A 57120-nucleotide genomic window follows, 5' to 3' on the forward strand; every position below is an offset into this window, starting at 1 on the left:
AGCACATCACTCATAATGATGGGGTCACAGGTTCGAATCCCGTCGTAGCCACCATCTTTTTTTGCGGGAGTGGCGAAATTGGTAGACGCACCAGATTTAGGTTCTGGCGCCGCAAGGTGTGCGAGTTCAAGTCTCGCCTCCCGCACCATTCACCCAAAGCGTTGCACGGATGGGGTATATCCAGGCGGTAAGTTAGCCGTTAAGGCTAGCGGCAATAAGTTTGGCGATAACCTCCTTCGAAAGTAAAAGATTTTTTTGTTGGGGTATCGCCAAGCGGTAAGGCACCGGTTTTTGATACCGGCATTCCCTGGTTCGAATCCAGGTACCCCAGCCATATTTCTTCGAGATTTGCGGTTCACCGCGACGGTTATTGGGGTATCGCCAAGCGGTAAGGCACCGGTTTTTGATACCGGCATTCCCTGGTTCGAATCCAGGTACCCCAGCCATATTTCTTCGAGATTTGCGGTTCACCGCGACGGTTATTGGGGTATCGCCAAGCGGTAAGGCACCGGTTTTTGATACCGGCATTCCCTGGTTCGAATCCAGGTACCCCAGCCATATTTCTTCGAGATTTGCGGTTCACCGCGACGGTTATTGGGGTATCGCCAAGCGGTAAGGCACCGGTTTTTGATACCGGCATTCCCTGGTTCGAATCCAGGTACCCCAGCCATATTTCTTCGAGATTTGCGGTTCACCGCGACGGTTATTGGGGTATCGCCAAGCGGTAAGGCACCGGTTTTTGATACCGGCATTCCCTGGTTCGAATCCAGGTACCCCAGCCATCGAAGAATATGATAAGATTGGCTACGTAGCTCAGCTGGTTAGAGCACATCACTCATAATGATGGGGTCACAGGTTCGAATCCCGTCGTAGCCACCATACAACGGAGTTATTGATTTAGTTCGATAAATCCTAAAAAATTGTTGGGGTATCGCCAAGCGGTAAGGCTCTGGTTTCTGATACCAGCATTCCGAGGTTCGAATCCTCGTACCCCAGCCACTTAATAGCAAAAAAGCTCGCTTCGGCGAGTTTTTTTGCTTTCTGCATCCGGTTCAATCCGCATCGCGGTATTCATGCCATACGCCGACGATGGCGTACCACGCGCCGCAGCCATATCCCGGCTAAGCGGCGCGCCAGCCGGGAACCGGGCTTACAATCCCAACGCGTACTTCAGCGCCTGACGCTTTAAAACGCCCGCATGCGCCGCGGCCATTAAGCCGATATTGCGCAGCACGCGCACCGGCGCCAGATCGTTGGTAAAGCCGGCATAAAACAGATCCATACTCGACTGCATAATAAAATTATCCGCCCTGCGTCGCGCCTGGTAGCGTTTCAACACCGGCAGACCTGCCCATGCTTCACCCTGGCCTTTCGCCTCACTCAGAATATCCAGCAGGGCATCAACATCGCGATAGCCCAGATTCACCCCCTGCCCCGCCAGCGGATGAATGGTATGTGCGGCATCCCCCACTAGCGCCAGCCCCGGCTGTACATACTGCAGCGCATGGCGACGGGTCAGCGGAAACGCCCCGGCACTTAGCGGCGTGACGCGCCCCAGCCGGGAGGGGAAGTGGCGCGCAATCTCCTGCTGTAGCTGCGGCATACTCATCCCCTGCAGCTGGCGAATACGCGCGGGCGTGTCATACCACACCAGCGATGCCCAATTGTCGAACAGCGGCAGAAACGCGCGCGGCCCCGACGGCGTAAACTGCTGCCAGGTGCTGTTGCCAGGCTCCTCTGCGCACTGCACGCTAATCAGCATGCAGGATTGCTGATACTGCCACGCGTGAACGCCGATTCCGGCCAGCTGGCGCACCTGCGAGTTGGCGCCATCCGCGCCGATAACCAACCTGGCCGCGCATTCGCCGCCGTCGCTCAGACGCAATGTCGTGCAGGTCTCCTCCCGCTGCATCTCCTGTAACGAGGCGCCAACCCGGAGCGTAATGCGCTCATGCGCCGTCAGCGCCTGCCACAGCGCGAGCTGCAGAACATTGTTTTCCACCATGTAACCCAGCTCAGGCAGCTTCAGCTCGGCGGCATCAAAGGTCACATGCGCGTCCTCCCATTCCCAGGTCTCCAGCCGACGATAGGGATGCGCCCGCATAGCGCGCACCGCATCCCAGACGCCGAGGCTGTTCAGTAACCCGACGGAAGCGGCGCTAATCGCCGAAATACGCACATCCGGCGGCGCTGAGGGCACAAATGCCGGCGGGGCCGATGTTTCGATGACCGTTACCGTAAAACCGTGCTGCGCCAGCCCCAGCGCCAGGGCTCCGCCAACCATTCCGCCACCCACGATGGCGACATCTGTTGCATGAATTGTCATGGCAATTATCCTTAAACCTGAATCCGATAAGTTTACCGGATTTTTTCCCACCTCGTGGTGATAACGCTCGCACTGGTCAGGGCGCGACCAAAGCATTACAATACGCGCCCTGCAATCCTGGCTTTATACCCGCTGTCCTTCACATTGCAGAGTCATTCCCGGTGAAGAAAATAGCTTTGGGTATATATACTTAAGCATGAGCAAGTCGATGACAAAAAAACTCCATATTAAAACCTGGGGCTGTCAGATGAACGAATATGATTCATCAAAGATGGCCGATCTGCTGGATGCCACGCACGGGTATCAACTGACCGAAGTGGCGGAAGAAGCGGATGTGCTGCTGCTCAATACCTGCTCAATCCGTGAGAAGGCTCAGGAAAAAGTCTTCCATCAGTTAGGCCGCTGGAAGCTACTGAAAGAGAAGAACCCCGACCTGATTATTGGCGTCGGTGGTTGTGTCGCCTCTCAGGAAGGTCACCATATCCGCCAACGCGCCCACTACGTCGATATTATTTTCGGGCCGCAGACGCTCCATCGCCTGCCGGAGATGATCAACTCCGTTCGCGGCAACCGCAGCCCGGTTGTGGACGTCAGTTTCCCTGAAATCGAAAAATTCGACCGTCTGCCGGAACCGCGCGCCGAGGGCCCGACGGCATTCGTCTCCATTATGGAAGGCTGCAATAAATACTGTACCTACTGCGTGGTGCCTTACACCCGCGGCGAAGAGGTCAGCCGTCCTTCCGACGATATCCTGTTCGAGATTGCCCAGTTGGCCGCTCAGGGCGTCCGCGAGGTCAACCTGCTCGGACAGAACGTCAACGCCTGGCGCGGCGAGAACTACGATGGAACGACCGGCAGTTTTGCCGATCTGCTGCGTCTGGTGGCGGCAATCGACGGTATCGACCGTATTCGCTTTACCACCAGCCACCCTATCGAGTTTACCGATGACATCATTGATGTCTATCGCGATACCCCGGAGCTGGTGAGCTTCCTGCATTTACCGGTGCAGAGTGGTTCCGACCGGGTGCTGAACCTGATGGGGCGTACTCATACGGCGCTGGAGTACAAAGCGATTATCCGCAAGCTGTACGAGGCGCGCCCGAATATTCAGATTAGCTCCGACTTTATCGTTGGCTTCCCTGGCGAAACCAATGACGATTTCGAGAAGACCATGAAGCTGATTGCCGATGTCAATCACGACATGAGCTACAGCTTTATCTTCTCTGCCCGTCCGGGAACACCGGCGGCGGATATGGTCGACGACGTCCCGGAACAGGACAAGAAGCAGCGTCTGTATATTCTGCAGGAGCGCATCACCCAGCAGGCTATGGCCTGGAGCCGCCGCATGCTTGGCACCACCCAGCGTATTCTGGTTGAAGGCACCTCCCGCAAAAGTATCATGGAGCTCTCAGGGCGCACCGAGAATAACCGGGTAGTCAACTTCGAAGGCACCCCGGATATGGTCGGTAAGTTTGTCGATGTAGAAATCGTTGACGTCTACACCAACTCGCTGCGCGGTAAAATTGTGCGTACCGAAGAGGAAATGGGGCTGCGTATCGCGGAATCGCCGGAATCCGTTATCGCCCGCACCCGCAAAGAAAACGACCTCGGCGTCGGAACCTATCAGCCGTGATCCGTTCAGGCCTGCCGACCCCGGCAGGCCTTGTATTTCCTCTCCCCGGCCCAATATTCATCGCAATGCTTGCGCCATATTCCCATGACGTGAATAATTTCCTTACTGGCCGGAAACGTTCGCTATCCGGCAAAACGCGTAAAGAGGAACAGTTTGAACATAGAAACCCGTGAAATTACCCTGGAGCCAGCGGATAACGCACGCCTGCTGGGGCTGTGCGGCCCGTTCGACGACAACATCAAACAGCTGGAACGTCGATTAGGCATCGAAATTAATCGCCGTGACAACCACTTTAAACTGACCGGGCGCATGATCTGCGTGAACGCAGCGGCCGATATCCTGCGCAGCCTGTACGTCGATACTGCACCGATGCGCGGACAGATTCAGGATATTGAGCCGGAACAGATTCATCTGGCCATTAAAGAGGCGCGGGTGCTGGAACAAAGCGCCGAGAGCGTGCCGGAGTACGGCAAGGCCGTCAATATCAAAACCCGGCGTGGCGTGATTAAGCCGCGGACGCCAAACCAGGCGCAGTACATCGCCAACATCCTCGATCATGATATTACCTTCGGCGTCGGCCCTGCCGGGACCGGGAAAACCTACCTTGCGGTTGCCGCTGCGGTCGATGCGCTCGAACGCCAGGACGTACGCCGTATTCTGCTCACCCGCCCTGCCGTCGAAGCCGGAGAAAAGCTCGGCTTCCTGCCCGGTGACCTGAGCCAGAAAGTCGATCCGTACCTGCGCCCGCTGTACGATGCGCTGTTCGAGATGCTCGGTTTTGAGAAGGTCGAGAAACTGATTGAGCGCAACGTTATCGAAGTCGCGCCGCTGGCCTATATGCGCGGGCGCACGCTGAACGATGCATTTATCATTCTCGATGAAAGCCAGAACACCACCATCGAACAGATGAAGATGTTCCTGACCCGTATCGGTTTTAATTCAAAAGCGGTGATCACCGGCGACGTCACTCAGATAGACCTGCCGCGCAGCACCAAATCCGGCCTGCGCCACGCCATTGAGGTGCTGGCGGAAGTCGATGAAATCAGCTTCAATTTCTTCCATAGCGAAGATGTGGTGCGCCACCCGGTAGTTGCCCGCATCGTCAATGCGTATGAAGCATGGGAAGAGGCGGATCAGAAACGTAAAGCAGAACTGGCCGCCGAGCGCAAACGCGAAGCCCAGGAACAGGAGCAGAAATGAGTCAGGTTATTCTCGATTTACAGCTGGCTTGCGAAGATAACGCCGGGTTGCCGGATGAAGCTCAGTTTCAACGCTGGGTAGATGCCGTCATTCCCCAGTTCCAGGAGGAGTCAGAAGTGACCGTGCGCCTGGTAGACGAAGCCGAAAGCCATGAGTTGAATCTGACCTATCGCGGCAAGGATAAGCCGACCAACGTGCTGTCGTTCCCGTTTGAAGCTCCGCCGGGTATCGAACTGCCGCTGCTTGGCGATCTGATCATCTGCCGTCAGGTCGTTGAACAGGAAGCCAAAGAGCAAGACAAGCCGCTGGAGGCGCACTGGGCGCATATGGTGATTCACGGCAGTCTGCACCTGCTGGGCTATGACCATATCATTGATGAAGAAGCGGAAGAGATGGAAAGCCTCGAAACAGAGATAATGCTTGCTCTGGGCTATGAGGATCCGTACATTGCCGAGAAGGAATAGCCTGCCGCCGGTTTTACCGGCGAGCGGCCCCCGTGCCGTCCGGCGCTGAACACACGCGCGACGAGCGACAAATTAACTGACATGAGAACCCACACGACGCCATGAGCGACGACAATTCACACAGTAGTGACACAGTAAACAGCAAAAAGGGATTCTTCTCCCTGTTACTCAGCCAGCTTTTTCACGGGGAACCGAAAAACCGTGACGAACTGCTGGAGCTGATCCGTGATTCCGGGCAAAACGACCTTATCGATGAAGATACGCGCGATATGCTCGAAGGGGTCATGGACATCGCCGACCAGCGCGTCCGCGATATCATGATCCCCCGCTCGCAAATGATTACCCTGAAACGCAACCAGACCCTGGACGAATGCCTCGATGTGATCATCGAGTCCGCCCACTCGCGTTTCCCGGTCATCAGCGAAGATAAAGATCACATTGAAGGGATTCTGATGGCCAAGGACCTGCTGCCGTTTATGCGCAGCGACTCCGAAGCGTTCAGCATGGAAAAAGTGTTACGCCCGGCGGTTGTCGTGCCTGAAAGTAAGCGGGTCGACCGCATGCTGAAAGAGTTCCGCTCCCAGCGTTACCATATGGCTATCGTGATCGATGAGTTCGGCGGTGTCTCCGGTCTGGTGACCATTGAAGACATCCTTGAGCTTATCGTCGGCGAAATCGAAGACGAATACGATGAAGAAGAAGATATCGATTTTCGTCAGTTGAGCCGCCACACCTGGACGGTGCGCGCCCTGGCCTCCATTGAAGATTTCAACGAAGCCTACGGCACTCACTTCAGCGATGAAGAAGTCGATACCATTGGCGGGCTGGTGATGCAGGCCTTTGGCCATCTGCCGGCGCGCGGAGAGTCTATTGACATCGATGGTTACCAATTCAAAGTCGCCATGGCCGATAGCCGACGTATCATCCAGGTACATGTCAAACTTCCTGACGACGCGCCACAGCCGAAGCTGGAAGATTAATTACACGGGACGATTAACCTAAATGGTATTTGCCTCTCTCATCGAACGCCAGCGCGTACGTCTGCTGCTGGCGCTATTATTCGGAGCCAGCGGAACGCTGGCTTTTTCTCCTTATGACATCTGGCCTGCGGCGATGGTTTCGTTAATCGGCCTGCAGGGGCTGACCCTCAACCGACGTCCGCTGCAAAGCACCTGGATAGGCTTTTTCTGGGGGCTGGGGCTGTTCGGTTCCGGCATCCACTGGGTCTATGTCAGCATCGCCCAGTTCGGCGGCATGCCCGGCCCGGTCAACGTATTCCTCGTGGTCCTGCTGGCGGCATATATGTCGCTGTACACCGGACTGTTCGCCGGCATCCTGTCGCGCCTGTGGCCCAAAACCAACTGGATACGCGTCGCGATCGCCGCGCCGGTTGTCTGGCAAATCACCGAATTCCTGCGCGGCTGGGTACTGACCGGCTTCCCGTGGCTGCAATTTGGCTACAGCCAGATTGACGGTCCGCTGAAAGGGTTAGCGCCGGTGATGGGCGTTGAAGCCATTAACTTCCTGTTGATGGTGGTCAGCGGCCTGCTGGTGCTTGCGCTCATTCAGCGCCGCTGGAAACCGCTGATTGCGGCCATCGTCCTGTTCGCCCTGCCCTTTCCGCTGCGCTACATCCAGTGGTATCAGCTACTGCCTGAGCGGGCAACCCAGGTATCTTTAGTGCAGGGCAATATTCCCCAGGCGCTGAAATGGGATGAAAACCAGCTGGTGAATACGCTGAAAATCTATCTGGATTTGACGCAGCCGCATATGGGGTCATCCCAGCTAATCGTCTGGCCGGAATCGGCGATCCCGGATCTGGAAATCAACCAGCAGAATTTCCTGGTTATGATGGACGACCTGCTGCGCGCGAAAGGCAGCTCGTTGATTACCGGTATTGTCGACGCCCGGCTTAATCCGCAGAATCGTTACGATACCTACAACACCATCATTACGCTGGGCAAAGATAACCCCTACAGCTACGATTCCACCGATCGCTACAACAAGAATCACCTGGTGCCGTTCGGTGAATTCGTGCCGCTGGAGTCCATTCTTCGCCCGCTGGCGCCGTTCTTCGATTTACCGATGTCCTCTTTCAGCCGCGGCCCGTACGTGCAGCCGCAGCTGGTGGCGCATAACATGAAGCTGACGGCGGCTATCTGCTACGAGATTATTCTCGGCGAGCAGGTGCGGGATAACTTCCGCCCGGATACCGACTATCTGCTGACCATCTCCAACGATGCCTGGTTTGGCAAGTCCATCGGTCCATGGCAGCACTTCCAGATGGCGCGGATGCGCGCCCTCGAGCTGGCGCGTCCGCTGCTGCGCAGCACCAATAACGGTATTACCGCCGTCATTGGCCCGCGTGGGGAAATTCAGGATATGATCCCGCAGTTCACCCGCGCCGTGCTGACCACCAAAGTCACCCCGACTTCCGGCCTGACTCCTTACGCCCGTACCGGTAACTGGCCGCTGTGGGCGCTGACCGCGCTGTTGGGTTTCGGCGCGCTGATCATGAGCCTGCGCCAGCGTCGCCGCTAGTCGTTATTGCCTGCGGATCGTCTTGTCGCTCCGCGCAGCCCCGGTCGTTAGCCATCACCGGGGCCGCCCTTCTCTCCTTTCCTGTCTCTCCACTCGTCAATCTGGCACGACCATTGCTTAATATACTCAGGTCGCGGCGACATTGATTGTTGGTTTAACCCTGTTGCACCAGCATCGCTCACCTCAGGCACTCAGCTGGTGCAATGGACGATTTTTGCCTTTAAATGGTGCGGAGCACTTCGCAAAAATAAACAATAAAGCAGCAAAATCTTTACATTAAGCCAAACTAAATGCTAACAAACACATACAAATGCTGCACATCGGGATCGCAGCCATAATAACGCACACACACATTCACAATGGGTATCAAAAGCGTCAGTGACGCTGCGGATAAGGAGTTGGATATGCAATTACGTAAACTGGCCACAGCGATGCTGGTCATGGGTATGACCGCCGGCCTGGCGCATGCGGAAGATGCCGCCCCGGCAGCGGGCAGCACGCTGGACAAAATCGCTAAAAACGGCGTTATCGTCGTCGGCCACCGTGAATCCTCCGTACCGTTTTCCTACTACGACAATCAACAAAAAGTGGTCGGCTACTCTCAGGACTACTCCAACGCTATCGTTGACGCCATCAAGAAGCAGCTGAATAAGCCTGACCTGCAGGTAAAACTGGTGCCGGTAACCTCGCAAAACCGTATTCCGCTGCTGCAGAACGGGACCTATGACTTCGAGTGCGGCTCCACGACCAATAACCTTGAACGTCAGAAACAAGCCGCCTTCTCCAATACCATTTTCGTCGTGGGTACTCGCCTGCTGGTGAAAAAAGGCGGTGCGATTAAAGATTTCCCGGATCTGAAAGACAAAGCGGTTGTCGTCACCTCCGGCACCACCTCCGAAGTTCTGCTGCATAAGCTCAATGATGAGAAGAAAATGAACATGCGCATTATCAGCGCTAAAGACCACGGCGACTCCTTCCGTACTCTGGAAAGCGGTCGTGCGGTGGCCTTTATGATGGACGATGCGCTGCTGGCCGGCGAACGCGCGAAAGCGAAGAAACCGGATAACTGGGAGATAGTCGGCACGCCCCAGTCGAAAGAAGCCTACGGCTGTATGCTGCGCAAAGACGATCCGCAGTTTAAAAAGCTGATTGATGACACCGTTGCCAGCGCCCAGACCTCCGGCGAAGCGGAAAAATGGTTTGATAAATGGTTCAAAAACCCGATTCCGCCGAAAAATCTGAATATGAACTTCGAACTCTCCGACGACATGAAGACGCTGTTCAAGACCCCTAACGATAAAGCTCTGAACTAATTAAAAAAACAAGGGGCAGGAGATCCTGCCCTCCCGATTGTTGTGACAGCACGGACAGACTATACGGCGGCTGGTCGTTCCCCAGCCGCCGCGAATACCGAAACAAGCTGAACAACGATCTTCGAGGGTAGCGATGCTACCCTTTTTTTTCCAGGAGTCATTTATGTCAATAGACTGGAACTGGGGAATCTTCCTGCAACAGGCCCCGTTCGGCAATACCACCTATCTGGGTTGGCTCTGGAGCGGCTTTCAGGTCACCATCGCCCTGTCGATTAGCGCCTGGATTATCGCTTTTTTCGTCGGCTCGCTGTTCGGCATTTTACGCACCGCCCCTAACCGCTGGTTATCCAGTATCGGCACCTGCTATGTCGAACTGTTCCGTAATGTCCCGCTGATCGTTCAGTTCTTCACCTGGTACCTGGTGGTGCCGGAGCTCCTGCCGGAAAACATCGGCATGTGGTTTAAATCCGAACTCGATCCGAATATTCAGTTCTTTCTCTCTTCGATGATGTGTCTGGGGCTGTTTACCGCCGCGCGCGTATGCGAACAGGTGCGCGCCGCCATTCAGTCGCTGCCGCGCGGCCAGAAAAACGCCGGGCTGGCCATGGGTCTGACGCTGCCGCAGACCTATCGTTACGTCCTGCTGCCCAACGCCTATCGGGTGATTGTGCCGCCGATGACCTCGGAGATGATGAACCTGGTGAAAAACTCAGCCATCGCCTCCACCATCGGGCTGGCGGATATGGCGGCACAGGCAGGCAAGCTGCTGGATTACTCGGCCCACGCCTGGGAATCCTTTACCGCGATTACCCTCGCCTATGTGTTTATTAATGCGGTGATTATGCTGGTGATGTATGTGGTTGAACGCAAGGTCCGCCTGCCGGGCAATATGGGGGGCAAATAATCATGTACGATTTTGACTGGAGTTCTATCGTTCCATCGATGCCCTACCTGCTGGCCGGGCTGGTTATCACGCTGAAAATCACCGTAACCGCCATCATTTTCGGCATCGTCTGGGGCACCCTGCTGGCGGTCATGCGCCTGTCAAGCTTCCTGCCGCTGGCATGGTTTGCGAAGACCTATGTCAACGTATTCCGCTCGATCCCGCTGGTGATGGTCCTGCTGTGGTTTTATCTGATTGTTCCTGGTTTCCTGCAGAACGTTCTTGGCCTGTCGCCGAAGAGCGATATCCGCCTGATCTCCGCGATGGTGGCCTTCTCGATGTTTGAAGCGGCGTACTATTCGGAAATTATCCGCGCGGGTATCCAGAGTATCTCTCGCGGCCAGTCGAGCGCCGCGCTGGCGCTGGGGATGACCCAGTGGCAATCCATGAAGCTGATTATTCTGCCGCAGGCGTTTCGCGCCATGGTGCCGCTGCTGCTCACTCAGGGGATCGTGCTGTTCCAGGATACTTCTCTGGTTTACGTTCTGAGCCTGGCCGATTTCTTCCGTACCGCCTCCACCATCGGTGAGCGCGACGGAACCCAGGTCGAGATGATCCTGTTCGCAGGCGCCGTTTATTTTGTCATTAGTCTCAGCGCATCGCTGTTGGTCAGCTGGTTGAAGAAAAGGACTGTGTAATGATTACCCTGAAAAACGTTTCAAAATGGTATGGTCACTTTCAGGTGCTGACCGATTGCTCCACGGAAGTGAAAAAAGGTGAAGTGGTGGTGGTGTGCGGGCCTTCCGGCTCGGGCAAATCGACGCTGATTAAAACCGTCAACGGCCTTGAACCAATCCAACAGGGCGAGATTACCGTTGATGGTACCAAAGTGAACGATAAAAAAACCAACCTCGCCAGGCTGCGCTCCCGCGTCGGGATGGTGTTCCAGCACTTTGAACTGTTTCCGCATCTGTCGATTATCGATAACCTGACGCTGGCGCAGGTGAAAGTGCTTAATCGCGACAAAGCCGCTTCCCGGGCAAAAGGCCTGAAGCTGCTGGAACGCGTGGGGCTCTCCGCCCATGCCGATAAATACCCGGCCCAGCTCTCCGGCGGCCAGCAGCAGCGTGTGGCTATCGCCCGCGCGCTCTGTATGGATCCGATTGCGATGCTGTTTGATGAACCGACTTCCGCGCTGGATCCGGAAATGATCAACGAAGTGCTGGATGTCATGGTCGAGCTGGCCAACGAAGGCATGACGATGATGGTGGTGACGCACGAAATGGGCTTTGCCCGTAAGGTCGCCAACCGGGTGATCTTTATGGATGAAGGGAAAATTGTCGAAGATTCTGACAAAGAAGCGTTTTTCGCCAATCCGCAATCCGACCGCGCGAAAGACTTCCTCGCCAAAATCCTGCATTAATTTGTTGCTTTGCAGGCGCGCATCAGCAGGTGCGCGCCTGGTTTTCAGCAACTTCTGCGCGGCGTATCAAGGCTCAAAAGGACGACGCTGGAACTGGTCATGGCCGCATTTCGGGCAACGCGGCAGAATATCCGGGGTATAGACCGCCAGGTGATAATGGCAGTGTTCACACACCAGATTTCCCAGCCCCACCACTTCGCCACTGTGGTAAACCCCGTGGTGGTTGAGATCCTGGAACACTTCGCGCCATTCCAGCTGGGTTTTGTCGGTAATATCCGCCAGCTCCTGCCACAGGCTCTCTTTGATCACCCGCATAAACACGCTGTCCGTCAGTTCATCCTGGCTCTCTTCATAGCTGAGGGCAAACTCCTCCAGATCGCGCCTGACCGCTTTGGTCAGCGTCTCAACTTCGCGATGCGTTAACTCACCAGACTGGCTAATTTTCACCCGCGCCTGTTCCACCAGCGCGTCAATATCGCGTTCTCCACTGCGCAGCCGTTCACTGAGCGTCGACACCAGTTCACGGTAGAATTGAGCAACCTTGTTCATCATTTCGCCTCCGGTGTGGTTAACTTCTTCTAATAATAGACGTTATTTGCTGTCTGCTTTGCCAGTTAGCCCACAGAGTCGCGAAATAGTCTCCGCCGCTTTTGCCGATGTTAATGTGCGAAAGGCTGTTTTGACGTGGGCGTTTGGGCTATGCTATGCCGATCTGATAACACATCCATTGGCTACATTTTGTAGCTGTATTGAAAACAGGACCACTGGCTGCCATGCAAGAGCAATACCGCCCGGAAGAGATAGAATCGAAAGTCCAGCTTCACTGGGACGATCATCGTACATTTGAAGTAACTGAAGACGAGAGCAAAGAGAAGTATTACTGCCTGTCGATGCTTCCTTATCCTTCTGGTCGACTACACATGGGTCACGTGCGTAACTACACCATCGGCGACGTCATTGCCCGCTACCAGCGTATGCTCGGCAAAAACGTTCTGCAGCCGATCGGCTGGGATGCGTTTGGTCTGCCGGCGGAAGGCGCCGCGGTAAAAAACAACACCGCGCCGGCCCCGTGGACCTACGACAATATTGCCTACATGAAAAACCAGCTGAAAAAGCTGGGCTTTGGCTATGACTGGAGCCGTGAAGTGGCGACCTGCACCCCGGAATACTACCGCTGGGAGCAAAAATTCTTCACCGAGCTGTACAAAAAAGGCCTGGTGTACAAAAAAACATCTGCGGTGAACTGGTGCCCGAACGACCAGACCGTTCTCGCCAACGAACAGGTGATCGACGGCTGCTGCTGGCGCTGCGATACCAAAGTTGAGCGTAAAGAGATCCCGCAGTGGTTTATCAAAATCACCGCCTACGCCGACGAACTGCTCAACGATCTGGATAAACTGGATCACTGGCCTGATACCGTTAAGACCATGCAGCGCAACTGGATCGGCCGCTCCGAAGGGGTAGAAATCTCCTTCAACGTTAACGAGTACGCCGACAAGCTGACCGTCTACACCACCCGTCCGGACACCTTCATGGGCTGCACCTACCTGGCCGTTGCCGCGGGTCACCCGCTGGCGCAGCAGGCGGCAGCGAACAACCCGGAACTGGCTGCGTTTATCGACGAGTGCCGCAACACCAAAGTCGCCGAAGCAGAAATGGCAACAATGGAGAAAAAAGGCGTCGATACCGGCTTCAAAGCGATTCACCCGCTGACCGGCGAAGAAATTCCGGTCTGGGCGGCCAACTTCGTGCTGATGGAATATGGCACCGGCGCCGTGATGGCCGTTCCGGGTCACGATCAGCGCGACTACGAATTTGCCAGCAAATATGGTCTGAACATTAAGCCGGTTATTCTGGCGGCGGACGGCTCAGAACCGGATCTGTCCGAACAGGCGCTGACTGAAAAAGGCGCACTGTTCAACTCCGGCGAGTTTGACGGCCTGAGCCACGAAGCGGGCTTCAACGCTATCGCCGACAAACTGGCGGCGATGGGCGTTGGCGAACGCAAAATTAACTACCGCCTTCGCGACTGGGGCGTTTCCCGTCAGCGTTACTGGGGCGCGCCGATTCCAATGGTCACCCTCGAAGACGGTACCGTGCTGCCAACGCCGGAAGATCAGCTGCCGGTGATCCTGCCGGAAGATGTGGTCATGGACGGTATCACCAGCCCGATCAAGGCCGATCCGCAGTGGGCAAAAACCACCGTTAACGGTCAGCCTGCGCTGCGCGAAACCGACACCTTCGATACCTTTATGGAGTCTTCCTGGTACTACGCGCGCTACACCTGCCCGCAGTACAATGACGGAATGCTGGATCCAAACGCCGCCAACTACTGGCTGCCGGTCGATATTTACATCGGCGGGATCGAACATGCGATTATGCACCTGCTGTACTTCCGCTTCTTCCATAAGCTGATGCGCGACGCGGGTATGGTTAACTCCGACGAGCCGGCAAAACAGCTGCTGTGTCAGGGGATGGTACTGGCTGACGCCTTCTATTACGTTGGCGAAAACGGCGAGCGTAACTGGGTTTCTCCGAAAGACGCAATTGTTGAACGTGACGAGAAAGGCCGCATTGTGAAGGCCAAAGACGCTGCAGGTCATGAGCTGGTCTACACCGGCATGAGCAAGATGTCCAAGTCGAAGAACAACGGCATCGACCCGCAGGAAATGGTAGAACGTTACGGCGCGGATACCGTTCGTCTGTTCATGATGTTCGCCTCTCCGGCGGATATGACGCTGGAATGGCAGGAGTCCGGCGTAGAAGGGGCGAACCGCTTCCTGAAACGTGTCTGGAAACTGGTTTACGAGCACACCATTCAGGGCCCGGTTGCCGCGCTGGATGCTGCCAGCCTGAGCGAAGATCAGCAGGCGCTGCGTCGCGATGTCCATAAAACGATCGCCAAAGTGACCGATGATATCGGCCGTCGTCAGACCTTCAACACCGCGATCGCCGCGATCATGGAGCTGATGAACAAACTGGCGAAAGCGCCGCAGGAAAACGAACAGGATCGCGCGCTGATGCGTGAGGCTCTGCTGGCGGTTGTGCGCATGCTCAATCCGTTCACCCCGCACGCCAGCTTCACGCTGTGGCAGGAGCTGGGCGGTGAAGGCGATATCGACAACGCGCCGTGGCCGGTCGCCGATGAAAGCGCCATGGTTGAAAATACCACCCTGGTTGTTGTTCAGGTCAATGGTAAAGTCCGTGGTAAAATTACCGTTCCTGTCGATGCAAGCGAAGAACAGGTTCGTGAACGTGCGGGCCAGGAACATCTGGTCGCGAAGTATCTCGACGGTGTAACCGTACGTAAAGTGATTTACGTCCCGGGCAAACTGCTCAACCTGGTCGTTGGCTAAGCACAGGAGGAAGCGTGCGATATCTGGCAACATTGTTGTTATCTCTGGCGGTGCTCGTCACCGCCGGATGCGGCTGGCATCTGCGGAGTACCACTCAGGTGCCCACCGCGATGAAAACCATGATCGTTCAGTCGAGCGATCCGAATGGCCCGTTAAGTCGTTCAGTGCGTAATCAGCTGCGTCTGAATGGCGTCGAGATCATCGACGGCAGCACGCTGCGCAAGGATATTCCTTCCCTGCGTCTGGATGCGTCATCCATTCAGAAAGACACGGCCTCCATTTTCCAGGATGGTCGTACGGCTGAATATCAGATGGTGCTGACGGTACAGGCACGCGTGCTCATCCCGGGCCATGATATCTATCCGATCTCGACGAAAGTCTACCGCTCGTTCTTCGATAACTCGCAGGCGGCGTTAGCGAAAGACGCCGAGCAGGATATGATAATCCAGGAGATGTACGACAAAGCCGCGGAACAGCTGATTCGTAAACTGCCAAGCGTCCACGTTGCTGATGTTGAAGCCACGAAAGGGGAAGAGAAGACGGTCACGCCCGCTTCCACCACCTCTGGCAACCGCGTCTCCACTACGCTGGGTAACTGATGATTCGGTTGTACCCGGAACAACTCCGCGCGCAGCTCACTGAAGGGCTGCGCGCGGCCTATTTATTACTCGGCAGCGATCCGTTGCTGCTGCAGGAAAGTCAGGACGCGATTCGCGAAGCCGCTGCTACCCAGGGCTTTACCGAGCACCATACCGCGTCTATCGACGCCAGCACCGACTGGCCCGCCCTCTTCTCACTCAGCCAGGCCATGAGCCTGTTCGCCAGCCGTCAGACGCTGCTGCTGGTGCTGCCGGAAAATGGCCCTAACGCGGCGATTAACGAACAGCTTGCCACCCTGGTCAGCATGCTCCATGACGACCTGCTGTTAATCGTTCGCGGTAATAAGCTCAGCAAAGCGCAGGAAAATGCCGCCTGGGTTAGCGCGCTGGCCAGCCGCGCGGTTCAGGTGAGCTGTCAGACGCCGGAATATGCGCAGCTGCCGCGATGGCTGGCGGCGCGAGCAAAACAACACCATTTGCATCTTGATGATGCCGCCAGTCAGCTACTGTGCTACTGCTATGAAGGCAATCTGCTGGCGCTGGCGCAGGCGCTGGAGCGGCTCTCTCTGCTGTGGCCGGATGGCAAGCTGACGCTGCCCCGCGTCGAACAGGCGGTGAACGACGCCGCCCACTTCACGCCCTATCACTGGGTGGATGCGCTGCTGGCCGGCAAAAGCAAGCGGGTGCTGCATATCCTGCAGCAGTTACGCCTCGAAGGGAGCGAACCGGCTATTCTGCTGCGCACGCTCCAGCGCGAGCTGCTGCTGCTGGTTAACCTGAAACGCCAGTCGGCCCATACGCCGCTGCGTACGCTCTTCGATAAGCATCGGGTGTGGCAGAACCGTCGACAGCTGGTCAGCGATGCGCTCGCGCGCCTCAGCACAGACCAGTTGCGCCAGGCGGTCACTCTGCTGACCCGAGCGGAGCTGACGTTTAAACAGGATTACGGTAGCGCCATCTGGCCGGAGTTAGAGAGCCTTTCTTTGTTGCTCTGCCATAAAGCGCTGGCAGACGTATTTATTGATGGTTGATATGACTCAGTTGCAGGCAATGTACGGCGGCACCTTTGATCCGGTGCACTATGGACACCTCAAACCGGTTGAGATTCTGGCGAATCAGATTGGCCTTGAGAAAGTGATTATCGTCCCAAACAATGTTCCGCCGCACCGCCCGCAGCCTGAAGCCACCAGCGCCCAGCGTAAACAGATGCTGGCGCTGGCCATTGCCGATAAGCCGTTGTTCGTGCTTGATGAGCGTGAGCTTCAGCGTCAGACGCCATCCTGGTCGGCGCAAACGCTGGAAGAGTGGCGACAGGAACAAGGGCCAGACCGGCCGCTGGCCTTCATTATTGGCCAGGACTCGCTGCTCACCTTCCCGACCTGGCACAATTACGCCTCGATTCTGGATAATGTGCATCTGATCGTTTGCCGCCGCCCTGGCTATCCGCTGGTGATGCAACGGGAGGAGGATCAGCGGTGGCTGGACAAACGTTTAACACACGACGCAGAACAGCTGCACAACCGTCCCGCCGGGGTTATCTATCTGGCGGAAACCCCGTGGTTTGACATTTCGGCAACGCTTATCCGCCAGCGCCTGGAACGCGGGGAATCCTGCGCTGACATGCTGCCGGCGGCGGTACTGACGTATATCCATCAGCAAAAACTCTACTGTTAACCGCCCGTTGCCCCGGCGTTCGTGACGCCGGATGCAATAGCAGCGCGCCGGTTCGCTTATACTCTCCCTCATCTCTTTACGATGCCAGAAGGCGTATATTCAGTGAAATTATGGTTAGTTCGACATGGTGAAACTGAGGCCAATGTTGCCGGCCTTTACAGCGGACACGCCCCGACCCCGTTAACCGGGCGCGGGATGACGCAGGCGCAAACGCTCGGTCAGTTGCTGCAGGCGGTTCCCTTCGATAGCGTCCTCTGCAGCGAGCTGGAACGCACCCATATCACCGCCGACCTGCTGCTCGGCGCACGCAATATTCCCCGGCAGATAGTCCCCGAACTTAATGAGATGTTTTTTGGCGACTGGGAAATGCGCCATCATCGTGACTTACAGCGCGAAGACGCCGAAAACTATGCCGCCTGGTGCGCGGACTGGCAGCATGCGGCGCCGACCAACGGCGAAAGTTTTCCGCATTTTGCCCACCGCGTCCGCACGTTTGCCGGGAAGCTGACGCAACATCCGCAGCCGGACCATCTGCTGATCGTCGGCCATAAAGGGGGGCTGAGCCTGCTGATCGCGCTGTTGCTGAAGCTGCCAGCGGAGACGATGTGGCATTTCCCTGTCGCCCATGGCGCATGGAGCGAACTCGAACTGCACGCTGATTTTGCCACCCTGCGGGTATTAAATAGCCAGGCGCGCTGGCAGAAGGAAGAAGAATTCCGTGCAGACCATTGACAGGTCAGAGCAGGCTGTTATTCTCCGCAGCCTGAACGCATCGGCCAAAAGATGTTTCCAGAAATTGTTTTACAAAAATGGCGATGCAATCACGGGCGATGGATGGGATGATAGCCGCCGCCATCGCTTGCTGACCGACATTTATCCCGACTTTCCGACAAGTTCAGGTATACTGTCAGGCTGTTTATTATCAATCTTCACTCACCCAGGGGGAACTCTTGCAGGGTAAAGCACTCCAGGATTTTGTTATCGACAAAATTGATGACCTGAAAGGTCAGGACATCGTTGCCATTGACGTTCATGGCAAATCCAGCATTACAGATTGCATGATTATTTGCACCGGCACCTCCACGCGCCATGTCATGTCCATCGCCGACCACGTAGTACAAGAGTCTCGCGCCGCAGGCATGCTGCCGCTGGGCGTTGAAGGTGAAAACGCCGCCGACTGGATTGTTGTCGACCTTGGCGACGTCATGGTTCACGTTATGCAGGAAGAGAGCCGTCATCTGTACGAGCTGGAAAAACTCTGGAGTTAATGCGTGAAGCTGCAACTGGTGGCCGTTGGCACCAAGATGCCGGACTGGGTTCAGACCGGCTTTAGTGAATATTTGCGCCGTTTTCCAAAAGATATGCCGTTCGAGCTGCTGGAAATTCCCGCCGGTAAACGCGGTAAAAATGCCGACATCAAGCGCATCCTCGAAAAAGAAGGGGAAATGATGCTGGCGGCCGCAGGCAAAAATCGCATCGTGACCCTGGATATTCCGGGAAAACCGTGGGATACGCCGCAGCTGGCGCGAGAACTGGAGCGCTGGAAACAGGATGGCCGCGACGTCAGCCTGCTTATCGGCGGTCCCGAGGGGCTCTCTCCGGCATGTAAAGCAGCAGCGGAACAGAGTTGGTCGCTCTCCACCCTCACGTTGCCTCACCCGCTGGTACGCGTACTGGTCGCTGAGAGCCTGTATCGTGCGTGGAGCATTACCACCAACCACCCTTACCACCGTGAATAATGATGACCAGGGTAGACTAAGCAGCGAATGAAATTACAGAATTCTTTCCGCGACTATACGGCTGAATCCTCGCTGTTCGTGCGCCGGGCGCTGGTCGCTTTTTTGGGGATTTTGCTGCTTACCGGCATACTGGTTGCCAATCTTTATAACGTGCAGATTGTTCGCTACACCGACTATCAAACGCGCTCCAACGAAAACCGTATTAAACTGGTCCCTATTCCGCCCAGTCGCGGCATTATCTATGACCGCAACGGCACGCCGCTGGCGCTGAACCGCACCATCTACCAGCTGGAGATGATGCCGGAAAAAGTCGATAACGTGCAGCAAACGCTGGATGCGTTACGCGATGTCATCGATCTGAGCGATGATGACATCGCCAACTTCAAAAAAGAACGCTCGCGTTCCCATCGCTTTACTTCGATTCCCGTCAAGGTCAACCTCAGCGAAGTCCAGGTGGCCCGTTTTGCGGTTAACCAGTACCGCTTTCCCGGTGTCGAGGTAAAAGGCTATAAACGCCGCTACTACCCCTATAACTCCGCGCTGACCCACGTTATCGGCTACGTCTCAAAAATAAACGATAAAGACGTCGATCGCCTGGATAAAGAGGGCAAGCTGGCCAACTACGCTTCCACGCATGATATTGGCAAGCTGGGAATCGAGCGCTATTACGAAGATGTCCTGCACGGTCAGACCGGCTATGAAGAGGTCGAAGTCAATAACCGTGGCCGCGTTATTCGCCAGCTCAAAGAGGTGCCGCCGCAGGCCGGGCGCGATATCTATTTGACCCTCGATCTCAAGCTTCAGCAGTATATTGAGACTCTGCTCGCCGGGAGCCGCGCTGCCGTGGTCGTCACCGACCCGCGTACCGGCAGTATCCTCGCGCTGGTCTCCACGCCGAGTTACGACCCGAACCTGTTTGTGGACGGCATCTCCAGTAAAGACTACTCCACCCTGCTGAACGACCCGAATACTCCGCTGGTCAACCGCGCGACCCAGGGGGTTTACCCGCCGGCGTCGACGGTGAAGCCTTATGTCGCCGTATCGGCCCTCAGCGCGAACGTCATCACCCGCAATACCAGCCTGTTCGACCCGGGCTGGTGGCAGCTGCCGGGTTCTGACAAGCGCTACCGTGACTGGAAAAAATGGGGGCACGGGCACCTGAACGTGACCAAAGCGCTCGAAGAGTCTGCCGATACTTACTTCTATCAGGTCGCCTATGATATGGGGATCGACCGCCTCTCCGAGTGGATGAGCAAATTCGGTTACGGCCACTATACCGGTATCGATCTCTCCGAAGAGCGCTCCGGGAATATGCCGACCCGCGAATGGAAGCTGAAGCGCTTTAAGAAGCCCTGGTATCAGGGTGACACCATCCCGGTCGGAATCGGCCAGGGCTACTGGACCGCAACGCCGATTCAGATGAACAAGGCGCTGATGATTCTGATTAACGACGGCGTCGTGAAAGTCCCCCACCTGCTGCAAAGCACCGTCGAAGACGGTAAGCAGGTTCCCTGGGTTCAGCCGCACGAGCCGCCGGTCGGCGATATTCACTCCGGCTTCTGGGAAATCGCCAAAGACGGGATGTTCGGCGTAGCCAACCGCGGCAACGGTACCGCACATAAATACTTCGCCAGCGCGCCGTATAAAATTGCGGCGAAATCCGGTACGGCCCAGGTGTTTGGCCTGAAAGCTAATGAAACCTATAACGCGCACCGCATCGCGGAACGTCTGCGCGACCATAAACTTATGACGGCGTTTGCCCCTTATAACAATCCCCAGGTTGCTGTTGCCATCATTCTTGAGAACGGCGGCGCCGGCCCGGCGGTCGGCACCATTATGCGCCAGATTCTCGACCACATTATGCTGGGCGATAACAACACAAACTTGCCGAGTGAAAACCCGGCGGTAACGGCGGGGGAGGATCAATAATGACCGATAATCCGAACAAAAAATCGCTATGGGATAAAATCCATCTCGATCCGACCATGGTGCTGATTCTGCTGGCGCTGCTGACCTACAGCGCGCTGGTTATCTGGAGCGCCAGCGGCCAGGATATCGGGATGATGGAGCGTAAAATAGGCCAGATCGCCATGGGCGTGGTTATCATGATCGTGATGGCGCAAATCCCGCCGCGCGTGTATGAAGGCTGGGCGCCCTATCTCTATATCTTCTGTATCATTTTGCTGGTCGCGGTTGACGCTTTCGGCGCGATTTCCAAAGGTGCCCAGCGCTGGCTGGATCTTGGCGTCGTGCGCTTTCAGCCATCGGAAATTGCTAAAATCGCCGTGCCGCTGATGGTCGCGCGCTTTATCAACCGCGATGTGTGCCCGCCCTCGCTGAAGAATACCGCCATTGCGCTGGTGCTGATTTTCCTGCCAACTCTGCTGGTTGCCGCCCAGCCGGACCTCGGGACCTCCATTCTGATTGCGTTGTCTGGCCTGTTCGTGCTGTTCCTTTCCGGGCTGAGCTGGCGTCTGATTGGCGTGGCGGTGGTGCTGATTGCGGCGTTTATTCCGATTTTATGGTTCTTCCTGATGCATGATTATCAGCGTCAGCGCGTCATGATGTTGCTCGACCCGGAGACCGATCCGCTGGGTGCCGGCTATCATATTATTCAGTCGAAAATCGCCATTGGCTCCGGCGGCTTACGCGGCAAAGGCTGGCTGCACGGCACCCAGTCGCAACTTGAATTCCTGCCGGAACGCCATACCGACTTTATCTTTGCGGTCCTGGCGGAAGAGCTCGGCCTGATTGGCGTGCTGATTCTACTGGCGCTCTATATTTTGCTCATCATGCGCGGGCTGTGGATCGCCGCCCAGGCGCAGACCACCTTCGGGCGCGTCATGGCCGGTGGTTTAATGTTGATTTTATTCGTTTATGTCTTCGTAAATATTGGTATGGTGAGTGGTATTTTACCAGTGGTGGGGGTACCGTTGCCGCTGGTCAGCTACGGGGGCTCAGCCCTGATCGTATTGATGGCCGGGTTTGGTATCGTGATGTCGATCCACACCCACAGAAAAATGTTGTCGAAAAGCGTTTAAGGGGTTTGCGATGCGTAAGCAATGGCTGGGGATTTGCATAGCAGCAGGGCTGCTGGCGGCATGTTCGGGTGAAGACGTTCAACAGAAGACGGTCAGCACTCCACAGCCGGCCGTCTGTAATGGCCCAAGCGTGGAAATCAGCGGCGCCGATCCGCATTATGAAACGCCAAATGCCGCGGCGAATCAGGATTACGAGCGCGAAGGTAAAAGTTATAAAATCGTCCAGGATCCGTCTAACTTTACTCAGACCGGTCTGGCCGCCATTTATGACGCGGAACCCAACAGCAATCTGACGGCGTCCGGCGAAGCCTTCGACCCGACGCAGCTTACCGCGGCGCACCCGACGCTGCCGATCCCAAGCTACGTCCGCGTGACTAACCTCGCAAACGGCCGGATGATCGTCGTGCGCATTAACGATCGCGGGCCGTATGGCAACGATCGCGTTATCTCGCTCTCACGCGCTTCCGCCGATCGCCTGAACACCTCCAATAACACCAAAGTGCGTATCGATCCGATCATCGTCGCGCCGGATGGTTCGCTTTCCGGCCCGGGTATGGCCTGTACTACCGTCGCCAAACAAACCTATGCGCTACCTGCCCGCCCGGATCTTGACGGCGGCGCCGGTGTTTCCAGCGAACCGACCGCGCAAACTGATGTCCGCCCAATCAGCAATGATACGCTGAAGCCGGAAGACAGCGTAGGCGCGCCGGTGAAAAGCGGCGGTTTCCTCGGCGCGCCTACGCCACTGAATAGCGGTGTACTGGAAAGCAGCGAGCCTGCGACTCAGACGGCCCCCCAAAGCGCGCCGGTTACCGCGCCTGGTTCTGTGCAAGGTCGCGTCGCGCCGGCAGCACCGGCGACTGCCGTCGCCGCCTCGGCGGCCAGCGCCAGCGGCGACTTCGTCGTTCAGGTCGGCGCCGTCAGCGATCGGACCCGTGCGCAGCAATATCAGCAGCGTCTTAGCCAGCAGTTTTCCGTGCCTGGCCGCGTCGTGCAGAACGGTGCGGTGTGGCGCATTCAGATCGGGCCGTTCGCCAGCAAATCGCAGGCCAGTACAGTACAACAGCGCCTGCAAAGCGAAGCTCAGCTGCAGTCATTTATTACTCACGCCAACTAAACAGGCTGGGCCGTTGTCCGTACTGTGATGCGCATGAAAAAGTCATTAACAAAGTCATGCGCAATGTCGGATGCCGGTCCACGGAGCATTTGTTATAGTAGGGCACTTTTTTTAACTCCATCACGGATGCCGTTGTTCTGACCATGAAGACCTCTTTCACCGCACGTTTACTCGTTACGGCCCTCTCCGTTGCAGCGCTCTCTTCCGCTGCCCACGCCGATGACCTGAATCTCAAAACCATGATCCCAGGCGCGCCGCAGATTGACGCCGAATCCTGGATCCTTATTGATTACAATTCGGGCAAAGTGCTGGCGGAGAATAACGCCGATTCCCGCCGCGACCCGGCGAGCCTGACCAAAATGATGACCAGCTACGTCATCGGTCAGGCCATGAAAGCGGGCAAGTTTAAAGAAACCGACCTGGTTACGGTGGGCAACGATGCGTGGGCAACCGGTAACCCGGTGTTTAAAGGCTCTTCACTGATGTTCCTGAAACCGGGTATGCAGGTGCCGGTTTCTCAGCTGATCCGCGGCATCAACCTGCAGTCGGGTAATGACGCCTGCGTCGCTATGGCCGACTACGTCGCCGGTAGCCAGGATGCCTTCGTCAGCCTGATGAACAACTACGTCAATGCGCTGGGCCTGAAAAACAGCCACTTCCAGACCGTTCACGGCCTTGATGCCGACGGGCAGTACAGCTCTGCGCGCGATATGGCGCTGATTGGCCAGGCGCTGATCCGCGACGTACCGAACGAATACACCATCTATAAAGAAAAAGAGTTCACCTTTAACGGCATTCGTCAGCAGAACCGTAACGGTCTGCTGTGGGATAACAGCCTGAACGTCGACGGAATAAAAACCGGCCATACCGACAAAGCGGGCTATAACCTCGTCGCCTCGGCGACCGAAGGCCAGATGCGTCTGATCTCCGCCGTTATGGGCGGTCGCACCTTCAAAGGCCGTGAATCCGAAAGCAAAAAGCTGCTGACCTGGGGTTTCCGCTTCTTCGAAACCGTTAATCCGCTGAAAGCCGGGAAAGAGTTCTCTTCCGAACCTGCCTGGTTTGGCGACAGCGATCGCGCTTCGCTGGGGGTCGATAAAGACGTTTATCTGACTATTCCTCGTGGCCGCATGAAAGACCTGAAAGCCAGCTATGTGCTGAACAATACCGAACTGCACGCACCGCTGCAGAAAAACCAGGTGGTCGGCACCATTAACTTCCAGCTGGACGGTAAAACGATCGATCAGCGCCCGCTGGTGGTCCTGCAAGAAATTCCTGAAGGCAATTTCTTCGGAAAAATGATTGATTACATCAAGTTAATGTTCCACCACTGGTTTGGTTAAAAATCGAACGCTTGAAAGTGTGATTTACATCCCCATATACTAATCATCAAAGTAACCTGATAACTCCCACTCCTGGTGGGAGTTATTATTTTTTGTCGTAATACCGGAGCTGACATGAAAACCAAACTTAACGAACTGCTTGAATTCCCTACTCCATTTACTTACAAAGTAATGGGGCAGGCGTTGCCTGAGCTGGTTGATCAGGTGGTGGAAGTGGTACAGCGCCATGCGCCTGGTGATTACTCTCCGCAGGTAAAACCGAGCAGCAAAGGGAACTACCACTCGGTGTCTATCACCATCAACGCGACCCATATCGAGCAGGTCGAAACCCTGTACGAAGAGCTGGGCAATATCGACATCGTCCGGATGGTGCTGTAACCCATTCCCTGACCCGGCCCTGCGCCGGGTCATCCCTCCCCGTTATGCTGTGATATACTCCCCCCTCAGTCACTTCTCTCTCTGCGGAGACGTTGTTTTGCAGCATAACAAAATCCTTATCCGTCAACTTGGCCTGCAACCTTACGAACCGGTCTCGCAGGCGATGCATGAATTTACCGACACCCGCGACGACACCACGCTGGACGAAATCTGGCTGGTCGAACACCCTCCGGTCTTTACTCAGGGCCAGGCGGGAAAAGCTGAACACGTGCTGGTTCCGGGCGATATTCCGGTCATTCAAAGCGATCGCGGCGGCCAGGTAACCTACCACGGACCAGGACAGCAGGTGATGTATGTTCTGCTGAACCTCAAGCGGCGCAAACTGGGCGTGCGCGAACTGGTTACCCTGCTGGAACAGACCGTGGTCAACACGCTGGCGGAATACGCGATTGAATCGCATCCTCGCGCCGATGCGCCCGGCGTCTACGTCGGCGAGCAAAAAATCTGTTCGCTGGGTTTGCGTATCCGAAAAGGTTGTTCGTTTCACGGGCTTGCGCTGAATATTGCGATGGACCTGTCGCCGTTCCTGCGGATTAACCCCTGCGGCTATGCCGGAATGGAGATGGCCCAAATGCGCCAGTGGCAGCCGGACATTCAGCCGCAGATGGTGGCGCCTCATCTGGTTGCCAACCTGCTGGCTCTGCTCGGCAACCCGCCTCACGAGATGATTGCCGCCGCTTAGCCCCCGCTCGCTCGCGTCCCTGTCACCGGGGCGCGACATCCGCATTATCGATAGTTAAGCCATTATATTTGCAATTAAATGTCACGCACAGCGTCTCTGCTGGCCGCTATACTTGCGCTATCTCCGATAACAAGGAAGCGCTGAGTGGAAAATAACACGCCGTCATCAGAGTCGCCCACACCGTGGGAACCGCACCGCGACCGCCAGGCCTTCCGTATTCTGCGTAATGTGGATCTGAACCTGCTGACCATTTTTGAAGCGGTGTATGTCCACAAGGGCATCGTCAATGCCGCGAAAGTGCTGAACATTACGCCATCGGCGATCAGCCAGTCGCTAAATAAACTGCGCGCTTTGTTCCCCGACCCGCTGTTTATCCGTAAAGGCCAGGGAGTGACGCCTACGGCGTACGCGACCCATCTTCACCAGTACATCAGCCAGGGAATGGAATCCTTCCTCAGCGCCCTCGACCTGGCCGGCGGGGCGGTTCAGCAACGCGCCATCACCATCGCGACCTCCCCCTTTATCGGCGCTCTGGTCATCCCGGCGATTGCGCACGCGCTCAGGCCCTCTTTTCCCCAGATCCGGTTACACAACGTCGCCATTACCGATGCCAGCAGTCAGCTGACTCAACGCCAGGTCGATTTGCTGATCGACAGCGAGACCTACACAAACCAGGCCATCGTGCATCACCTGCTGTTTGAAGATCGGCTGGTGATGTATTGCCGCGAAGGACATCCGGCGTTACCAATGCCGTTAACCGAAGAGAATCTGCGCCAGTATGAGTTTGCCCTGATATTGCCGCCGGGCCAGCGCTATCCGGCAATATACCGGCAGTTGCAGGGGCCCCCGGGAGAACGCCGCTGCGGCTTCAGCAGCGACAACCTTTTTGCCCAGGCGGCGCTGATAAGCCAAAGCGATATGATAGGGCTGATGCCGGAGCAGATGTTTTCTCTGCTGGCGCGTACGTGGTCGCTGGCAAGGCTCGACTACGACTACGCTCAATCACCCGAACAACGCATTGAGATTTCACTGCATTACAACCGGATAAGCGCGCAGGAACCGTTGCTGAATCAGGTCATCGAGGTGGTTCGTCAGTCGTTTAAACAATAAAGCACGTGAGGATAAGCATAAAACAACAACTATTTTACAATTTGCCGAACAGGTAGGCTGCTTTCTGTCCCATATCAATGGTATACTGCCTGTCCTTAATTCAAAAATAGTTGATAAATACAACATTTCCTTGAATTGATTCGCTTTCCTTCGTGACTCGCAACTGGAACACGCACGCTATGAGTAAACCCATTGTGATGGAACGCGGTGTTAAGTACCGCGACGCCGATAAAATGGCCCTTATCCCGGTGAAAAACGTGGCAACTGAGCGTGAAGCTCTGCTCAGAAAACCGGAATGGATGAAAATCAAACTTCCGGCTGACTCGTCCCGTATCCAGGGAATCAAAGCAGCGATGCGTAAGAACGGTCTGCACTCCGTGTGCGAAGAAGCTTCTTGCCCAAACCTTGCGGAATGCTTCAACCACGGAACGGCCACCTTTATGATCCTCGGCGCGATTTGTACCCGCCGCTGCCCTTTCTGCGACGTTGCGCACGGTCGTCCGGTGGCGCCGGATGCCAACGAACCGCAGAAACTCGCGCAAACTATCGCCGATATGGGCCTGCGCTATGTCGTCGTGACCTCCGTTGACCGCGACGATCTTCGCGACGGCGGCGCTCAGCACTTTGCCGATTGCATCAGCGCTATTCGTGAGAAAAACCCGACGATTAAGATTGAGACCCTGGTCCCTGATTTCCGTGGCCGTATGGATCGCGCGCTGGATATCCTCACGGTGACTCCGCCGGATGTGTTTAACCACAACCTGGAAAACGTGCCGCGTCTGTATCGTCAGGTTCGTCCAGGCGCCGACTACAACTGGTCGCTGAAGCTGCTGGAGCGTTTTAAAGAAGCGCATCCGGAGATCCCGACGAAATCAGGTTTAATGGTCGGCCTCGGCGAGACCAACGAAGAGATCATCGAAGTTATGCGCGACCTGCGTCGCCATGGCGTGACCATGCTCACTCTGGGCCAGTATCTGCAGCCAAGCCGTCACCACCTGCCGGTTCAGCGCTACGTCAGCCCGGACGAGTTTGAAGAGATGAAAGCCGAAGCGATGGCGATGGGCTTCACCCACGCCGCCTGCGGCCCGTTCGTTCGTTCGTCTTATCATGCCGACCTGCAAGCCAAAGGGATGGAAGTGAAGTAAATTTCACAGCCCCTCAATCGCCGCGTGAACCCTTTCGCGCGGCGGTCCGTTTTTACCCCGCTCGCCTGACCTTTCCCTGCCTCTGGTAACAACTGGTTGCATTTTTTTATACTTTTTCGTGCACGGGCAATAAAAAGAGGCCGCAACGCTTATCGCTGCAGCCTCTTCAACGTTCAGACTCTCGCCTGCCGGTAACCCCCTCTCGCTGTCGGGGAAGGCGCCTTTAATTACTCTTTATGAGAGAGCTTCTGTGCCGGAGCGTCTTCTTCCGCACTGGTTTTCTTCGCGCTATCGTCATCGTCGTTCATGGCTTTCTTGAAGCCTTTGATAGCGGAACCCAGGTCTCCACCCAGCGTACGTAATTTTTTGGTACCAAACACTAAAATAATCAGTGCTGCGACAACCAGCAGTTTGGTAATACTAATCTCACCCATAGATAACCTTCTTCTCTAAAACAAGCTGCGAATACGCCATCATACACGCGAACAATTAACGGCTATTTGACGCGCGGACACAATAGCAATCTGTAACAAGGTGAATCAAGCCTTGTTTAAAAAAACATCACAATAATTGCGGTGGCGCAAAGCGACGGTTCTTCAATACCGGCAAACGCTCGCGAACCTGGCGCAGCGACGCTGTCGAAATGTCGGCAGTAATCATCTGCGGCCCGTCCCCTGCTCCCGCCATCGTCGTCCCCATCGGGTCGATAATGCGGCTCTGGCCAATATTGCGGGTTCCGCATTCGCCCGCCGCCACGATATAGCAGGTCGTATCCAGAGCCCTGGCCGCCAGTAGCGTGCTCCAGTGATACTCCTTCATTGGCCCTCTGACCCATGCGGTGGGCAACACCAGCACTTCAGCACCGTTAAGCGCCAGCGTTAACGCCAGCTCGGGAAAGCGTAAATCGTAACAGGTCATCAGACCAACGCGTACCCCGTCGACATCAATCAACGGTGGAATCTGTCGCCCGGCATCGACAAGGCGCGACTCCTGCATCGCAAACGCATCATACAAATGGAGCTTCTGGTACTGGGCAATCACCTCACCCTGGCGTATCGCCACCAGCGTATTCGTCGCTCGCCCCTCGCCGGAAGGCACATGCAGCGTCAGCACCGTGGTTAATAAACCATGATGATGGCTTTCATCCCGCAGCAGCTGCAGAAAACCGCCATCCATCTCCTGCGCCGACTTTACCGAAAGATCCGGATCGCTGTCGTCACGCGCCAGCAACGCTTCCGGTAATACCAGCAATGATACCCCCTGCCCGGCCGCCTGGTGCATCAACGCCACGCAGGTACGCGCATTGACTCGCCAGTCCGCCGTTACGGCAAATTGTCCCGCAGCAACCCGCATTCTCTTCTCCCGTCAGGTATTTTGTAGCCAGTGACGCATTTTGCGCGCTACACTCAAACCCCTGTATTAACCAAATAGCAGGGAATGAGAGTGTCACAACTACTTTTAGCCGTTTTTGTTGGTGGTGGTACCGGCAGCGTTTTGCGCTGGTGGCTTGGAATGAAGTTCAATCCAATGCATCACGCGATTCCCATGGGCACACTTGCAGCCAACCTGCTGGGCGCGTTTATCATTGGCGCCGGGCTGGCATGGTTTAATCGCCTGACAAACATTGACCCAATGTGGAAACTGCTGCTCACTACCGGATTTTGCGGCGGGCTGACGACGTTTTCAACCTTCTCATCAGAGGTCTTTTTCCTGCTGCAACAGGGGCGTTTCAGCTGGGCGCTGCTGAACATTCTGGCCAATCTGTTAGGCTCATTCGCCATGACGGCAACGGCATTCTGGCTCTTTTCCCATGCGGCCAGTCGCTAACGGCAGGCAAAAAAAAACCCGCGTTGAGCGGGTTTTTATATTCTACTGACGCAATGCTTAGATAGCGTTTACGTTTGCAGCAGAAGGGCCTTTGGCACCGTTAGTGATTTCGAACTCTACGCGCTGACCTTCAGCCAGAGTTTTGAAACCGTTGGACTGGATTGCAGAGAAGTGTACGAATACATCTTTGCTGCCATCTTCCGGAGTAATGAAACCGAATCCTTTGGATTCATTAAACCACTTAACGTTACCTTTAATCTTAGACATCAAAATTACCTTTATATGAAAAAACGACACTGATACTGTGTCGGACACCAGTACATCAATTGTGATGCCTTTTGTCCAGTCCAAGTTTCTTAAAAAGTGACAAATATCGCTATCTTTTTTAGGAGGTCACGCCTTAGTTGTTGTTTTTTCACAGGACAAACGACTTAGCTCTTTTATTGCTAAGTTATGCCAGTCTAAAACTGAAAACGGGCCCAGGCAAAGTAGACGTTACCGTTATTGTAGGTCCCGGGGATATAGGTCATCTGGAAGGTTGCAGGACCATAACCAATGGATGCCAGTGGCAAAATGACCGGAATGGGAATGTAATTCCAGTTATCTCGCGCCGTCACGCCCAGCGTGTACCCCAGACCAAGATGAAAATTGTCGTCGGCTAACGGACGCCAGGTTTTCTCCCAGCCATAGCCGCCAATCGGCTCCCATTTGTTAAACGAGTCCTTAAAGGCCATCAGATACAGGCCGTGCCAGTTGCCTTTATCATCCCAGCGGGAAACCCCGAATCCTGCCCCCCACGGACGCTCGTTATACTTATCGGTCTTTTCTTTGTCATAGGCAAAACGGGCATGCCAGGTAATCGCGGGAACATACAGATCGTAGTGTTCAGGTTCCTGCCAGGTCTGCCCGACGTTGTCACTTAAGGTGTTATACCCATCGCGAATCGTCGACGTAAACGACGCGTTAGCCACGCCACAAGAGAGCATTACCCCTAAAAAACTAATAAAAAACAATACGAAATGACGTTGTCTCAACACTTATCTCTTACCAATATCAATTTTAAAGCGCAATAAGTTAACAAGTATAATCTTAATATTGCCTTAACGAAATCAGGTAAGTTTCTGATTTATGATCGGAAAAACAGCAAGCTTTTCACCTTTCCGTTTTGTGATAGCGGCCGCCCCTCGACTGATGATAGCAGGATTCTCATCGGTTTATTGATTTGCATCAGCATGTTTTGCCCATGAATTAGGCACATTCGCTTACTTAATTTTTTCTTCACTTTATTTATTAGCAGATTCTTTGGGTGAAAGGCTTAGAGGTAAAAAATGCTTACGCTAGTTGAGATTCTGATTGGCATTGTGGTCATTGTGGGCGTTGCCCGCTATATCATAAAAGGCTATTCCGCCACCGGCGTGCTCTTCGTCGGTGGTTTGACGTTACTTATCGTCAGCGCGTTGATGGGACACAAGATTTTACCCGGCGATACGAAAAGCACGGGGTATTCCGCAACCGATATCATCGAATACGTCAAAATTCTCCTGATGAGCCGCGGCGGCGATTTGGGCATGATGATCATGATGCTCTGCGGATTCGCCACCTATATGACCCATATTGGCGCCAACGATATGGTGGTGAAGCTGGCTTCTAAGCCGCTGCGCTACATTAACTCCCCCTATCTGCTGATGATCGCCGCCTATTTCGTCGCCTGCCTGATGTCGCTGGCCGTCTCCTCGGCGACCGGCCTGGGCGTTCTGCTGATGGCCACCCTGTTCCCGGTGATGGTGAATGTCGGTATCAGTCGCGGCGCCGCGGCGGCCATTTGCGCCTCGCCGGCCGCGATTATCCTCTCTCCGACCTCCGGCGACGTGGTGCTGGCCGCCAAAGCCGCAGAAATGCCGCTCATCGACTTTGCGTTTAAAACCACGCTGCCGATCTCCATCGTCGCGATTATCGGCATGGCCATTGCCCACTACTTCTGGCAGCGCTACCTGGATAAAAAAGAGAACGTCGCGCACGAAATGCTCGATGTGAACGAACTCACCACCACCGCCCCCGCCTTCTACGCCCTTCTGCCCTTTACGCCAATTATCGGCGTCCTGATTTTCGACGGGAAATGGGGCCCGGAACTGCATATTATCGCCATCCTCGTGCTCTGCATGCTGCTGGCGGCCGTGCTGGAGTTCGTTCGCGGCTTTAATACGAAAAACGTTTTCGCCGGACTGGAGGTCGCCTATCGCGGTATGGCCGATGCCTTCGCCGGCGTCGTCATGTTGTTGGTGGCCGCTGGCGTCTTTGCCCAGGGTCTGAGCACCATTGGCTTTATCAATAGCCTGATCTCAATTGCCACATCATTTGGCTCGGCAAGCATCATTTTAATGCTGGTGCTGGTCATTCTGACCATGCTGGCGGCAATGACCACCGGTTCCGGTAACGCGCCGTTTTACGCCTTCGTAGAGATGATCCCGAAATTAGCCCACTCTTCAGGCATCAACCCGGCCTATCTGTCCATTCCTATGCTACAGGCTTCAAACCTGGGTCGTACTATTTCGCCGGTCTCGGGCGTCGTGGTTGCCGTTGCCGGGATGGCCAAAATCTCCCCCTTTGAAGTGGTGAAGCGGACCTCTGTTCCGGTTATCGTCGGTCTGCTGGTGGTGATTATCGCCACCGAAGTTCTGGTACCCGCTAGCGCGCTTTAATTAACGCGAAAAGGCGCCAGCCGGCGCCTTTTTTATGCTTTAATCATTTCCTGTAAATCATTGTCACCCACTATCAGGATTAAAAATGTTCAGGAAGGATTTCGTCGCCATTGCCCTTTTGTTAACGGCAACCCAGGCTGGCGCTGAACCACTCACCGCAACGCAATATGGCGATTTCGACCGTTATGTACTGGCTTTGTCATGGCAAACAGGGTTCTGCCAGAGCATGCATGACAGAAACCGTAGCGAGCCGGAAGAGTGTCGTTTGCAGCAGGAACTACCGAATAAAGCAGATTTCCTGACGGTACATGGCCTCTGGCCTGGCTTGCCAAAATCCATTGCGGCGCGCGGCGTCGACGATCGGCGCTGGATGCGTTTTGGCTGCGCCACCCGCCCTGTCCCCAACATGCCTGAAGTCAAAGCCGGGCGTAAATGCCAGGCCGCTGAAACCGGGCTGTCGCTGGAGATGGCGAATAAACTCAACAGCGTGATGCCGGGCGCCGGCGGCAATTCGTGTCTCGAGCGTTATGAATATGCGAAACACGGCGTCTGCTTCGGCTTCGATCCCGATAGCTACTTTGGCACGATGGTGCGTCTTGATAGTGAAGTGAAGCAGAGCCCGCTGGGCCTCTTTCTGGCGAAGCATTACGGGCAGAGCGTCAGCCGCGATGACTTCGATGCCGCCGTCGCGCAGGCATATGGTAAGCAGAGCGTGAAAGCATTCAAGCTGACCTGTAACGGCAATCCGGCTTATTTAACCGAGATACAAATCGCCATCAAAGCGGAGGCCATCAATCAACCGCTTTCAGCCAATGGCCTCTTGCCTCAGCCTCATCCGGGGAATTGCGGCAAACAATTTGTGATTGATAAAGCCGGCAACTGATGATTCGGCGGCGTAAGCCGCCGGTCGATTATGCGCGAATAAAATCCAGCAAATCCTGGTTAATCTGGTGCTTATGGGTCGTACAGATCCCGTGAGACCCGCCCTGATAGACCTTTAATTCGCCGTCAGGCAGCAGCTGCGCCGCCACTTTCCCGCAGGTTTCAAACGGGACAATCTGGTCATCATCACCATGAATCACCAGCGTCGGGATCGTCATCTTACGCAGGTCTTCACGGAGGTCGGTTTCAGAAAACGCTTTAATGCAGTCGTAAAGCGCTTTTATTGACCCCTGTAATCCCTGCTCGACAAACCCTTCGCGTACCGCTTTTGACTCTTTGGCGCCGTCACGGTTGTAGCCGTAGAATGCGGCGGTCAGCTCATAGAAGAACGCTCCGCGATCCTCGATAACGCCCTCCCTGATGCTGTCGAATACCGCTTTGGGAACGCCGTTCGGGTTAAAATCCGTCTGAATCATAATCGGCGTCACGGCGCCAATCAGCACCGCTTTCGCCACTCGCTCAGTCCCGTGCCGACCAATATACCGCGCAACCTCCCCGCCGCCGGTGGAGTGTCCGACATGAACGGCATCGCGCAAATTCAGATGGGCGGTGAGCTGAGCCAGATCGTCAGCATACCGATCCATGTTGTGCCCTTCCCAGGGCTGAGCCGAACGACCATGTCCTCGACGATCGTGAGCAATCACGCGGAATCCCTGCGATCCGAGAAACAGCATTTGATCTTCAAAAGCATCAGCCGTTAACGGCCAGCCGTGGCTAAATACCACCGGTTGCCCGCTTCCCCAGTCTTTAAAATACAGATAACTACCGTCGTTAAGAGTAAGTTTGTCAAAACCGCTCATTTCAGTCTCCTGTACTGGAAGGGTACTACCTGATACCGCTTAAAAAGGATAAGACAGATTTTTCGGTTGTGACGGCATTATCATAAATTTCATCTCTCCCTTTCGGCGATCATCGCTTAATGTGCGTTTAATCACTTCAAACTGCCGACAAGTCTCAGTATGATGGGACGACATTAACCCTTGCCTTTCGGTGAGGGTTTTCTTTTACGGACAGGTTCCTGGATAACACGGAGTATGCGATGACCAGACCCGCAATCATCATTAATGAGCTCGATGCAGAACGCATCGACAGGCTGCTCGAACAGCCGGCTTTCGCTAATTCCCCAGTGGCAGATGCGCTGAACGACGAACTGGATCGTGCGCAAATGCTGGCACCGGAAGCAATGCCGCATGATGTCGTCAGCATGAACAGCAAAGTCAGATTTCGCGATTTGACCAGCGGTGAAGAGCGCGTGCGGACACTGGTGTTTCCCTCGCAGGTGACGGACAGCGCAACCCAGCTTTCCGTGCTCGCCCCGGTTGGCGCCGCGCTGCTCGGCCTGAAAGTCGGCAGTGCCATCCACTGGGAGTTACCGGGCGGAGCATCGGCCCATCTCGAAGTGCTGGAGCTGCTTTACCAGCCGGAAGCCGCAGGTGAGTTTCATCGTTAATTCTCCCGCTGCCTGAGGCGTTTCACGCTTTATTCAGAGGATGTCTTCGCATCCTCTTTCTGCACCCCCTCTCTCGTGGTACTGACAAAATTTTACCCCCCTATCCGCCTGAGCTGACAGTTTTGCGAGCTGAATGACACTATATCTTCCTATAATGTGTTGATATAGAAACAGGCGAACAAGGAGGAATGCATATGTATAAAACTATCATTATGCCCGTTGATGTTTTTGAGATGGAGTTGAGCGACAAGGCCGTCCGCCACGCGGAGTTTTTGGCCCAGCAGGATGGCATTATTCACCTGCTCCACGTATTACCCGGATCGTCCAGCTTCACGATGAGCCGCTTTACCGCCGATCTGCGTCGTTTTGAAGAGCACTTACAGCACGAAGCGGAAACGCGTCTGAAAACAATGGCCGGGCATTTCAGCATCGACCCTGCGCGGATTAAAATGCACGTCCGCTTTGGTAGCGTGCGGGACATGGTCAATGAACTGGCGAACGAAATTAAAGCCGATGTGGTGGTGATTGGTTCGCGTAACCCTTCTATCAGCACCCACTTACTTGGCTCCAATGCCTCAAGCGTTATCCGCCACGCCCATATTCCGGTGATGGTCGTTCGCTAACACCGAACGCAAAAGAGGCTACCCTGGGGGTAGCCTCTTTATATGCAGGTGTCGTCTTACTTTATTATGCGGTTTTGGTACGAATCAGATAATCGAACGAACTCAGCGAAGCTTTCGCCCCTTCGCCCGCAGCGATAATGATCTGTTTGTACGGTACGGTTGTGCAGTCGCCGGCGGCAAATACGCCCTTGACGTTTGTTTCACATTTCGCGTCGATGATAATTTCCCCCATCCGGTTGCGCTCGATGGCGCCTTCCAGCCAGTTGGTGTTCGGCAACAGACCAATCTGCACGAAAATCCCCGCCAGCCCGATATGGTGCTCATCCCCGCTGACCCGGTCACGATACTGCAGGCCGGTCACTTTGCTGCCATCGCCCGTGACTTCAGTGGTCTGAGCGTTGAGAATGATATCGACGTTTTTCAGGCTGCGGACTTTATCCTGCAGGACCTGGTCGGCTTTCATTTCCGGGGCGAACTCCAGCAAGGTCACGTGTTCTACCAGACCCGCCAGATCGATGGCCGCCTCAACGCCGGAGTTACCGCCGCCGATGACCGCCACGCGTTTACCTTTAAACAGCGGGCCGTCGCAGTGCGGGCAATAGGTCACCCCTTTGGTGCGATACTGATCTTCACCCGGCACGTTCATGTTGCGCCATTTTGCCCCGGTGGCAATGATTACGCTGCGCGCTTTCAGCACCGCGCCGGAGGCCGTTTCAATTTGATGCAGGCCGCCTTCTACCGCAGCCGGAATCAGTTTCGCTGCGCTCTGAGAGTCAATCACATCCACAGCATAGTCGCTGACGTGCGCTTTTAACGCCCCGGCCAGCTTCTGCCCTTCCGTTTTCGGCACAGAGATGTAGTTTTCGATATCCACGGTATCCAGCACCTGACCACCGAAACGTTCACCCATCAGACCGGTACGAATGCCTTTACGCGCAGAATAGACCGCCGCAGCGGCGCCTGACGGGCCGGAACCGACAATCAGCACATCATAAGCATCGCGTTTATTCAGCTCTTCCGCCGCCCGTTTTTCGGCACCGGTATCGACTTTAGCGACAATTTCCGCCAGCGTCATACGCCCCTGACCGAACTCCTGGCCATTCATAAAGACCGCCGGGACGCCCATCACGTTGCGATCGGTAATCTCATTCTGGAAAGTCCCGCCGTCAATCGCCGTATGTTTGATACGCGGATTCAGTACCGCCATCAGGTTCAGCGCCTGCACGACATCCGGGCAGTTATGGCAAGAGAGCGAGTAATAGGTTTCAAACTCAAAATCACCGTCCAGATCGCGGATCTGCTCAAGCAGCGACTGGGTCTCTTTGGACGGATGACCGCCGGTCCACAGCAGCGCCAGCACCAAAGAGGTAAATTCATGTCCCAGCGGGGAACCGGCAAAGCGCGGCCCCTGAAGGGAACCGGGGTTCGCGATCAGGAAAGAGGGCTTGCGGACAGGCAAGCTGTTATCTTCTCTGAAGGTCACTTTTGCCGACAGTTCGGCAATTTCAGCCAGCAGTTCCTTGATTTCTGCCGATTTTGCGCTGTCATCCAGCGTGGCAACCAGCTCAACAGGTTTAGTCAGTTTCTCAAGGTAGGCCTTGAGCTGGGTTTTCATGTTGGTGTCGAGCATTTTTAATCTCCTGCTTAAAAAACATCATCATGCAAGCTGCCTTGCGGGCGGCCTGAATGCGGCTTGCATCATGGTGTTGAAATAAAACGGGCGCAGATGCACCCGCTTGAGGATAAATTCGCAAGCATTTCGTGTTACAGCAAGGCGGCAAGCTTATGAATCCCCGGGAGCTTACATCAGTCAGTAACCGGGGGGACGAAGCATAGCCAACGCACCTGTAGCGCGAAAGGCGTAGTGAATTTTAGATTTTGCCGACCAGGTCCAGAGATGGCGCCAGAGTCGCTTCACCTTCTTTCCATTTTGCCGGGCAAACTTCGCCTGGGTGAGAAGCAACATACTGAGCAGCTTTGATTTTACGCAGCAGGTCAGATGCGTCGCGGCCGATACCTTCAGCAGTAACTTCGATAGCCTGGATGATACCCTGCGGGTCAACAACGAAGGTTGCGCGGTCTGCCAGACCCTGGTCTTCACGCATGTTGTCGAAGTTACGGGTCAGGGCGCCAGTCGGGTCGCCGATCATCGCATATTTGATTTTTGCGATGGTGTCAGAGCTGCTGTGCCATGCTTTGTGAGTAAAGTGGGTATCGGTAGAAACGGAGTACACGTCTACGCCCAGTTTCTGCAGTTCTTCGTAATGGTCTGCCACGTCGCCCAGTTCAGTCGGGCATACGAAGGTGAAGTCAGCCGGATAGAAGAAGAAGACGCTCCAACGGCCTTCGGTGTCTTTCTCGGTAACTTCGATGAATTCACCGTTTTTGAATGCCTGGTTTTTAAAAGGTTTGATTTTAGTGTTAATCAAGGACATCTATACTTCCTCCGTGTTTTCGTTGAGGTCTAAGGTAACGAACTTTTGCTGATTCGACCAATGTGTTTGCATTATCAAATCAATAAGCGATATCTAACAACCGGAACAAGACAGCTTTGTGAACCCGTCGCGACGATCGCCGCGTTTCGTTACTTTTTGCATCCCGCCGCGCTGAAAGTAAAAAGGCCGCCCTCTTCAGGCGGCCCCGTTACCTGAAATACCCGCAGGTAGGTTCAGTGCCAGACAAGCTGGCTATGTGTTGCGCTCTACATTACCTTAATGTAACAGCAAGGCCGATTACACCATCCGCGGTAATAAAGGGCAATCCGCTCGCGGGCAGGTCTTACCTATAGCTGTGATAGGCAGCATCATCTTCTTACCTTACACATTGATTTAACAAGGAATAACCATGTTAAAGCGTCTGTTTTTTCTCAGTTTTTTACCCTTTTTCAGCCAGGCTGAAGATTTGCCAGCTCCTGTAAAAGCGATAGAAAAACAGGGAATTACCATCATTAAGCCCTTCGAGGCGCCGGGTGGGATGAAGGGATGGCTGGGGAAGTATCAGGATATGGGGGTCACTATCTATCTGACCCCCGACGGCAAGCACGCCATTTCCGGCTATATGTACGATGAGAATGGCACTAACCTGAGCGAACAGCTGTTCCAGAAAGAACTCTACACGCCGGCGGGCCAGGCGCTGTGGAAGAAAATGGAAGCCGCCAGCTGGCTACAGGAAGGGAAAAAGGAGGCGCCGGTCATTCTGTATGTCTTTGCCGACCCCTTCTGCCCGTACTGCCTGAAATTCTGGCAACAGGCCCGTCCGTGGGTAGAGTCCGGCAAAGTACAGATTCGCACGCTGCTGGTTGGCGTCATCAAGCCCGAAAGCCCGGCGACGGCCGCCGCGATCCTCGCCACCGCGGATCCGGCGAAAACCTGGCATGACTACGAACAATCCGCCGGAAAAATGAACATAAAAATCCCGGCGAATCTCTCCCCGCAAAAAATGAAGATCGTCAGTGAGAACCAGCAGTTAATGGATCAACTCGGCGCGAACGCCACGCCTGCCATTTACTACATGAACAAAGAGAATATGCTGCAGCAGGTGGTCGGGCTGCCTGAAGCCGACAAGTTGCAGACCATGATGGGAGAAAAGTAACCCGCCCGGTGCGGCTTTCTGGCCAGGTGCTTAAGGAAAAAGAACCTGGCTTACGCCTCTCCAGTCATATACATTCAGTCATGGCGAAGAATAAACGCCCTAATAAATTCATCAAATCAATCATTACAAAAAATAAATACAAAATATTAATAACTTTTATCACCACGACTTTATCCGGATATTAGCAATGGCGAACCTTTACGGCCTGAAAAAATTCGATCTTAACTTGCTGGTTATTTTTGAATGCATCTATCAGCATCTGAGCATCAGTCGAGCGGCGGAAGCACTGTTTATTACCCCCTCCGCCGTCAGCCAGTCATTGCAACGCCTGCGCACTCAGCTTAACGATCCGCTGTTTATTCGTTCGGGAAAAGGCATTACGCCCACCCAAACGAGCATCAACTTGCATTATCTCCTCGAAAAAAACTTAAGCCAGCTAGAGAAGACGATTTCTCTCGTCAACCCGGCCAACTTAAAAAAACGTTTTGTCATTTATAGCCCTCAGTTATTTATTCCCTCCGACTCTTTACAATTAATCCACGCTCTCTACCAGACTCCCAATATGCAGGTGGAACACCATGACCTCCAGCTCACCAGCGACTCGGTGGAAAGTCTGCTCTCGCAGCGCAAGGCGGACCTGATACTCAGTTTATCCCCCTGTAAAAGCGCGGAGATATTCTGCCAGCCCTTCCTGGAGGCTGAGATGGCACTGGTCTGCGGTGAACGCCATCCGCGGGTAGATGAACTGAACGATCGTGCCGCCATCCTGCGGGAAAGCTTCGCCGGTTATCTTTCCACGGAGGTCGGCATAAAGAATTTTCATGCGCAAATGAAAAAAAGCTTACCCGACCGAATGATGACCTTTCGTAGCGATTCGCTGCTGGCGCTCATTAATATGATTAACCAGACCGACCTTATCGGCTTTGTGCCGAAAGCCATACTGAACCACCCGCTCTTCAATCTGAACTTGAGAGTGCTGCCCGTTCCGGTGCCATCTATTATTATCTACATGATTTATCACCAGACGCAGATAAATATGCCCATATTCTCCTCGCCGCTCGATAAAATAATCAACCTGCAACCGCAGGAAAACAATTCATATCATGAATAATTAAATAAAAATCAATATTCCAGCCTAATATAAAACCATAAAAAATGACGGAAATTATTTTCTGTCGTAGCATGACATGCCATTAAATCGTCAACTGCACCTAAGGAACAGAGATCGTGACATTAATAAAATACCCGTTGCCCGAGTCCGTTCTGCAAGCCGCGCAGAAACGCATTGAATGGGTGATGGATAATTTCCCTCGTCTCTGCGTCTCTTTTTCCGGTGGCAAGGACTCCACCCTGATGCTGCATCTGACCGCGCTTCACGCGCGACGTACAGGCCGCAAAATTAACGTGCTGTTTATCGACTGGGAAGCGCAGTTCTCCTGCACCATTACCCATTGCGAAGCGCTCCGGGAAGCGTATCAGGATGTCATCGAACAGTTTTTTTGGGTTGCCCTGCCGTTAACCACGCAGAACTCACTCAGTCAGTTCACGCCGGAATGGCAATGCTGGCAACCAGACGCCCGATGGGTGCGCCAGCCGCCGCCCCATGCCATTACCGACCCCGGCTATTTCTCTTTTTATGTCCCGGGGATGAGCTTCGAAAACTTTGTTCGCGAATTCGCCGACTGGTTTGCCGCCAGCCGTCCCGCTGCGGTCTTAATCGGCATCCGCGCGGATGAATCCCTTAACCGATTCATCACCATCTCGTCGCGGCGCAAACAGCGCTTTGCCGATGATAAACCCTGGACCACCGCAGCGCCGGGAGGCCACGCGTGGTACACCTACCCTATTTATGACTGGAAAACCGCCGATATCTGGACATGGTTTGCCAAAAGCGGACTCGCTTATAACCCACTCTATGATCTGATGTATCAGGCCGGTGTACCGCTGCGCTACATGCGTATCTGTGAACCTTTCGGTCCGGAACAACGCCAGGGGCTTTGGCTTTATCACGTACTGGAACCTGAACGCTGGGCCGCCATGTGTCGGCGGGTAAGCGGCGCGTGCGGCGGCGGCATCTACGCCGGCCAGGATAACCAGTTCTACGGGCATCGCAAGCTGGAGAAGCCCGGACATCATAGCTGGAAGAGCTACGCCCTGTTTTTACTCGACAGCATGCCGGAAAAAACGGCCGAACATTACCGGAATAAAATTGCCGTCTATCTGCGCTGGTATCAAAAACAGGGGATGGAGGATATACCTGACCTCCAGAAGGCCGATACCGGCGCGAAGGATATTCCGTCCTGGAGACGCATCTGCAAAGTGCTACTGAATAACGATTACTGGTGCCGCATGCTCTCTTTCAGCCCGACCAAATCCAGCCATTACCGGCGCTACCGCGAACGAATGAGTCAAAAACGCCAGCAATGGGGGATCTTATGCAACAACAAATAATGCACGACCTTGAGCGCTATCTGAACACTCTTCAGGATGCGGAGCGCGTCGAGGCGCTGAACGCTTTTCGCCAGCTTTTACACCATTACAGCCCGTTCAAATCCCATCCCGTTGACTGCGTGCTGTGGGTAAAGCAGGAACGCGTCTCGCCAAATGATTACAACCCCAACAACCTCGCCCCGCCGGAAAAACGCCTGCTGCTCACTTCGCTGAAAACGGACGGTTTTACGCAACCCATCGTGGTGCTCAGACAAGATGAGGCGCGCTACACCATCGTCGACGGATTCCATCGCCACGAGCTTGCCAGAAATAAAGCGCCGTTAAAACAACAGCTAAACGGCTATCTGCCGGTCGCCTGCCTGGAAAACCATTCAGCCAGTCGCGATACGCTGATGGCCGCCACCATTCGCCATAACCGCGCGCGGGGCCGCCATCAGATCCCGGCCATGTCAGAGATCGTCCATGAGCTGGCGAACCTTGGCTGGTCTGACGCGAAAATCAGTCAGGAACTGGGTATGGATACGGACGAAGTGTTACGCCTGAAGCAAATTAGCGGTCTTGCCGAACTGTTTGGCGACCGGCAATTTTCTCAGGCGTGGACCGTAAAATAACTACAGCTGGCAGAGACGTTCCGCTGCGGCCAGCAGAGTTGCCGGTTGTTTTGCAAAGCACAGGCGGATGAGCTTGTGCGGGAACGGATCGGCGCAGAACACCGACAGCGGGATCGCCGCGACGCCCACTTCGGTCGTCAGCCAACGGCAGAAGCTGACATCATCGAGATCGGAAACCGCGCTGTAGTCAGCCAGCAGGAAGTAGGTACCCTCACAGGATAAAATCTCCAGACGACTACTGCGCAGGGCATCGACAAACAAGTCTCGCCGCTCGCGATAAAATTCCGGCAACTGACGATAGTGCTCCGGCTCATGGCGCAGCATATCGGCGATAGCCAGCTGAGCCGGCGTATTCACCGCGAAGGTCAGATACTGATGAACCTTGCGCAGCTCAGCGCTTATCGCCGCCGGTGCCACGCAGTACCCCACTTTCCAGCCGGTCATGTGGAAGGTTTTGCCAAATGAAGAGACCGCCACCGCCCGTTCGCGCAGCTGCGGGTGGGCCAGTACGCTGGCGTGCCCGTGCGGCGCAAAGCAAATATGCTCATAGACCTCATCGCTGATCACATAAATTTGATGGTCAGCAATCGCCTGCCACAACGCGGCAAAATCCTCGCGCTGCCAGACCGTCGCCGACGGATTATGCGGCGTGTTCAGGATAACCAGCCGGGTGCGTTCGCTAAGCGCCGCGGCAAATGCCTGCCAGTCAACGCGAAAATGGGGCGGCTGCAAAGCGATACGTTTCAACACGCCGCCGGACAACTCCACGGCCGGCGCGTAGCTGTCGTAACTTGGGTCAAAACAGATAACCTCATCACCGGCGCGGACCAGCGCGGTAATCGCCGCATACAGCGCTTCGGTCGCCCCCGCCGTGACGGTAATATCGCTGTTGGCATCCGGATGATAGCCGTACAGTTCAGCGGTTTTATCGGCAATCGCCTCACGCAAGGCCGGGACGCCGGTCATCGGCGCGTACTGGTTAGCCCCCTGAGCGACATGATAGGCCAGGCGCTCCTGCAGGTAGCGCGGCCCGTCAAAATCCGGGAACCCCTGCGACAAGTTGATCGCCCGGTGCTCCTGCGCCAGCGCGCTCATCTGGGTAAATATAGTGGTGCCAAGCGAAGGGAGTTTACTTTCAGGAATCAGTGGCTTATTGCTCATTGTATAATTACCGATTGTAATGCTGTTGTTGAAGCCACTATAACACGATGTTAGTATTTGGCAATCAAGACGCTTAGACGTCTAAATGATAATGTTATGCCGGTTCTCGCCTGAAGCAGCCCTATCACGGCGCACCGCCTACTCTGGAGAAACCATGATCCGCGCTATCGTGACCGATATTGAAGGTACCACCAGCGACATTTCTTTTGTCCACAACGTTCTGTTTCCATACGCCCGCGAGCGGCTGGCGGCCTTTGTCACCGCGCAACAGTACGCCGAGCCGGTGAAGACGATCCTTGATAATCTGCGAACGGAAATCGGCAACCCCACCGCCAGCGCCGCCGAACTGATTGATACCCTGCTGGCCTTTATGGATGAAGACCGCAAGTCAACGGCGCTCAAGGCGCTGCAGGGCATTATCTGGCGCGAGGGCTATGTTAACGGCGACTTTACCGGCCATCTCTATCCGGACGTTCTGCCCGCGCTGGAAAAATGGAAGTCTCAGGGAATTGATTTATATATATATTCCTCTGGCTCCGTCGCGGCGCAGAAATTGTTATTTGGCTACAGCGATGAAGGTGATATTACTCATCTGTTCAGTGGCTATTTCGATACCTTGACGGGAGCCAAGCGAGAAACGCAGTCCTACCGCAATATTGCCGAACAGCTGGGGCATCATCCGGCGACGATTCTGTTCCTCTCCGATATTCATCAGGAGCTGGATGCGGCAGAAGCCGCCGGTTTTCGTACGATCCAGCTGGTGCGCGGCGACCGCGATCCTGCCAGCCATCACCCGCAAGTTCAGCGTTTTGACGACATTCATCCGGAGCAGATCCCAGCATGAGCGCATTAACGATTTATTCAGAAAAAGACGCCGGTACCCCTCTCTGGCATAGCACCGACGGCGATGAAATCCAGCAGCAGCTCAACGCCAAAGGCGTGCGCTTCGAACGCTGGCAGGCCGACCGTGATTTAGGCCCCTCTCCGACATCCGAGACGGTGCTTGAAGCCTATCAACACGCTATCGCGAAGCTGGTGGCGGAAAAAGGTTACCAGAGCTGGGATGTCATCAGCCTGCGCGCGGATAATCCGCAGAAAGAGGCGCTACGCGCGAAGTTTCTCAACGAACACACCCACGGTGAAGACGAGGTCCGCTTTTTTGTTGAAGGCGCCGGGCTGTTCTGCCTGCATATCGGCAATGAAGTGTTTCAGGTACTGTGCGAGAAGAACGATCTGATTTCAGTACCGGCCAACACGCCGCACTGGTTTGATATGGGCCCGGAGCCTGATTTCACCGCTATCCGCATTTTCGACAACCCGGAAGGTTGGGTGGCGAAATTTACCGGCAACGATATCGCCAACGCCTACCCGCGGCTGGCATAACGCCACAATGCGCTAGCGCCGGGTGGCGGCTACGCCTGACCCGGCCTACACCATCCGTAGCTTCCCGATGGCCCGTGCCAGTGAAACGCCTGCAAGTGTTCATCAAACAGCAGCGCTTTCACGCGCGAGGTGCCGATATCGATTCCGGGATAAAAATCCATGCCTGACCCGTTAGTGGAGTGAAATTTAGTCGCGCTCGTAGCGGCGGCGCATCAGCTCGCACTCGAACAGAAACTCCAGTCCTTCCAGCTGGCGACGGGCCTCATTAATATCTTTGCCCCAGCAGGTCAGACCGTGGCCACGCAGCAGGAAGCCGTAGCGCAGCGGGTTGGTCTGCGCATAATCTTCAATGCGCGCCGCCAGAGCGTCGATATCCTGGTCGTTATCGAAAATCGCCACCGGTACGCTATCGAGGTGGCTGTGCTGGCCGGTCAGGGTTTTCTGCATTTCATAGCCCTGCAGCGCCAGCGTCCCGCTCTTCTCGATGCGCGACAGCACCGTCGCGTTGACGGTATGGACGTGCAGCACGACGTTAGCCTCAGGGAACAGGCGATACACCAGCGTATGCAGGCCGGTTTCAGCAGACGGTTTACGCCCGGAAGGCGCTTTATTGCTGGCGATCTCCACCTGCAGGAAATCCTCCGTCGTCAGGCTGCCTTTATCGCGCCCCGACTCGCTAAGCCAGCACCAGGTCTCATCCTGACGCACCGACATATTGCCGCCGGTCGCCGGCGCCCAGCCTTTCGCGCCGATCCAATGACAGGTGGTGACCAGTTGCGCGAGTCTTTCTTGCCACATAGCAGTTCCTTAGTTTAGCGATGTTAATTTGAGAACCTGTACGGGCAGGCGTTATTGTTGCGGGCAGTCTGGACATGGACAGCGCGCAACACCCGGAACGTACACGCAGTACGTGAGGAGCATTCGCGACGTTCCCCCTTCGGGCCGCCATCAAAGGCGCTCAAAACTCGACGAGTTTTGTGCTCACAGCCGTGGTCCAAATGGCCAATAAAATAGCCTGACGAAAGATTCTTTAGCCGTCTAAATGGCTATTTATCCGATACTAACACCGCCAGCTTAAGTGAACAATATTTCAGGAAAGGCTTACATAGGTAATGGTTATATCAGAAATGCATATGAAATTACGGTTTTTAACAATGATATAACCGAGAGTTTTCATGCTCCCCATATTACCGGCTACCGGCGGTCAAAAAGACGGGAGATCGTTCTGTGGGAAAGAAGTGCGATGCGCGCATCTCGGGCATTGCCCGCTCCACACCCCGTAGGTCAGCTCCCCCCGTAGGCCCGGTAAGACGTCAGCCGCCACCGGGCAAAATATGCAGAATGCCCATTCACTCACGCGAAGCTGCGGCCACCTCGCGTTCTGGCTCAGGCCGTTGCTGGCGCAAACGCCCCTGCCGCCACCTGCTCCGGGGTGACCACGCCGCTATCCAGCACCCAGCCGCTAATCAGCGCCGCGGGGGTGACGTCAAAGGCCGGATTGTAAACGGCGGCATCTTTCGGCGCCCACTGCACCGCGCCAAAGCTACCGGCGACGCCGGTGACTTCCGCTGCCGCCCGCTGCTCAATCGGGATCGCCTCGCCGTTCGGACAATGGCGATCGAGAGTGGTTTGCGGTGCCGCCACGTAGAACGGAATAGCATGATACTTCGCCAGTACCGCCAGCGAGTAGGTGCCTATCTTATTCGCCACATCGCCGTTAGCCGCGATACGGTCAGCCCCGACCCATACGGCATCAACCTGCCCTTTAGCCATCAGACTAGCGGCCATCGAATCGGTAATCAGCTGGTAAGGCACCCCCAGTTCGCCCAGCTCCCAGGCGGTCAGTCGCCCGCCCTGCAGCAGCGGACGCGTCTCGTCGACCCAGACGTTTTCCACCCGCCCGCGCTGATGGGCCAGCGCAATCACTCCCAGCGCCGTCCCCACGCCCGCCGTCGCCAGACCGCCGGTATTACAATGCGTCAGTAGGCGACTGCCTGGCGTCACCAGCGCGCTGCCCGCCTCGGCGATACTGGCGCACAGCTGTTTATCTTCCGCGATCAGGCGCAGCGCTTCCGCTTCCAGCGCCTCGGCATAGTCCTCTGCTGCCAGCGCCAGCTTCATGCGATCGAGATTGTTCATCAGGTTTACCGCCGTCGGGCGCGCGGCGCGCAGCGTTTCCAGCGCCTGAGCCAGTTCGTCCCGGCTGAGGCCGCGCCGGGCCAGCAGCGCCAGCAGCAGGCTGGCCGACAGGCCGATTAACGGCGCCCCGCGCACCCGCAGCGCGTGAATATGGTCCACCAGCAACGAAACGTTATCCGCCGCCAGCCAGCGTTTTTCCTGCGGCAATGCCTGCTGATCAAGAATAAAAAGCTGATTTTCGCTTACCCGCAGGCTGGTGGTCTGTAGTGTCTGCATATCGTTAAATCCCTGTTGCGTTGTTGTATCACATTGTGTCAGGATGAAATCCAGAAGTATAGACGTCTGAACGGCTTAATCAGAACTTTTGAGGATCGAGGCAATGTCGCAATACCATACCTTCACCCCCGGCGATGCCGTGGCATACGCACAACAATTTGGCGGCATCGATGACCCGTCTGAGCTGGTGTCCGCGCAGGAAGTGGGGGACGGTAACCTCAACCTGGTCTTTAAGATTTATGATACTCACGGCGTGAGTCGCGTTGTCGTGAAGCAGGCCCTGCCCTACGTTCGCTGCGTAGGGGAATCCTGGCCGCTGACCCTCGACCGCGCCCGTCTTGAGGCGCAAACTCTGGTGGCGCACTACCAGCACGCCCCGCAGCACACGGTGAAAATCCACCACTTCGACCCCGAGCTGGCGGTCATGGTGATGGAGGATCTCTCCGATCACCGTATCTGGCGCGGCGAGCTGATTAACAACGTTTACTACCCGCAGGCCGCCAGCCAGCTAGGGGAATATCTGGCCCAGGCGCTGTTTCATACCAGTGATTTCTACCTCCATCCGCACGAGAAAAAGGCGCAGGTCGCCCGGTTTATCAATCCGGAGATGTGCGAAATCACCGAAGACCTGTTTTTCAACGACCCGTATCAGCTTCACGAACGCAATAACTACCCGGCCGAGCTGGAAGCTGAAGTGGCCGCTCTGCGTGACGACGCTTCGCTCAGGCTAGCGGTCGCATCGCTGAAACATCGCTTCTTCTCGCACGCCGAAGCCTTGCTGCACGGCGATATTCACAGCGGTTCCATTTTTGTCGCCGAGGAGAGTTTTAAAGCCATCGACGCAGAATTCGGCTATTTCGGTCCGATAGGTTTTGATATCGGGACCGCTATCGGCAACCTGTTGCTGAACTACTGCGGCCTGCCGGGGCATCTGGGCATTCGCGATGCCGCCGCGGCTCGCGAACAGCGTCTGCACGATATTCAGACGCTGTGGAATACTTTTGCCGAACGCTTCCACTCTCTGGCGGCGGAGAAAACGCGCGATGCGGCGCTGACCTACCCCGGCTATGCCTCCACGTTCCTGAAAAAAGTGTGGCACGATGCGATTGGCTTCTGCGGCACCGAGCTGATTCGCCGCAGCGTCGGCCTGTCCCACGTCGCCGATATCGAGACGATTCAGGATGCGGCCATGCGCCACGAGTGCCTGCGCCACGCAATCACCCTGGGTAAAGCATTGATTGTGATTGCCGACCGTATCGACAGCGCCGAAGAGCTGATCGCGCGAATCCGTCAATACGGTTGAACTCCCTGCCCAGCGGTTCCCGGCTCGCGCTGCGCTCAGCCGGGCTACGGGTGACAGACATCTGCAGCCGGTAGCCCGGGTAAGGCGTTGACGCCGCCACCCGGGGAAGCCCTGCCTCTTCTGGCTAGCTTCCCGGCATAGGGTCCTGATGCCTTCTCCGGCCTACGCGCCTGACGCCTTATCCAGCCGGTAGCCCGGGTAAGGCGTTGACGCCACCACCCGGGGAAGTCTCGCCGCTTCTGGATAGCTAAGCGCAGTCTGTATGCCGGGTGGCGGCTTACGCCTTACCCGGCCTACGGCTCTTTGACATCTTCCCGGCATAGGGTCCTGATGCCTTCTCCGGCCTACGCGCCTGATGCCTTATCCGGCATCTCGTCCGGGGTTTTGTAGGCCGGGTAAGCGCAGCGCCACCCGGCAAAAAACTATCCGCGATACTCAATCACCGACAACCCGCCGTTGTAATCCGTGCTGTAGATAATTCCCTGCGCATCAACAAACACATCGCAGGACTGAATCACCTGCGGGCGACCCGGACGGGTATCCATCATTTTCGCCGGGGCAGCAGGCACCAGCGCTCCGGTCTCCACCGGTCGGTAAGGGTTGGAAATATCGTAAGCGCGAACGCCCGCATTCTGGTAAGTGGCGAAAATCAGCGTTGAGCTGATAAAGCTGCCGGGGCGATTCTCATGCAGATTATGCGGACCAAAGTGCGCCCCTTTCGCCACGTAGTCAGCTTCATCCGGCTGCGGGAACGTGGAGATACTCACCGGGTTTGTCGGTTCGCGGATATCAAACAGCCAGATCAGCTTCTCGCCATCCTGCTGGTTATCGAGCACCGCTTCATCCAGCACCACCAGCAGATCCCGGTCCGGCAGCGGCAACGCGGTATGGGTTCCGCCGCCAAACGGCGGGCTCCAGTTGCGATGGCTGATCAGTTGCGGCTGGGTTCTGTCCTTCACGTCGAGCAGCGTCAGGCCGCCGTCGCGCCAGCTACCGTAAGCGGTGTCGCCGGCAATAATCGCGTGATGCAAGGCATAGCGCTTGCCTTCCGGCCACTGCGGGCTCTCCCCCGCCGCCTGGTTCATCCCCGGCAACCACCAGCGCCCGGCCACTTGCGGCTTGCGCGGATCCGCCAGATCGATAGTCAGGAAGATATAATCGCTAAAACCGTCGATCAGCGCGGAAACGTAGGCCCAACGACCGCCAACGTACCAGATCCGATGAATGCCGATACCGCTGAGCGACAAAAAGCCAATCTCGCGCGGATGCTCCGGACGCGAAATATCGAACACGCGCAGCCCGGCGCTCCAGCCGCGATCCTGCACATCGCTGACCGTCTCGCCCACCGAGCGGGTGTAATACACCTTCTCGTCGGCAAAGCGGGTGTCGGCAAACAGATCGCGGGCATTAATGACCAGCAGCAGATCATCATGCGCCTGCAAATGCACGTTCCAGGTCCCCGGCGGCGCGGCAACGTAGTTTACCGCTTTCGGATGCGCCGGATCGCGCACGTCCACCACCGAAAAACCCTGCGACACCATATGGCCGATATACGCAAAGCCACGGTGTACCATGAGCTGGACGCCGTCGGGGCGTCCTCCCTGATCGCTATGCCCAATCAGCCGCATATTGCGGCTGTATTCTGGTGTGGGTAACGCCGTCACGCAACCTCCTGTTGTCCGGTAGCGCCGCGCTTACCGCGCCTACGGCTGTAGGCCGGGTAAGGCGCCGCCGCCACCCGGCAGTTGTTATTTATTCTTCGCTTCGAGAGTGGCGAACCACGGAGCGATAAAGTCTTCCGTCTGGCCCCAGCCCGGAATGATTTTACCCAGCGAGGCGACGTTAACCGCCCCCGGCTGCGCCGCCAGCAGCGCCTGCGGAATAGCCGCCGCTTTGAAGTCGTAGGTGGCCGGGGTCGGTTCACCGGCAATCTTATTGGCGATCAGCCGCACGTTGGTGGCGCCGATAAGTTTCGGATCCACCGCCACGCTCACCTTCCACGGGCTGCCGGATTCACGCATCAATTGCAGGTCCTGGTTAGAAATATCAATGCTGTAGAGTTTAATCTCGCTGCGACCGTTCTCCTTCAGCGCTTTATAGGCCCCCTGGCTGAACGCATCCCAGGTTCCCCAAATCGCATCGATCTTGCCTTTCGGGTATTTGGCCAGAATCGCGCCGACCTTATTGGCGGTGTCGCCCTGCACGTCGGAAGAGACGGCGCCAATCGACTCCAGCTCTTTAATCCCCGGGTTTTGCTTCAGCAACGTCTGGTACGCTGCCTGGCGGCGCTCCATCGGCGGGAAACCGGCGACCCACAGTTTGACGATGTTGGCTTTGCCGTTGAAGTCTTTCACCAGTTGGCCAAAGGAGAGATCGGTCAGCGAGGCGTCATCCTGTTGGGTGACGGTAACGCCGGGGATCTCGCCATTGACCGCAGTATCGAACACGGCGACTTTAATCCCGGCGTCCACCGCTTTTTTCACCAGCGCGGTTGAGTACGGATCGCGTCCCTGGGAGAGAATAATGCCGTCGTATTTCTGGCTAATCGCCTGGTTAACGAAGTCCTGGAATTTGGCATCATCGCCGTTGCTCAGGAAGGTGCTGATTTTAAAACCGAGCTTTTTCCCCTCCTGAATCGCCCCGGAGACAAACTGGGTGGTGTTATCGTCGGATCCCAGATTACGGATAACCGCAATGCGAATCGGACCGCTATGTTCGGCAATCGCCGCCGGGATCGGCGTCGGGGTTTCCGCAAAGGCCGCCGCAGAGTTGAACAACCCCAATGCGATCAGTGAAAACGTTATCTTTTTCATGGTGTTTACCCTGTAAAATTTTATGTGCGGCGCTGAAAGTAGGTCAGTGCGAGCGCGCCAGCCAGCACCAGCCCTTTAATAATGTCCATGGCGTAATACGGCACCGACAGCATCACCAGGCCGTTGGAGAGCACGCCAAGAATCACCGCCCCCACCAGCGTGCCCAGCGCGTTTGGTTTACCTGAACCCGCCAGGGAAAAGCCAATCCACGCCGCCGCCACCGCATCCATCAGGTAGCCGCTGCCGGCATTAACCTGCGAGGAACCGATGCGCGAGGCCAGTAAAATGCCGCCCAGCCCGGCCAGCAGCGAGGCGATAACATAGGCCGCCACTTTATAGCGGGTGATGCGCAGCCCGGAGAGCCGAGCAGCCTCTGGGTTTCCGCCGATGGCGTACATTCTGCGCCCATGCGTGGTGAACGAGAGCGCCAGCTGGGCAACCACGGTCACCACCAGCATCACTATCACAATCGTAGGCACCTGTCCCAACGAACCGAAGGCGGCCGGAATCACCCCTTCCGCCATGTCACCGCTCGGCAATACCATATTCTCGGTAATCGAGCCGCCGTAGCTGTAGGTCATTGCCACGCCCTGAATCACAAACAGGCTGGCGAGGGTGGCGAGCATGTCGGGAATGCGCAGGACGACAATCAAAAAAGCGTTGAACAGCCCCACCAGCGTACAGAGCGCCAGGGTGACCAGGATCGCCTCAGTGGTGCCAAAGCCGTGCCAGACAAACAGCGAGATAACCAGCGCGTTTGCCAGCGAGGCCGTTGAGCCCACCGACAGGTCAAAGCCGCCGATGGTCAACGACACAGAGACGCCAATCGCAATCACCGTCACAATGGCGATGGAGCGCAAAATGTTGATGATATTGAACGGGTCGAGGAAGTTGTCCGAGGCGAGGCCAAAAACGGCGATCAGCGCCACCACGGTCAGCAACATGCCCCATTTATAAAGAAAATCAAAAAATCGCTGACGACCCGATGCCGTCGCGTTCACTGCCAGGGCCTTGCTCACGCTGCTGCTCCTCCGGTGGAGTAATAAAGTAGTGTCTCTTCCCGGGCCTCAGCGCCCGGTATTTCTGCGACGATACGGCCATCCCACAACACGCAAATGCGGTCGCACAATCCCACCAGCTCAGAAAATTCGCCCGAGGCATAAATCACCCCTTTGCCCTCTCGCGCCAGCCCGTCGATCAGGGTGAACAGGTCGGTTTTTGCTTTCACATCGACGCCCTTGGTCGGCTCATCGAATATCAAGACGTTGGCGTTGCCGCGCAGCCATTTGCCGATCGCCACCTTCTGCTGATTACCGCCGGACAGCCGACGCAGGGTCTGGCCCGGACCGGTGGTACGAATGCCGATGCGGGCAATCACCTCTTCCGCCCAGCGCCATGCCTGGCGATGGCCGAACAGGCTCCAGCGCGAAAAGCTGTTATCGGCGCTAACCGCCAGATTCATACCGATCGGTTCTTCGATAAAAATGCCCTCTTTGCGCCGCTCTTCCGGCACCAGCGCCAGCCCGCGCAGCACAGAATCGGCCGGGTCGCGAGGCCGCCACGGCTGGCTGTTCAACTCCCCGCGCGTCAGGCGGCTTTTGCTGGCGCCAAACAGCGCTTTGCACAGTTCGGTTTTTCCCGCCCCGGCCAGGCCGGCGATACCAAGGATTTCGCCTTTGCGCAGACGCAGCGAAATATCCTGCAGCAGCCCCTCATCATGCAGACCGTCAACCTGTAACAGAATCTCTTCGCCGTGCGGCGGACGTTTCGGCGGGAAGATATCGCTCAGCTCGTGGCCGAGCATCTTCTCGACGATCTGCTCGCCGCTCAGATCGTGCATCGGGCAGCTCTCAATCAGCTTTCCGTCGCGCAACACCGTCAGGGTGTCGCAGATAGCCTTCAACTCATGAATGCGGTGGGAGATAAACACCACGCCGATCCCCTGCTGTTGCAGGCGGCGTACCACCGTAAACAGGCGCTCGCTTTCATGCTGATCGAGCGGCGCGGTAGGTTCATCCAGAATCAAAAACCGGCAATGGTGCGACAGCGCGCGGGCCAGCAGAATTTGCTGCTTCTCCGCGAGGGTGCAACTGTCGATGGGGCGACGCACATCGAGCGTAATATCCAGTTGGGCCAGAGCCTCGCGCGCCTGTTCGCGCACCGCGCGCCAGCTAAAGCCCAGCCCCGGCTCCGCCAGGCGATCCAGCATAATGTTTTCCGCAATGGACAGGCCGGGCACCAGCGCCACATCGACCTCCTGCTGCACCAGATGAATGCCCAGCTGTTTCGCATCCCGCGGCGAGCGAACGCTCACCGGCTGGTTATTGATGACGATCTCGCCCTCATAGTGGGCGTGCGTTCCGCACAGCACCGCCATCAGCGTCGATTTCCCCGCCCCGTTAGCACCGGTCAGCGCGTGTACCGACCCTCCCCGCAGGGTGAACGCCACATTGCTCAGCGCCCTGAAACCGGAAAAGGCCAGATTAATGTTGTTCATCTCAAGACGATTCACTGTCATCCGCCGGGACCTTTACGATTAATATTCTGATTTAACGAATTTTTCACAGCCGACCTTGACTGACAACTGCGTAAAAGGCATAAGATAAAACGAAATAATATTAGCCATCCGGGTGTCCAGACATAACATCAGGTTAGCGAAACGAAATAAGGACAGCGTTCATGAGCAACAGCGATATCCGCGTAGTACCCGGCCCGGCTAACTATTTTTCCCATGACGGCAGCCTTGCCCGCCTGCACGATTTTTACAGCGACGAGCAGCTTGCCCACGCCATCTGGATCTACGGCGAGCGCGCCATCGCCGGTGCGCAGCCGTTCCTGCCGCAGGCGTTTCACGCCGTCGGCGCCAAAAAAGTGCTGTTTAGCGGACACTGCAGCGAAAGCGACGTCGCGCAGCTGGTCGCGGAAGCCGGGGATGACCGCGCCGTGGTGATCGGCGTCGGTGGCGGCGCGCTGCTGGATACCGCCAAGGCCGTGGCCCGGCGGCTGGGTCTGCCGGTGGTGGCCATCCCGACCATCGCCGCCACCTGCGCCGCGTGGACCCCGCTGTCGGTGTGGTACAACGACGCCGGCCAGGCGCTGCATTTTGAAATCTTCGATGACGCCAACTTCCTCGTGCTGGTGGAGCCGCAAATCATCCTCAACGCCCCGGCGGAATATCTGCTGGCGGGAATCGGCGATACGCTGGCGAAATGGTATGAGGCGGTGGTGCTGGCACCGAAACCGGAAACGTTGCCGCTGACCGTACGCCTGGGGATTAACGGCGCGCTGGCCATTCGTGACGTTCTGCTGCAAAGCAGCGAGACCGCGCTGGCGGATCAGCAACACGGCGAGCTGTCGCAGGCGTTCCGCGATGTGACGGATGCCATTATCGCTGGCGGCGGGATGGTCGGCGGCTTAGGCGAACGCTATACCCGCGTCGCCGCCGCCCATGCGGTGCATAACGGCCTGACAATTCTGCCGCAGACCGATAAATTCCTGCATGGCACCAAGGTCGCCTACGGCATTCTGGTGCAAAGCGCCCTGCTGGGTCAGGACGATGTGCTGGCTCAGTTGATTAACGCCTGGCAGCGTTTCAACCTGCCCACCACCCTGGCGGAACTCGACGTGGATATCCACAACCGCGACGAACTGGATCGGGTCATCGCCCATACTCTGCGCCCGGTGGAATCAATCCACTTCCTGCCGGTGGAACTAACGCCGCAAAGCCTGGCCGCCGCGTTTGAGAAAGTGGAAAACTTCCGCAGACAGGTGCATTGACACGGGAATCTCGCTCTGTACCTCGCTCTGTACCTCATGATGCATCTGCCACTCACAGTACGAGGTCATCATGCAGATCGAGTGAACGGGTAAAAAAGCGTTGGTTACCGGGGCCAGCCCGGCAGCCGGACAAATCTCCGCTACCGGTCTGGATGTTGATGGGGACTTAATGCCTGAAGGAAGGGCTTAACAACACTTCGCGCCGCCTTTTCCGCCGTAGCGCGCATCCTGTCGCTCGCGAAAGAACTCTTCATAGGTCATCGGCGTTTGCTCAGGATGCGTCTGGCGAATATGCTCGACATAATTATCGTAATCGGGCACGCCGATCATCATTTTCGCCGCCTGACCCAGATACTTCCCGGCTTTCGAAAGGGTATCAAACATAGTGCTCTCTCATGACTCCCCCCTTTCCGCACACGGAAAGGGGGGTTAGGTTTAATGTGCGCGCTTCGCCTGAGCCGCCATCGGCTCTGCGCCGTCAGGTAACGCCTCATAAGGCGTCTCTTTCGCCGTCGGTTTATCCTCTTTCAACGCCGCCAGCGCGGTTTTGATGGAGAAGAACGCCAGCACCACCACGACCACCATAAAGAAGAGGGTTAACCCCGCATCCAGGCGGTTGTTAAAAACCAGCTGCGCCAGCTGAGATTCGGTGTACTGAGGCGGAATCGTACCGCTGTCGATCATCGCCTGGAACTTATTGGCAATCGCCAGGAAGCCGACTTTGGTATCCGGGCTGAACGACTTCTGCCAGCCGGCGGTCAGGGTGCAAATCAACAGCCAGGTCGTCGGCAGCAGCGCCACCCAGGCATAACGTTCGCGCTTCATTTTAAACAGTACCACCGCACACAACATCAATGCCATCCCCGCCAGCATCTGGTTCGCGATACCAAACAGCGGCCACAGGGTGTTAATCCCGCCGAGCGGGTCAACAACCCCTTGATGCAGGAAGTATCCCCACGCCAGCACGCAAAGCCCGGTCGCCAGCAGGTTGGCCGGCAGCGAGTTGGTTTTCTTCAGGCCTGGGCTTATCACACCCAGCAAATCCTGCAGCATAAAGCGCGCCGCACGGGTCCCGGCATCAACCGCCGTCAGGATGAACAGCGCTTCAAACAGAATGGCGAAGTGATACCAGAAGGAGACATCCATCAGGCCGCCCAGCGAGCCGTGCAGGATGTAGGCCATCCCCACCGCCAGCGTCGGCGCGCCGCCGGCCCGCGAGATGATCGACTGCTCGCCCACTTCGCTGGCTATCTGGCGCAGCGTATCCGGCGTAATGCTAAAGCCCCAGCTGCTGACCACCTGCGCGGCAGAGGCCACCACATCGGTGGTGCCAGCCGGCGCCAGTACCGCCATCGGGCTGTTCATCGCAAAGTAGACGCCCGGATCGATAACGCAGGCCGCCACCAGCGCCATGATGGCGACAAAGGACTCCATCAGCATGCCGCCATAACCGATAAAGCAGGCCTGGCCCTCATTCGCCAGCATCTTCGGCGTGGTCCCGGATGAAATCAGCGCATGGAAGCCGGAGACCGCGCCGCAGGCGATGGTGATAAACAGGAACGGGAACATGCTGCCGGACCAGACCGGGCCAGTGCCGTCAATAAATTTGGTCAGCGACGGCATGGTCAGCGTCGGGCGCATAATCAAAATACCAATCGCCAGCCCGACGATGGTGCCGATTTTCAGGAAGGTCGACAGGTAATCACGCGGCGCCAGCAGCAGCCACACCGGAAGAACGGCGGCAATAAAACCATAGCCCACCAGAATCCAGGTCAGCTGTACGCCGGTATAATCAAACCACGGCGCCCAGGTCGGGCTTTCCGCCACCCACCCGCCGGAGACAATAGCGAACACCAGCATCACCAGACCAATCACCGACACTTCGCCGATGCGTCCCGGACGCAGGTAGCGAATGTAGATCCCCATAAAGATCGCCAGCGGGATAGTAAAGGCCACGGTATAGGTACCCCACGGGCTGTGGGTCAGCGCTTTGACCACGATCATCGCCAGTACCGCGAGGATAATCACCATAATCATAAAGCAGGCC

56 protein-coding genes, 8 tRNA genes and 1 pseudogene (1 of these 65 only partly in view) are annotated in these 57120 nt (G+C 56.0%); 46 read left to right on the top strand and 19 right to left on the bottom strand.

Annotation, left to right across the window (positions count from 1 at the left end):
- Positions 1–63 precede the first annotated feature (63 nt).
- The 8 genes from CWM52_RS21225 (at position 64) to CWM52_RS21260 (ending at position 999) form a co-directional block, all read left to right on the top strand.
- Positions 64–148: transfer RNA gene (locus tag CWM52_RS21225), tRNA-Leu, on the top strand.
- A 111-nt stretch (positions 149–259) separates the two neighbouring features.
- A tRNA-Gln gene (locus CWM52_RS21230) sits at positions 260–334 on the top strand.
- A gap of 37 nt (positions 335–371) precedes the next feature.
- A tRNA-Gln gene (locus tag CWM52_RS21235) sits at positions 372–446 on the top strand.
- Between the two features lie 37 nt (positions 447–483).
- Positions 484–558, top strand: a tRNA-Gln gene (locus CWM52_RS21240).
- A 37-nt stretch (positions 559–595) separates the two neighbouring features.
- Positions 596–670, top strand: a tRNA-Gln gene (locus CWM52_RS21245).
- Between the two features lie 37 nt (positions 671–707).
- A tRNA-Gln gene (locus CWM52_RS21250) sits at positions 708–782 on the top strand.
- Positions 783–802: 20 nt separating this feature from the next.
- Positions 803–879 (top strand) — tRNA-Met (locus CWM52_RS21255).
- 45 nt (positions 880–924) lie between these two features.
- Positions 925–999: transfer RNA gene (locus CWM52_RS21260), tRNA-Gln, on the top strand.
- A 151-nt stretch (positions 1000–1150) separates the two neighbouring features.
- Here CWM52_RS21260 and ubiF read toward each other — a convergent pair.
- A complete protein-coding gene (gene ubiF / locus CWM52_RS21265; protein WP_100685901.1) occupies positions 1151–2326 on the bottom strand; it encodes a 3-demethoxyubiquinol 3-hydroxylase in 1176 nt (391 codons plus the stop codon).
- A gap of 208 nt (positions 2327–2534) precedes the next feature.
- On the opposite strand from ubiF, the gene miaB reads away from it, so the two are divergent.
- From miaB to CWM52_RS21310, 9 genes are all read left to right on the top strand, one after another.
- A complete protein-coding gene (gene miaB, locus CWM52_RS21270) occupies positions 2535–3959 on the top strand; it encodes a tRNA (N6-isopentenyl adenosine(37)-C2)-methylthiotransferase MiaB (protein ID WP_100685902.1) in 1425 nt (474 codons plus the stop codon).
- Between the two features lie 153 nt (positions 3960–4112).
- On the top strand, positions 4113–5159 hold the full coding sequence (locus tag CWM52_RS21275; RefSeq protein ID WP_004859576.1) for a PhoH family protein: 1047 nt from the start codon (positions 4113–4115) through the stop codon (positions 5157–5159).
- Positions 5156–5623 carry an rRNA maturation RNase YbeY gene (gene ybeY / locus CWM52_RS21280; RefSeq protein ID WP_100685903.1) on the top strand — a complete coding sequence of 156 codons (468 nt, stop codon included), beginning with the start codon at positions 5156–5158 and terminating at the stop codon, positions 5621–5623. The genes CWM52_RS21275 and ybeY overlap by 4 nt, the downstream gene beginning before the upstream one ends.
- A 101-nt stretch (positions 5624–5724) precedes the next feature.
- Positions 5725–6603 carry a CNNM family magnesium/cobalt transport protein CorC gene (corC, locus tag CWM52_RS21285; RefSeq protein ID WP_004859572.1) on the top strand — a complete coding sequence of 293 codons (879 nt, stop codon included), beginning with the start codon at positions 5725–5727 and terminating at the stop codon, positions 6601–6603.
- 22 nt (positions 6604–6625) lie between these two features.
- Positions 6626–8164 (top strand): apolipoprotein N-acyltransferase, encoded by a 1539-nt coding sequence (lnt, locus tag CWM52_RS21290; protein WP_100685904.1) that lies wholly within the window; start codon positions 6626–6628, stop codon positions 8162–8164.
- Between the two features lie 404 nt (positions 8165–8568).
- On the top strand, positions 8569–9477 hold the full coding sequence (locus tag CWM52_RS21295; protein WP_100685905.1) for an amino acid ABC transporter substrate-binding protein: 909 nt from the start codon (positions 8569–8571) through the stop codon (positions 9475–9477).
- Between the two features lie 163 nt (positions 9478–9640).
- On the top strand, positions 9641–10381 hold the full coding sequence (locus tag CWM52_RS21300; RefSeq protein ID WP_004859566.1) for an amino acid ABC transporter permease: 741 nt from the start codon (positions 9641–9643) through the stop codon (positions 10379–10381).
- A 2-nt stretch (positions 10382–10383) separates the two neighbouring features.
- Entirely contained in the window at positions 10384–11058 is a 675-nt protein-coding gene (gene gltK / locus CWM52_RS21305; protein ID WP_004859564.1) for a glutamate/aspartate ABC transporter permease GltK, read from the top strand.
- Positions 11058–11783: an amino acid ABC transporter ATP-binding protein gene (locus tag CWM52_RS21310; RefSeq protein ID WP_100685906.1), complete on the top strand. Its 726-nt coding sequence runs from the start codon at positions 11058–11060 to the stop codon at positions 11781–11783. Before gltK ends, CWM52_RS21310 begins: the two co-directional genes overlap by 1 nt.
- Positions 11784–11849: 66 nt before the next feature.
- Here the strand turns inward: CWM52_RS21310 and CWM52_RS21315 are convergent, their stop codons facing one another.
- Positions 11850–12332, bottom strand: coding sequence for a zinc ribbon-containing protein (locus CWM52_RS21315; RefSeq protein WP_100685945.1), 483 nt, complete (start codon positions 12330–12332; stop codon positions 11850–11852).
- Between the two features lie 224 nt (positions 12333–12556).
- Between CWM52_RS21315 and leuS the strand changes: the two genes are divergently transcribed.
- The 16 genes from leuS (at position 12557) to lipA (ending at position 28027) form a co-directional block, all read left to right on the top strand.
- Positions 12557–15139 (top strand): leucine--tRNA ligase, encoded by a 2583-nt coding sequence (gene leuS / locus CWM52_RS21320; RefSeq protein ID WP_100685907.1) that lies wholly within the window; start codon positions 12557–12559, stop codon positions 15137–15139.
- A 14-nt stretch (positions 15140–15153) separates the two neighbouring features.
- On the top strand, positions 15154–15738 hold the full coding sequence (gene lptE, locus CWM52_RS21325; protein WP_100685908.1) for an LPS assembly lipoprotein LptE: 585 nt from the start codon (positions 15154–15156) through the stop codon (positions 15736–15738).
- On the top strand, positions 15738–16769 hold the full coding sequence (holA, locus tag CWM52_RS21330) for a DNA polymerase III subunit delta (protein WP_100685909.1): 1032 nt from the start codon (positions 15738–15740) through the stop codon (positions 16767–16769). The genes lptE and holA overlap by 1 nt, the downstream gene beginning before the upstream one ends.
- Positions 16762–17412, top strand: a complete 651-nt coding sequence (gene nadD / locus CWM52_RS21335; protein ID WP_165785422.1) for a nicotinate-nucleotide adenylyltransferase — start codon at positions 16762–16764, stop codon at positions 17410–17412. The genes holA and nadD overlap by 8 nt, the downstream gene beginning before the upstream one ends.
- Before the next feature lie 102 nt (positions 17413–17514).
- Positions 17515–18144: an adenosylcobalamin/alpha-ribazole phosphatase gene (locus tag CWM52_RS21340; RefSeq protein WP_100685910.1), complete on the top strand. Its 630-nt coding sequence runs from the start codon at positions 17515–17517 to the stop codon at positions 18142–18144.
- A complete protein-coding gene (locus tag CWM52_RS26195; protein ID WP_131047648.1) occupies positions 18131–18373 on the top strand; it encodes a hypothetical protein in 243 nt (80 codons plus the stop codon). Before CWM52_RS21340 ends, CWM52_RS26195 begins: the two co-directional genes overlap by 14 nt.
- Positions 18363–18680, top strand: a complete 318-nt coding sequence (gene rsfS, locus CWM52_RS21350) for a ribosome silencing factor (RefSeq protein ID WP_100685911.1) — start codon at positions 18363–18365, stop codon at positions 18678–18680. Before CWM52_RS26195 ends, rsfS begins: the two co-directional genes overlap by 11 nt.
- Positions 18681–18683: 3 nt before the next feature.
- Positions 18684–19151, top strand: coding sequence for a 23S rRNA (pseudouridine(1915)-N(3))-methyltransferase RlmH (rlmH, locus tag CWM52_RS21355; protein WP_100685912.1), 468 nt, complete (start codon positions 18684–18686; stop codon positions 19149–19151).
- A 27-nt stretch (positions 19152–19178) separates the two neighbouring features.
- Entirely contained in the window at positions 19179–21080 is a 1902-nt protein-coding gene (gene mrdA / locus CWM52_RS21360) for a peptidoglycan DD-transpeptidase MrdA (protein WP_100685913.1), read from the top strand.
- The gene (mrdB, locus tag CWM52_RS21365) at positions 21080–22192 is read left to right on the top strand and encodes a peptidoglycan glycosyltransferase MrdB (protein WP_100685914.1); all 1113 of its coding nucleotides are present in this window, start codon (positions 21080–21082) and stop codon (positions 22190–22192) included. Before mrdA ends, mrdB begins: the two co-directional genes overlap by 1 nt.
- A 10-nt stretch (positions 22193–22202) precedes the next feature.
- Positions 22203–23309, top strand: a complete 1107-nt coding sequence (gene rlpA / locus CWM52_RS21370) for an endolytic peptidoglycan transglycosylase RlpA (RefSeq protein ID WP_100685915.1) — start codon at positions 22203–22205, stop codon at positions 23307–23309.
- Between the two features lie 143 nt (positions 23310–23452).
- A complete protein-coding gene (dacA, locus tag CWM52_RS21375) occupies positions 23453–24652 on the top strand; it encodes a D-alanyl-D-alanine carboxypeptidase DacA (RefSeq protein ID WP_100685916.1) in 1200 nt (399 codons plus the stop codon).
- Positions 24653–24766: 114 nt separating this feature from the next.
- Complete coding sequence (gene ybeD / locus CWM52_RS21380) at positions 24767–25030, top strand: DUF493 family protein YbeD (protein ID WP_004859527.1); 264 nt, start codon at positions 24767–24769, stop codon at positions 25028–25030.
- A gap of 97 nt (positions 25031–25127) precedes the next feature.
- Positions 25128–25772: a lipoyl(octanoyl) transferase LipB gene (gene lipB, locus CWM52_RS21385; protein ID WP_100685917.1), complete on the top strand. Its 645-nt coding sequence runs from the start codon at positions 25128–25130 to the stop codon at positions 25770–25772.
- A 144-nt stretch (positions 25773–25916) separates the two neighbouring features.
- A complete protein-coding gene (locus CWM52_RS21390; protein ID WP_100685918.1) occupies positions 25917–26882 on the top strand; it encodes a YbeF family transcriptional regulator in 966 nt (321 codons plus the stop codon).
- 179 nt (positions 26883–27061) lie between these two features.
- A complete protein-coding gene (gene lipA / locus CWM52_RS21400) occupies positions 27062–28027 on the top strand; it encodes a lipoyl synthase (protein WP_100685919.1) in 966 nt (321 codons plus the stop codon).
- Between the two features lie 227 nt (positions 28028–28254).
- On the opposite strand, the gene tatE is transcribed toward lipA, so the two are convergent.
- Entirely contained in the window at positions 28255–28461 is a 207-nt protein-coding gene (gene tatE, locus CWM52_RS21405) for a twin-arginine translocase subunit TatE (protein ID WP_004859519.1), read from the bottom strand.
- A 127-nt stretch (positions 28462–28588) separates the two neighbouring features.
- Entirely contained in the window at positions 28589–29380 is a 792-nt protein-coding gene (locus CWM52_RS21410) for a deaminated glutathione amidase (RefSeq protein ID WP_100685920.1), read from the bottom strand.
- Between the two features lie 90 nt (positions 29381–29470).
- Here CWM52_RS21410 and crcB point away from each other — a divergent pair, with 90 nt between their 5' ends.
- Positions 29471–29854 carry a fluoride efflux transporter CrcB gene (gene crcB, locus CWM52_RS21415; protein WP_100685921.1) on the top strand — a complete coding sequence of 128 codons (384 nt, stop codon included), beginning with the start codon at positions 29471–29473 and terminating at the stop codon, positions 29852–29854.
- Between the two features lie 57 nt (positions 29855–29911).
- Here the strand turns inward: crcB and cspE are convergent, their stop codons facing one another.
- Positions 29912–30121: a transcription antiterminator/RNA stability regulator CspE gene (gene cspE / locus CWM52_RS21420; RefSeq protein WP_004859511.1), complete on the bottom strand. Its 210-nt coding sequence runs from the start codon at positions 30119–30121 to the stop codon at positions 29912–29914.
- Positions 30122–30315: 194 nt separating this feature from the next.
- Complete coding sequence (pagP, locus tag CWM52_RS21425; RefSeq protein WP_100685922.1) at positions 30316–30891, bottom strand: lipid IV(A) palmitoyltransferase PagP; 576 nt, start codon at positions 30889–30891, stop codon at positions 30316–30318.
- A 291-nt stretch (positions 30892–31182) separates the two neighbouring features.
- Here pagP and dcuC point away from each other — a divergent pair, with 291 nt between their 5' ends.
- Together dcuC and rna are read left to right on the top strand one after the other, a co-directional pair.
- Positions 31183–32553 carry an anaerobic C4-dicarboxylate transporter DcuC gene (gene dcuC / locus CWM52_RS21430; RefSeq protein WP_100685923.1) on the top strand — a complete coding sequence of 457 codons (1371 nt, stop codon included), beginning with the start codon at positions 31183–31185 and terminating at the stop codon, positions 32551–32553.
- 85 nt (positions 32554–32638) lie between these two features.
- Positions 32639–33436, top strand: coding sequence for a ribonuclease I (gene rna, locus CWM52_RS21435; protein ID WP_100685924.1), 798 nt, complete (start codon positions 32639–32641; stop codon positions 33434–33436).
- Between the two features lie 28 nt (positions 33437–33464).
- On the opposite strand, the gene CWM52_RS21440 is transcribed toward rna, so the two are convergent.
- Entirely contained in the window at positions 33465–34295 is an 831-nt protein-coding gene (locus CWM52_RS21440) for an alpha/beta fold hydrolase (RefSeq protein WP_100685925.1), read from the bottom strand.
- Between the two features lie 239 nt (positions 34296–34534).
- Between CWM52_RS21440 and rnk the strand changes: the two genes are divergently transcribed.
- Positions 34535–34945: a nucleoside diphosphate kinase regulator gene (gene rnk, locus CWM52_RS21445; RefSeq protein WP_032688893.1), complete on the top strand. Its 411-nt coding sequence runs from the start codon at positions 34535–34537 to the stop codon at positions 34943–34945.
- Positions 34946–35139: 194 nt separating this feature from the next.
- Positions 35140–35568, top strand: coding sequence for a universal stress protein UspG (uspG, locus tag CWM52_RS21450; RefSeq protein WP_100685926.1), 429 nt, complete (start codon positions 35140–35142; stop codon positions 35566–35568).
- A gap of 64 nt (positions 35569–35632) precedes the next feature.
- Here the strand turns inward: uspG and ahpF are convergent, their stop codons facing one another.
- Entirely contained in the window at positions 35633–37198 is a 1566-nt protein-coding gene (gene ahpF / locus CWM52_RS21455; protein WP_100685927.1) for an alkyl hydroperoxide reductase subunit F, read from the bottom strand.
- Between the two features lie 241 nt (positions 37199–37439).
- On the bottom strand, positions 37440–38003 hold the full coding sequence (gene ahpC / locus CWM52_RS21460; RefSeq protein ID WP_100685928.1) for an alkyl hydroperoxide reductase subunit C: 564 nt from the start codon (positions 38001–38003) through the stop codon (positions 37440–37442).
- Between the two features lie 409 nt (positions 38004–38412).
- On the opposite strand from ahpC, the gene dsbG reads away from it, so the two are divergent.
- The 4 genes from dsbG to CWM52_RS21480 all read left to right on the top strand — a co-directional run bounded on the left by dsbG (position 38413) and on the right by CWM52_RS21480 (position 42221).
- Positions 38413–39159 carry a thiol:disulfide interchange protein DsbG gene (gene dsbG, locus CWM52_RS21465; protein WP_100685929.1) on the top strand — a complete coding sequence of 249 codons (747 nt, stop codon included), beginning with the start codon at positions 38413–38415 and terminating at the stop codon, positions 39157–39159.
- A gap of 187 nt (positions 39160–39346) precedes the next feature.
- A complete protein-coding gene (gene citR, locus CWM52_RS21470; protein WP_100685930.1) occupies positions 39347–40270 on the top strand; it encodes a DNA-binding transcriptional repressor CitR in 924 nt (307 codons plus the stop codon).
- Positions 40271–40386: 116 nt separating this feature from the next.
- Positions 40387–41610, top strand: a complete 1224-nt coding sequence (locus CWM52_RS21475) for a phosphoadenosine phosphosulfate reductase (protein WP_100685931.1) — start codon at positions 40387–40389, stop codon at positions 41608–41610.
- Positions 41595–42221 carry an IbrB-like domain-containing protein gene (locus tag CWM52_RS21480; RefSeq protein ID WP_100685932.1) on the top strand — a complete coding sequence of 209 codons (627 nt, stop codon included), beginning with the start codon at positions 41595–41597 and terminating at the stop codon, positions 42219–42221. The genes CWM52_RS21475 and CWM52_RS21480 overlap by 16 nt, the downstream gene beginning before the upstream one ends.
- Here CWM52_RS21480 and CWM52_RS21485 read toward each other — a convergent pair whose 3' ends face one another.
- Positions 42222–43367, bottom strand: coding sequence for a pyridoxal phosphate-dependent aminotransferase (locus CWM52_RS21485; RefSeq protein ID WP_165785423.1), 1146 nt, complete (start codon positions 43365–43367; stop codon positions 42222–42224).
- Positions 43368–43536: 169 nt separating this feature from the next.
- Here CWM52_RS21485 and mtnC point away from each other — a divergent pair, with 169 nt between their 5' ends.
- The gene (mtnC, locus tag CWM52_RS21490) at positions 43537–44226 is read left to right on the top strand and encodes an acireductone synthase (RefSeq protein ID WP_100685934.1); all 690 of its coding nucleotides are present in this window, start codon (positions 43537–43539) and stop codon (positions 44224–44226) included.
- Complete coding sequence (locus CWM52_RS21495; protein WP_100685935.1) at positions 44223–44765, top strand: 1,2-dihydroxy-3-keto-5-methylthiopentene dioxygenase; 543 nt, start codon at positions 44223–44225, stop codon at positions 44763–44765. The genes mtnC and CWM52_RS21495 overlap by 4 nt, the downstream gene beginning before the upstream one ends.
- Positions 44766–44851: 86 nt before the next feature.
- Here CWM52_RS21495 and CWM52_RS27190 read toward each other — a convergent pair.
- The 3 genes and pseudogenes from CWM52_RS27190 to mtnA all read right to left on the bottom strand — a co-directional run.
- A pseudogene (locus tag CWM52_RS27190) lies at positions 44852–44926 on the bottom strand (hypothetical protein); the annotation flags it as partial.
- 25 nt (positions 44927–44951) lie between these two features.
- Entirely contained in the window at positions 44952–45563 is a 612-nt protein-coding gene (locus tag CWM52_RS21500; protein ID WP_100685936.1) for a methylthioribulose 1-phosphate dehydratase, read from the bottom strand.
- A 588-nt stretch (positions 45564–46151) separates the two neighbouring features.
- A complete protein-coding gene (mtnA, locus tag CWM52_RS21505; protein ID WP_100685937.1) occupies positions 46152–47180 on the bottom strand; it encodes an S-methyl-5-thioribose-1-phosphate isomerase in 1029 nt (342 codons plus the stop codon).
- Positions 47181–47283: 103 nt separating this feature from the next.
- On the opposite strand from mtnA, the gene mtnK reads away from it, so the two are divergent.
- On the top strand, positions 47284–48483 hold the full coding sequence (mtnK, locus tag CWM52_RS21510) for an S-methyl-5-thioribose kinase (protein WP_100685938.1): 1200 nt from the start codon (positions 47284–47286) through the stop codon (positions 48481–48483).
- A 422-nt stretch (positions 48484–48905) separates the two neighbouring features.
- Here the strand turns inward: mtnK and CWM52_RS21515 are convergent, their stop codons facing one another.
- The 4 genes from CWM52_RS21515 to CWM52_RS21530 all read right to left on the bottom strand — a co-directional run bounded on the left by CWM52_RS21515 (position 48906) and on the right by CWM52_RS21530 (position 53814).
- Positions 48906–50147: an LVIVD repeat-containing protein gene (locus CWM52_RS21515; RefSeq protein WP_100685939.1), complete on the bottom strand. Its 1242-nt coding sequence runs from the start codon at positions 50145–50147 to the stop codon at positions 48906–48908.
- A gap of 84 nt (positions 50148–50231) precedes the next feature.
- Positions 50232–51296, bottom strand: coding sequence for a sugar ABC transporter substrate-binding protein (locus tag CWM52_RS21520; protein ID WP_100685940.1), 1065 nt, complete (start codon positions 51294–51296; stop codon positions 50232–50234).
- 20 nt (positions 51297–51316) lie between these two features.
- The gene (locus CWM52_RS21525) at positions 51317–52315 is read right to left on the bottom strand and encodes an ABC transporter permease (RefSeq protein ID WP_032688935.1); all 999 of its coding nucleotides are present in this window, start codon (positions 52313–52315) and stop codon (positions 51317–51319) included.
- On the bottom strand, positions 52312–53814 hold the full coding sequence (locus CWM52_RS21530; RefSeq protein WP_100685941.1) for a sugar ABC transporter ATP-binding protein: 1503 nt from the start codon (positions 53812–53814) through the stop codon (positions 52312–52314). The genes CWM52_RS21525 and CWM52_RS21530 overlap by 4 nt, the downstream gene beginning before the upstream one ends.
- Positions 53815–53975: 161 nt before the next feature.
- On the opposite strand from CWM52_RS21530, the gene CWM52_RS21535 reads away from it, so the two are divergent.
- Positions 53976–55073, top strand: a complete 1098-nt coding sequence (locus CWM52_RS21535; protein ID WP_100685942.1) for an oxidoreductase — start codon at positions 53976–53978, stop codon at positions 55071–55073.
- A 186-nt stretch (positions 55074–55259) separates the two neighbouring features.
- Here CWM52_RS21535 and CWM52_RS21540 read toward each other — a convergent pair whose 3' ends face one another.
- Both CWM52_RS21540 and cstA read right to left on the bottom strand, forming a co-directional pair.
- A complete protein-coding gene (locus CWM52_RS21540) occupies positions 55260–55457 on the bottom strand; it encodes a YbdD/YjiX family protein (protein ID WP_032688939.1) in 198 nt (65 codons plus the stop codon).
- A gap of 51 nt (positions 55458–55508) precedes the next feature.
- On the bottom strand, positions 55509–57120 hold the 3' portion of the coding sequence (cstA, locus tag CWM52_RS21545; protein ID WP_100685943.1) for a pyruvate/proton symporter CstA. The gene runs 494 nt beyond the window's last position; the window shows 1612 of its 2106 coding nt (coding positions 495–2106); its start codon lies beyond the right edge, outside the window — the gene reads right to left on this strand; its stop codon occupies positions 55509–55511.

It is taken from the genome of Raoultella sp. T31, assembly GCF_002806725.1.
Classification (GTDB): Bacteria; Pseudomonadota; Gammaproteobacteria; order Enterobacterales; family Enterobacteriaceae; genus Klebsiella; species Klebsiella electrica.

Excerpts from the sequence above, each read along its gene's own strand:
- mrdA (WP_100685913.1), top strand. The coding sequence starts at position 19,179 with ATGAAATTACAGAATTCTTTCCGCGACTATACGGCTGAATCCTCGCTG.
- holA (WP_100685909.1), top strand. The coding sequence starts at position 15,738 with ATGATTCGGTTGTACCCGGAACAACTCCGCGCGCAGCTCACTGAAGGG.
- ahpF (WP_100685927.1), bottom strand. The coding sequence starts at position 37,198 with ATGCTCGACACCAACATGAAAACCCAGCTCAAGGCCTACCTTGAGAAA.
- CWM52_RS21440 (WP_100685925.1), bottom strand. The coding sequence starts at position 34,295 with ATGAGCGGTTTTGACAAACTTACTCTTAACGACGGTAGTTATCTGTAT.
- dcuC (WP_100685923.1), top strand. The coding sequence starts at position 31,183 with ATGCTTACGCTAGTTGAGATTCTGATTGGCATTGTGGTCATTGTGGGC.
- mtnK (WP_100685938.1), top strand. The coding sequence starts at position 47,284 with ATGTCGCAATACCATACCTTCACCCCCGGCGATGCCGTGGCATACGCA.
- uspG (WP_100685926.1), top strand. The coding sequence starts at position 35,140 with ATGTATAAAACTATCATTATGCCCGTTGATGTTTTTGAGATGGAGTTG.
- CWM52_RS21315 (WP_100685945.1), bottom strand. The coding sequence starts at position 12,332 with ATGAACAAGGTTGCTCAATTCTACCGTGAACTGGTGTCGACGCTCAGT.
- CWM52_RS21480 (WP_100685932.1), top strand. The coding sequence starts at position 41,595 with ATGCAACAACAAATAATGCACGACCTTGAGCGCTATCTGAACACTCTT.
- CWM52_RS21300 (WP_004859566.1), top strand. The coding sequence starts at position 9,641 with ATGTCAATAGACTGGAACTGGGGAATCTTCCTGCAACAGGCCCCGTTC.
- CWM52_RS21500 (WP_100685936.1), bottom strand. The coding sequence starts at position 45,563 with ATGTGGCAAGAAAGACTCGCGCAACTGGTCACCACCTGTCATTGGATC.
- citR (WP_100685930.1), top strand. The coding sequence starts at position 39,347 with ATGGCGAACCTTTACGGCCTGAAAAAATTCGATCTTAACTTGCTGGTT.
- mtnC (WP_100685934.1), top strand. The coding sequence starts at position 43,537 with ATGATCCGCGCTATCGTGACCGATATTGAAGGTACCACCAGCGACATT.
- dacA (WP_100685916.1), top strand. The coding sequence starts at position 23,453 with ATGAAGACCTCTTTCACCGCACGTTTACTCGTTACGGCCCTCTCCGTT.
- cspE (WP_004859511.1), bottom strand. The coding sequence starts at position 30,121 with ATGTCTAAGATTAAAGGTAACGTTAAGTGGTTTAATGAATCCAAAGGA.
- rnk (WP_032688893.1), top strand. The coding sequence starts at position 34,535 with ATGACCAGACCCGCAATCATCATTAATGAGCTCGATGCAGAACGCATC.
- CWM52_RS21310 (WP_100685906.1), top strand. The coding sequence starts at position 11,058 with ATGATTACCCTGAAAAACGTTTCAAAATGGTATGGTCACTTTCAGGTG.
- ahpC (WP_100685928.1), bottom strand. The coding sequence starts at position 38,003 with ATGTCCTTGATTAACACTAAAATCAAACCTTTTAAAAACCAGGCATTC.
- CWM52_RS21530 (WP_100685941.1), bottom strand. The coding sequence starts at position 53,814 with ATGACAGTGAATCGTCTTGAGATGAACAACATTAATCTGGCCTTTTCC.
- CWM52_RS21495 (WP_100685935.1), top strand. The coding sequence starts at position 44,223 with ATGAGCGCATTAACGATTTATTCAGAAAAAGACGCCGGTACCCCTCTC.
- CWM52_RS21410 (WP_100685920.1), bottom strand. The coding sequence starts at position 29,380 with ATGCGGGTTGCTGCGGGACAATTTGCCGTAACGGCGGACTGGCGAGTC.
- CWM52_RS21535 (WP_100685942.1), top strand. The coding sequence starts at position 53,976 with ATGAGCAACAGCGATATCCGCGTAGTACCCGGCCCGGCTAACTATTTT.
- lipA (WP_100685919.1), top strand. The coding sequence starts at position 27,062 with ATGAGTAAACCCATTGTGATGGAACGCGGTGTTAAGTACCGCGACGCC.
- dsbG (WP_100685929.1), top strand. The coding sequence starts at position 38,413 with ATGTTAAAGCGTCTGTTTTTTCTCAGTTTTTTACCCTTTTTCAGCCAG.
- leuS (WP_100685907.1), top strand. The coding sequence starts at position 12,557 with ATGCAAGAGCAATACCGCCCGGAAGAGATAGAATCGAAAGTCCAGCTT.
- corC (WP_004859572.1), top strand. The coding sequence starts at position 5,725 with ATGAGCGACGACAATTCACACAGTAGTGACACAGTAAACAGCAAAAAG.
- ybeY (WP_100685903.1), top strand. The coding sequence starts at position 5,156 with ATGAGTCAGGTTATTCTCGATTTACAGCTGGCTTGCGAAGATAACGCC.
- rna (WP_100685924.1), top strand. The coding sequence starts at position 32,639 with ATGTTCAGGAAGGATTTCGTCGCCATTGCCCTTTTGTTAACGGCAACC.
- CWM52_RS21540 (WP_032688939.1), bottom strand. The coding sequence starts at position 55,457 with ATGTTTGATACCCTTTCGAAAGCCGGGAAGTATCTGGGTCAGGCGGCG.
- miaB (WP_100685902.1), top strand. The coding sequence starts at position 2,535 with ATGACAAAAAAACTCCATATTAAAACCTGGGGCTGTCAGATGAACGAA.
- lnt (WP_100685904.1), top strand. The coding sequence starts at position 6,626 with ATGGTATTTGCCTCTCTCATCGAACGCCAGCGCGTACGTCTGCTGCTG.
- rlpA (WP_100685915.1), top strand. The coding sequence starts at position 22,203 with ATGCGTAAGCAATGGCTGGGGATTTGCATAGCAGCAGGGCTGCTGGCG.
- CWM52_RS21295 (WP_100685905.1), top strand. The coding sequence starts at position 8,569 with ATGCAATTACGTAAACTGGCCACAGCGATGCTGGTCATGGGTATGACC.
- mrdB (WP_100685914.1), top strand. The coding sequence starts at position 21,080 with ATGACCGATAATCCGAACAAAAAATCGCTATGGGATAAAATCCATCTC.
- tatE (WP_004859519.1), bottom strand. The coding sequence starts at position 28,461 with ATGGGTGAGATTAGTATTACCAAACTGCTGGTTGTCGCAGCACTGATT.
- ybeD (WP_004859527.1), top strand. The coding sequence starts at position 24,767 with ATGAAAACCAAACTTAACGAACTGCTTGAATTCCCTACTCCATTTACT.
- CWM52_RS21520 (WP_100685940.1), bottom strand. The coding sequence starts at position 51,296 with ATGAAAAAGATAACGTTTTCACTGATCGCATTGGGGTTGTTCAACTCT.
- gltK (WP_004859564.1), top strand. The coding sequence starts at position 10,384 with ATGTACGATTTTGACTGGAGTTCTATCGTTCCATCGATGCCCTACCTG.
- ubiF (WP_100685901.1), bottom strand. The coding sequence starts at position 2,326 with ATGACAATTCATGCAACAGATGTCGCCATCGTGGGTGGCGGAATGGTT.
- nadD (WP_165785422.1), top strand. The coding sequence starts at position 16,762 with ATGGTTGATATGACTCAGTTGCAGGCAATGTACGGCGGCACCTTTGAT.
- mtnA (WP_100685937.1), bottom strand. The coding sequence starts at position 47,180 with ATGCAGACACTACAGACCACCAGCCTGCGGGTAAGCGAAAATCAGCTT.